The sequence below is a fragment of the Luteimonas sp. KH_071 genome (assembly GCF_057838005.1).
On sequence record NZ_CM174458.1, the window covers coordinates 3,692,604 to 3,734,886 of the forward strand.

Sequence of the window (42,283 nt, forward strand, 5' to 3'; positions counted from 1 at the left end):
CAAAGCGCTCGAACTCGCGCAGGCGCATCCGGGTTTTCTGTACGCGACGGCGGGCGTGCATCCGCATCACGCGGTCGAGTACACCGCGGAGTGCGATGCAGAAATGCGCGCGGTGCTCGCGCATCCGGAAGTCGTCGCGGTCGGCGAGTGCGGTCTTGATTATTTCCGCGATTTCGCGCCGCGTCCGGCGCAGCGCAAGGCCTTCGAGCGGCAGCTGCAGAACGCTGCCGATACCGGCAAGCCGCTGTTCCTGCACCAGCGCGACGCGCACGACGACTTCGTCGCGATCATGCGCGAGTTCGAAGGCCGGATCGGCCGGGCGGTCGTGCACTGCTTCACGGCCGGCAAGCGCGAACTGTTCGAGTGCCTCGACCGCGACTGGCACATCGGCATCACCGGCTGGCTGTGCGACGAGCGCCGCGGCCAGCATCTGCGCGAGCTGGTGCCCAACATCCCGGCCAACCGCTTGATGGTCGAAACCGATGCGCCCTACCTGCTACCGCGCACGCTCAAGCCGCTGCCCAAGGACCGCCGCAACGAACCGGCGTTCCTGCCGCACATCGTCGAGGCGCTCGCGCGCGATCGCGGCGAGGATGTCGCGGTCACCGCAGACGCCACAACCGCAACGGCGGCCGCGTTCTTCCGGCTGCCGTAAGACTCAGAAGCCCGACGGCATCAACAGCAGCAGGCCCGCACCCAGCGCGATGCGATAGATCGCGAAGCCGGTGAAGCGGTGGCGCTTGATGTAGCCGAGCAGCCACTTCACGACGATGAAGCCGGTGACCATCGCCGCGACGAACGCGATCGCGACATCGCCCCAGGCTTCCTCGCCGAGGCCCTGGTCGAACCACAACTCCAGGAACGCGTAGGCGCTGGCGGCGAACATCGTCGGGATGCCGACGAGGAACGCGAACTCGGCCGCGGCCGAGCGCCGGCTCAGGCCCAGCAGCATCGCCAGAAAGATCGTCGTCGCCGAACGCGAGGTGCCGGGGAACACGCCGGCCACCACCTGGGCCAGACCGACCGCGACCGCCACCGTCCACGTCACGTGCGTGTTGTCGCCGCGTTTTTCGGCGAAGTACTCGGCCACCAGCATCCAGATGCCGCCGATGATCAGCGCCCAGGCGACCGGGGTGACGGTCTCGGGCAGTTCCCAGCCGGCCATGCGCACCGGCAAGCCGACCAGCGCGGTGACCAGGAACGCGACGGCGATCTTCATCGAATAATCGCGGTGCTCGCGGTTGCCCAGGCCCGTCGTCAGCTGCCAGACGCGCTGGCGGAACACCAGCAGCGTCGCGAGAATCGCGCCGGCCTGGATGACGATGTTGAAGAAGTCCGAGCGCGCGCCCAGCCAGTGCTGTGCGATCAGCAGGTGGCCGGTGCTGGAGACCGGCAGGAATTCGGTCAGCCCCTCGATGATGCCGAGAAGCAGGGCGGAGATCGGATCGGACACGGCATGTACGCGAAGCGGGGGCAAGCCCGCGAGGATACCGGTCGTCGACGCCCACGCGAACCCGCGCAGCCGTGACGCGATCAGTCGCGAGCGGTCGCCGCCGTCTGTTTGAGCTCGCGGTAACGCGTCAGCGCCGCCTGCAGGTCGCCGCCGAGCGCGGCCTGTTCGACCAGCTGCTGGTCGAGGATCGCCAGCTGCCGCTGCAGGTCGGTGTGCTGGCTGCGGATGCTGTCCACCAGTGGCTTGGCGACGGCCTGGCCCGCCAGTTCGCGCTCGCCGGCTTGGCGCAGCAGCGACAGCAGGCTGTTGCGCAGGTTGTCCACGCCCATGCGCGAGGTCTTGAGCGCTTCGTCCACCAGCACGATGCGCTCGCCGTAGGCGCGGCGCAGATCGGCTTCGGTCGCATAGGACTCGACCATCGCCAGCTCCTGCCGCTGCCGCAGCGCCGCGGCCTCGGCGTCGAGCTTGGCCTGCTGCGCGGCGGCTGTGGCCGCGCTGCGTTCGTCGGCGGTCAGCGCGCGGCTCACGTGCGCGGTGGCCATGCCGCTGCGGGCGCTGATTTCGGTGCGTTCGGCATCGACCGCCGACGCCGGCAAGGCATCACCGCAGACGCGGCGGCCGCCTTCGTTCCAGCAGTAGACCTTGCGGTCGTCCGTCGGTTTCTGCGCCAGGGCGCCGGTGGCCAGGCAGGCCAGCAGCAGGCCGCCCATCAGTCGGATCGAAAGGTGCATGTCGTCCGTCCCCCTGACGGCCCCAAGCGTTGAATCAACGTGCGGTATCGCTGCCATGTCGAGCCCGGTAGGCGAGCAGACGGTCGCGTTCCGCGGCCAGTGTCGCGCTCTGTCCGACAAATGCAAGCAGGTCGGACAGCCCGGCGATCGCCACCACAGGCACGGCCTGCTCGCGCGCGACGCGCTGCGCGGCGGACTCGCGGCTGTCTTCGGCCACGCGTTCCTGGCGATCGAGCGCGATGACGATGCCCGCCACGGTGCCGCCGCCGTCGGCGATCTGGCCCAGCGCTTCGCGGATCGCGGTGCCGGCGGTGATCACGTCGTCGACGATCAGCACGCGGCGTCCGGCCAGAGGCGCGCCGATCAGCAGGCCGCCTTCGCCGTGCGCCTTGGCTTCCTTGCGGTTGAACGCGACCGGCAGGTCGCGGCCGCGGCGCGCGTATTCGCAGGCCAGCGCGGTCGCCAGCGGAATGCCCTTGTAGGCCGGGCCGAACAGCAGGTCGAACTCGACACCGGCCGCGTCCAGCGCATCGGCATAGCAGCCGGCCAGCGTGGCGATGGCGGCGCCGGAATCGAATCGTCCGGCGTTGAAGAAATACGGACTGACGCGGCCGGACTTGAGCGTGAACTCGCCGAAGCGCAGTGCATCGGCCTCGAGGGCGAGCTGCAGGAAACGGGTGCGATGGTCGGTCATGGCGCCCATTGTCCCACGCCGAGTGCGCGCAGCATCAGGTGCTGGGGGCCGCCGCGACCGCCGCGCATGATCTCGCCGCTGTCGACGAAGCCGGCGCGCCGGTAGAGCTGCAGCGCGATGGTGTTGGCGGCATGCACGTTCAGCGCCAGCAGCACGCGCTCGGGATGTCGCAGGGCCAGATCCGCGCAGCACGCCGCGAGCGTCGGCAGGCCGAGGCCGCGGCCCTGCCAGGCCACGTCCAGCGCGAACGCCCGCAGCGTCGCGGTGCGCCGGTCGACGCTCTGCTTGCCGAAGGTCGCGCTGGGGTAATCGAGACGATAGAAGCCGATGACGGTGTCGCCCAGCAGCACCACCATCGCGTCGCTGTCGGACGCCGCCATCGCGTTGTCGACACTGAAGGCGATGTCGCCGGCGTAGACGGTCTGCGTCGCGGTGAGCGCGAGACGGCGTGCGGCCTCGGCCTGTGCGGTCGACGCCAACACCACGCAAGGCAGCAGACCCGATGACATGCGCGGAGGATACGCGCCGCAGGGGCCGGAAGCGCGGCACGAATCCGGTAGGCTTGGCGCCGGTACACGTCCTCCGGGTCTGCATGAAAATCGTAAGCTTCAACGCCAACGGCGTGCGCTCTGCCGCGAAAAAAGGCTTCTTCGACTGGTTCGTCGCCCAGGACGCCGACGTGCTGTGCATGCAGGAAACCAAGGCGCAGGAACACCAGCTGGCCGGCGAGTCCGGCCTGCATGCCGACTTCCTCCCCGAAGGCTACAAGGCTTGGTTCCGCGATGCGTCGACCAAGAAGGGCTACAGCGGCGTGGCGATCTACGCCCGGCGCGAACCCGACGAGATCCGCACGGCGCTCGGCTGGGCGCCGTTCGATGACGAAGGCCGCTATATCGAAGCGCGTTTCGGCAATCTCAGCGTGGTGTCGTTCTACATCCCGTCCGGCTCGTCGGGCGATCTGCGCCAGAGCTTCAAGTTCGAAGTCATGGACTGGCTCAAACCCATCCTCGACGCGTGGCTGGCCAGCGGCCGCGACTACGTGCTGTGCGGCGACTGGAACATCGTGCGCGCGCGTCACGACATCAAGAACTGGACCAGCAACCAGAAGAATTCCGGCTGCACGCCGCCCGAGCGTGCGTGGCTCAACGGCATGATCGGCGACGCCAGCGGTGACGGCCTGGTCGAGCCGCCCGCAACCGGCTGGCTCGACGCGCTGCGCGTGCTGCGGCCCGAGGCCGCCGAGTACACCTGGTGGAGCAACCGCGGCGCCGCGCGTGCCAACAACGTCGGGTGGCGGATCGACTACCAGTTCATCACCCCGTCGCTGCGCGACCGGGTGCGATCGGTCACCGTGCATCCCGAGCCGCGCTTCTCCGATCACGCCCCGCTGGTCGTGGACTACCGCGCGTGAGCACGTCGGCAGGCGACGGCTCGCAGGCGCCGGTGTCGTACAAGGGCTGGCGCGGCATCCGGCGCGCGTTCGCCACGCCGTCGGCAATGACGATGCTGTTCCTCGGCTTCGGCAGTGGCCTGCCGTTCCTGCTGATCGCCTCTCAGACCCTGTCCACGCGACTGCGCGATGTGGGACTGGATCTGGGCAGCATCGGCCTGATCAGTCTGGCGAGCTTCTTCTACCTGCTGAAGTTCCTGTGGGCGCCGCTGATCGATCGCTACGCCTTTCCGTTGACCGCGTTTCTGGGCCGGCGCCGGTCGTGGCTGCTGGTCTCGCAGGTCGTCGTCATGTTCGCGCTGGTGGCGCTGGCATTCACCCGCCCCGATCTGGGCGTGGGTCCGCTGGTCGGCTGGGTGCTGCTGGCTTCGTTCGCGGGCGCGACCCAGGACTCGGTCGTCGATGCCTACCGGATCGAAGTGGCGCCGGCGAACGCGCAGGCCGCGCTCGCGGCGACGTACACGCTCGGCTACCGCTTCGGGTTGATCCTGGCGGGCGCCGGCGCGCTGTACCTGGCCGAATACCGCGACTGGATCTGGGCCTATCTGGCGATGGCGTCGCTGATGGTGCTGCCGATCGCGACCACCCTGCTGTGCCGCGAACCGGTAGCGCCGGAATCGACGGTCGTGCGGCGGATCGATTTCATCGGCGCCTTCTGGCAACCGTTCTCGAGCTTCTTCACCGGCAACGGCGTCGCGCTGGGCCTCGCGCTGCTGCTGTTCGTCGGTCTGTTCAAGTTCCCCGACCAGGTGATCGGAGTCATGTCGGGGCCGTTCTATCTCGACTCGGGCTATTCGAAGGCCGACATCGCGACCGTGTCCAAGCTGTTCGGCGTGTGGATGGGCATCGCGGGCGCATTCGCCGGTGGCATCGCGGTCGCTGCGTTCGGGTTCCGTCGCATGCTGCTGGTGGCGGCGATCGGCGTCGCGCTGTCGAATCTGGCGTTCTTGCTGATGGCGCAGAATCCGGGCCAGATCTGGGCGTTCTATGCCGCGATCAGCGCCGACAACCTGTTCCAGGGCTTTGCCGGCGTGGTGCTGATCGCGTTCATGTCCTCGCTGACGGATCGCAACTTCACTGCCACCCAGTTCGCACTGCTGGTGTCGCTGGCCAACCTGCCCGGCAAGTTCGCCGGCGGTGTGTCGGGCTATGTGGTGCAGGCCACGTCCTACAGCGTCTTCTTCGTCGTCAGCGCACTGACCGTCGTGCCGACCCTGCTCTTGCTCGCGTGGCTCTGGCGGTTTATCAAGGAAGCTTCGCCGCAGGATGCGGCTGCACGGGATGTGGCGCCATGACCGAAATCCTGCTCAGGGACCTCGACCCCGCGCTGCTCGAGCGCATCGATGCCTATGCCGACACGCAGGGCTGGGGCCAGGCACGCACGTTGCGGTTCCTGCTCGAGCAGGGCCTGCGGGCGAGCATCGGCGACGAGCGCTCGACTTTCGATCCGGCCGAGGACGGCGTGCTGGCCGCGGCGATCGGTGCGCTGGAACAGATTCCAGACGACACCTTCGCGCTGATCGGGCGCGACGCCTCGCGGTACGGCCCGGCGAGCTGACGCGTCAGCGTGCCCGCAGGGGCGCAGCGTCACGCCGGATGCACGACCCCGAGCACGCGCGGCCCCGCCGCGCCGGTGACCGATGGCAGATTGCCGGGGCGCCCGAGCACGGTCTGCCGCGCCAGCCACGCGAAGCCCATCGCTTCGACATGATCCGGATCGAGCCCGTGCGCGGCGCTCGATTCCACCGCCGCGTCCGGTAGTGCATCGCCCAGCGCGCGCATCAGCGCGCCGTTGTGCACGCCACCGCCGCAGCCGATCACCCGCGCGGTGCCCGGCTGGGTGGCGCGCAGGGCGTCGGTGATCGTCGCGACGCTGAGCGCGAGCAGCGTCGCCTGGACATCGGCGATGGATTCGCCGCCCTGCAATGCGGCGTCGACCCAGTCGAGATGGAACTGGTCGCGGCCGGTGGACTTGGGCGGTGGCGCCGCGAACCAGGGCTCGGCCCGCAGCCGCGCGAGCAGCCCAGGATTGACGCAACCGCGCGCAGCCAGGGCACCATCGCGGTCGAAGGCTTCGCTGGTATGGCGCAGGCACCACGCGTCCATCAGCCCATTGGCCGGGCCGGTGTCGAAGCCGCGGACCGGGCCGCCATCGCCCGGCAGCAGGGTCAGATTGGCGATGCCGCCGAGATTGAGCACCGCGCGGTCTTCGCCAGGGCGCGACAGCAGCGCCGCATGCAGCGCGGGCAACAACGGTGCGCCATGGCCGCCGGCGGCGACATCGCGTCGGCGGAAATCGGCGACCGTGGCCACACCGGCGCGTTCGGCGATACGCGCGCCGTCGCCGAGTTGCAGCGTGAATGGCGCACGGCCATCGCCGTCGCGTCCGTAGGGGCGATGACGCAAGGTCTGTCCGTGCGAACCGAGTGCGGCGATGTCGGCCGCAGTGAGTCCGGCATCGGCGATCGCGGCCAGCGCGGCATCGGCGAACGCATCGGCGATCAGGACATCGAGTTCGCCGACATCGTCGAGCGTCAGCGTCGCGGCCTGCTGGCCCAGCGCGACCAGACGCGCCCGCAATGCGGCATCCCAGGAATAGGTCGCGCCGAAGCGCAGCTCGGCGTGCAGCGTGCCGTCGGCGCGATCATCGAAGTGGACGATGGCCGCGTCGATGCCGTCGGCACTGGTGCCCGAAATCAGGCCGAGGAACAGGTCGGACATGGCGTCAGCTTCGGACCAAAGGAGAGTGCAAACGAAACGCCCGGCCGGAGCCGGGCGTTCGAGGCGGATCAGCCGCGGCCGTTGCCGGGCCGTGCGGCGTTCGCGACCTGCCGGTCCGGGTCCGGCTTGGCCGGCACCTGCGCGTAGATCACATTCTCGACTTCGCGTATGCGCGCGAGCGCGGGACCGGTCTGCTGACGGAACTGCGCAAGCGCGGCGCCACTGAGCGGATCGGGCTCGGGCATCGTGTGCTGCAGCGGATTGCGGTGCACGCCGTTGACGCGGAATTCGTAATGCAGATGCGGGCCGGTCGACAGGCCGGTGGTGCCGACGTAGCCGATCACCGTGCCCTGCGCGACGCGCTGGCCCTGGCGGATGTTGCCGAAGCGCGACATGTGCGCGTACAGCGTGGTGTGGCCGCGGCCGTGATCGAGCACCACGGTGTTGCCGTAGCCGCCCTGCACGCCGCGGAACTGCACGCGTGCGTCGCCGGCGGCCATGATCGGCGTACCGGTGGGCGCGGCGTAGTCGACGCCCTTGTGCATGCGCGCGGTGCCCAGCACCGGATGACGGCGGTTGCCGAAACGCGAGCTCAGGCGCGCGTACTGGATCGGCATGCGGATGAAGCTCTTCTTCAGCGGGCGGCCTTCGGCGTTGTAGTACTCGGCCTTGCCGTCCTGCTCGTAACGGAACGCGCTGAAGGGCTTGCCCTTGGCGGTGAACACCGCCGCCTGGACCGGGCCGCTGCGGATCAGTTCGCCTTCGCGCCAGACCTGCTCGACGACGACGCTGAAACGGTCGGTCTGGGTGACGTCGGTGTTGAAGTCGATGTCGTACTTGAAGACTTCGTCGGTCAGCGTGTTGATGTTCGCGCCCGACAGGCCCAGCTTGCGCGCCGAGTGGAACAGCGAACGGCCCACTTCACCGCTGATGACGACGTTGCGGATCTCGACCGGTCGCTCGACGACTTCTTCGCGGACGGTGTCGCCTGCCAGGCTGAGCTCGACGCGTTCGGTATCACTGCGGTCGTAGCGGAGTTTGTTCAGCGTGCCGTCGAGGCCGACATCGAAGCCCAGCTCGGTGCCCGGCCGCATGCGCGTCAGCTTGGCCTTGGCGTCGGGCAGTTCGAGGATGCGGTGCATCGTCGAGGCCGGCAGATCGAGATCGGAGAAGATCGACCCCAGCGTCTGGCCGCGTTCGACGGTCACCAGCTGCCAGTTGTCATGGGTCTGCTGCGCGGTGCGCTGCTTGGCGGTCAGCGGCGGCAGCGCCAGCGACATCGTGACCAGATCGTGCTGCGGTTGCGCATCGCCGCGCATGGCCTGCGAGACGCCGGGCACCAGCGCGACAACAAGGACACCGAGCGTGGCGAAGAGGCTGGCGTGGCCCCAGTCGCGGCGCGTCCAGCGACCGGGATACAGCCGCAGGCGCGATGTCTGTTCCTGTTGCCTGTTCCGGGCCGCAGCCTGCAGGTTGTCGTGGAGCACCTGCTGGTGGTGCGCGTCGGCCTGGGGCGGCGGGACGGGAGTCGTCATCGTAGGCGGGTCCGGATGGCGTGAACGGCGTGTCAGCGGGGTAACATAGAGACGTGAGGTCCATGCGTCAAATGCCTGAGCGGATTGGGATTTTTGCTTCACGGTGTTGCGTAACGACCCTTTAACGAACCCCGGTCGCCCGTTCACATCGTGAATACGGGCGTCTTCACAAGCGCTTCACGAACGAGACGCCACCCGATGTCCCACCCCCCCGCCATCGACCTGATCGCCCGCGGTACCGACGAGATCCTCAAGCGCGACGACCTGGAGGCGCGCCTGAAGCTCGGCCGCCCGCTGCGGATCAAGGCCGGCTTCGATCCCACGGCGCCCGATCTGCATCTGGGCCATACCGTGCTGCTGAACAAGCTGCGCCAGTTCCAGGACCTCGGTCATCAGGTGATCTTCCTGATCGGCGACTTCACCGGGATGATCGGCGACCCCTCGGGCAAGAGCGCGACCCGCAAGTCGCTGTCGCGCGAGGACGTGCTGGCCAACGCCGAGACCTACAAGGCGCAGGTGTTCAAGGTGCTGGACGAGGCGAAGACCGAGGTCCGCTTCAATTCCGAGTGGTTCGGCGCGATGGGCGCGGCCGACATGATCCGCCTGGCGTCCTCGCACACCGTGGCGCGGATGCTCGAGCGCGACGATTTCGCCAAGCGCTACGCCGGCCAGCAGCCGATCGCCATCCACGAATTCCTGTATCCGCTGGTCCAGGGCTACGACTCGGTCGCGCTGCAGGCCGACGTCGAATGCGGCGGCACCGACCAGAAGTTCAACCTGCTGATGGGCCGCGGCCTGCAGGAGAGTCACGGCCAGGCGCCGCAGATCGTGCTGACGATGCCGCTGCTGGTCGGCCTCGACGGCGTGAACAAGATGGGCAAGTCGCTCGGCAACTACATCGGCGTGACCGAGCCGGCGATCGACATGGTCAACAAGACCATGAAGATCGGCGATGCGCTGATGTGGGACTGGATCGAGCTGCTGAGCTTCGAGATCGGCATCGACGAGGCAAAGGCACTGAAGGCCGAGGTCGAGGCCGGCACGCTGAACCCGCGCGACGTCAAGCTGCGCCTGGCGCGCGAACTCGCGACGCGGTTCCACGACGCCGACGCGGCCGAACTCGCGATCCGCGGCTGGCAGGTCGCGATTTCCGGCGAGGGCGACGTGTCGCTGCTGCCGCTGCAGGACGTGACCGTGCCCGCCGAGGGCCTGCGCATCGGCGCGTTGCTGACCGCGGCCGGCATCACGCCGAGCAATTCGGAAGCCGGGCGCAAGTTGAAGGAGCGCGCGGTCAAGGTCGACGGCGCGGTGGTCGAAGATGCCGGGCTGGAATTCAAGCCGGGCTTCGAGGGCGTGCTGCAGGTCGGCAAGCGCAACTTCGCACGGGTGCGGCTGGTCGCGGGCTGAGGAACCGGATCGCAGCGCATCCGATTTTTCCTTCTCCCTCCGGGAGAAGGTGCCCGAAGGGCGGATGAGGGTGCTTTCCCCGCGTGCCGGGTAAAGTCCCGACCCTCACCCGACGCGCTCCGCGCGTCGACCCCGGATCAAGTCCGGGGCAGGCTCTCTCCCGGAGGGAGAGGTATGGAGCCTACGCCTGTCAGCAACGCGCTTTGCAATACGGTGGCAGGCCGGAGCCGCGCCTCAACGCGCAGGCGCTGCCCGCGCCGCATCACTCGTCACCCGTCGCGCGCTGAACTCGCTGTCCGCGTCCCACGCCGGCCAGCCCTCGCCATTGGCCAGCGCTTCGGCGAGGCGGTAGACGGTGCGGGTGTCCGCGGTGGGGCCGGCCATGTCCCAGCTGTCGTCGAACGCGTCGCCCGGCTGGTGATAGCGGTTGGCGAAGTAGTCGGCGCGTGCGGCGGTGCCACCGGCGACGCCGCCGTCCAGCTGGTCCATGCCGGGACCGATCGTGATCGCCGGCACACCGGCCTGCGCGAATGCGAAATGGTCGGCGCGGTAGAACAGGCCGGCTTCGAGATTCGGATCCGGCGACCAGCCGCGGCCATCAACCGCGGCCGCTGTCGCGAGATCGCGTTCCAGCGACACACGGCCCTTGCCCCAGGACGAGATGTCGCGCGTTTCGCCGTCCGGGCTCCACATTTCCATGTTGAGCACCGCGGCCGTGGTCTCCAGCGGACGCAGCGGATTGGCCGCGTAGTAGGTCGCGCCGAGCAGGCCGTTCTCCTCCGCCGTCAGCGCGATGAACTGCAACGTGCGGGCCGGACGCGGGCCGGCGGCGAAGACGCGGGCGAGTTCGATCATCGACGCGATGGCGGTGGCGTTGTCGACCGCGCCGTTGATGATCGCGTCGCCGCTGTCATCGGGGGCGCCGACGCCGAAGCTGTCCCAGTGGCCGGACAGGATCACCGTCTCGTCGGGACGCGACGCACCGGGCAGCACGCCGACCACGTTGTGGCTGGTCACGCGGTCGCGCTTGACCTGGAATGCGAGATCGAGCGTGGCATCGCCCAGCGCGCCGCCCTTGAAACCGGGCTGCTGCGCGCGACGCTTCTCGGCCTCGAAATCGAGCCCGGCGTCCGTGAACAGCTGCTCGGCGACGCCGCGCTGGATCCAGCCGCGCATCGGCAGGTGATGCGTCTCGGCGTCGGCGCGCACGATGTCGTATTGCGGCCCGGCGCGCCCGTTGCGCACCGTCGCCCAGGGATACGAGGCCGGCTCGGTCTCGTGCACGATCAGCACGCCGGCGGCGCCGCGCTTCGCGGCTTCCTCGTACTTGTAGGTCCAGCGGCCGTACCAAGTCAGCGCGCGTCCGCCGAAGCGGCCGGGCTCGGCGGCCTCGAAATCCGGGTCGTTGATCAGCACGACGACGACCTTGCCGGCGACATCGAGCCCGGCGTAATCGTCCCAGTCGAGCTCCGGCGCGGTGATGCCGTAACCGGCGAACACCAGCGGCGTGCCCGACAGATCGACACCCGTGCCCGGACGCAGGGTTTCGACCGCGATGTCGTCGCCACTGGCCAGCGCGCGCGTGGCGCCGCCGACGCGCAGCTGCGCGGTCACCGGGCCGTCGATGACGCTGCGCTCCAGCGTCACCGCCTGGGTCCAGCTGCCATCGTCGCCGCCCGGCTCGAGGCCGGCTTCCGCGAACTGCGCGCTGATGTAGTCGACCGTCCTGCGCTCGCCCTCGGTGGTCGGCGCACGGCCCTCGAATGCATCCGAGGCCAGCACCGACAGATGCCGGGCGAGGTTGTCGGCCTGGATACCGCCGCCGGGAATGCCGGTGCCCGCGGGCGCCGTGTCGGACGCGACGGTCTCGGACCGTGCAGGCGTCGACGGCGTACACGCGGCGAGCAGCAGCGCGCAGGCGAGGGCCGTCAGGCAAGGTGATCGGGACATCGGCGGATCCGTGAACGAGGACGGCCGGTCATGATGCCGCAAGTGGCCGATGTCCCCGCCGATTGGCTACAGTGGCCGCCGGTTCCCCCATCCAGGAGCACTCGATGATCCGTCGCTTCCGCATTGCGCCGCCGCCTCTGCTGGCCGCCGCGCTCGTCCCGCTGCTGGCCCTGTCGGCCTGCTCGCCCGCACCCGAAGAGGGCTTCGAAGAAGAACCGCCCGCCGCGACCGCAGCCGATGCCGACACCGGTGCCGGTAGCGTGATCGAAACCGAAACCGCCCGGACCGAGATCGGTGACACGCCCGAAGCCGCGGCACCGCCCGCCGACGCACCGGGCGAAACGCCCTGCGACACCGAAGCGGTGCAGAGCCTGATCGGCACCCAGGGCAGCGAGACGGTCTACGCCAAGGCCGTGCAGGATTCCGGCGCCAAGTCCCACCGCGCGCTGGGCCCGACCGACATGGCGACGATGGATTTCCGTCCCGACCGGCTGAATATCGATCTCGACGCGAGCGGCAAGATTACCGGCTTCCGCTGCGGCTGATCCCTTCCGTCAGGTCCGACACCAGAACGCCCGGCTTCGTGCCGGGCGTTCTGCGTTGGGAGCCTGTGCACCCCTGGATGCCTGCGAAAAGCAGAGTCGCCGGGCGATGCGCGCATTGCGCGTGCGAGGTTTCTGTCGTGCTGGAAGTTTGACGATCGCGAGTCGCGCAGACCTCGCGATCGAACGTCAGCGACGGCTGGCCACGAGCCGGGTGATATCGACCGCGAGTTGCTCGACCGCGTTGCCGAAATCACCGTGGCCGCCATTGGCGTAGGCGCCGCGACCGCTCGACAGCGTGTCGGCGATGCCGCCGGCAATTTCGCGCGCCTGGCCCAGCTGACCGCCGAGCGCACGGTCGAGCGTCGAGGCCGCATCGGCGGCGGTGGAGAAGTTCCCGCTGGTGACGCCGTCGAATACCCCACGCGCAGCCGACTGCACGTCGGTCAGCGAGCGGGCGATCGCGCCGATATCGCCGATGTCCGGCGCGCGGCCGTTGGTCAGTGCGCCGCTGGCGAGACCGGCGAGCGCGTCCTGCACCGACACGCTCGCGCCCGGAATGCGACCGGCGAACTGGTCCAGCGCCAGGTTGGCCAGCGGCTGCATGCCCGCCGGCAGGTTGTCGGCGATCGCGCCGCGCGCCGCCTCGGTCACGCTGCCGCCCACGAGACCGTTGACCACGCCCATGACCGCGCCCGGCAGGCCGCCGGTGAGCATGCCCACGACCGCCGCGCCGACGATGCCCTGCAGATCCCGGGCATCGATGCCCAGCGCGTTGGCCAGGCCGTCGAGCGCGTTGTCGAGTCCGAGCGCATCGGTCGCGGTGCCGAGCGCGTTGCCGATCGCCGAACTCAACGCATCGACAGCCGCGTCGACCGCGCCGCCGAGCGCATCCGCCGCCGCGCCGAGTGCATCGTTGGCCGAGGCGGCCGCATCCGCGCCACTGCTGCTCCCGCCACTGCCGACGCCGCCTGCGCCGTCGCTGCCATCGCTCATGGGGTGCTCCGTCGTACGGTTCGAGTCACCTCGACTCTAGGCGCGCGCGCCCGTTGCGCCATCTGGTGCGAACCCGAGGTCTGGCGGCGAAAACACGGCACCGGTCACGGTTCGCGCCATGCGGGCGGCGTCGCGCCAACCGCAGGCCCGCCCGCGTTCGCGATGTCCGTCAGCGGTTCGCCTTCAACGCATCGAGAATGCGCTTGCCAGCGCGGCCGTCGTCGGGCGTCAGGCCGATGCGCCGCTGTTCGGTCTGGATCGCACGCCGCGTCGCGGTGCCGATCATGCCGTCGACCTCGCCGATCGCATGGCCGCGCGCGAGCAGCAAGGTCTGCAGTTCGCGGCGCTGCGCGCGCGACAGGCCCGGATCGTCGGTCGGCCACGGCGTCTGCAGGCCGCGGCCACCGCGCAGGCGGTCGGCGAGCGTCGCGATCGCCAGCGCGTAGCTCTCGGCGGCGTTGTAGGAAAAGATCGCGTCGTAGTTGCTGAAGACGATGAAGGCCGGACCCTTGACGCCGGTCGGCACGAGGACCGCCGCCTGCGTGTTGCCGGCCGGCAACGTGCCTCCGTCGACGCGGGTGATGCCGCGCGCGGTCCAGTCGGCGACAGTCCGGCGACTGGTGCGGCCGGCCTGCGCGGTGTCGAATCCGGCCGGCAGTTTGATCTCGTAACCCCAGGGCTGGCCCGACTTCCAACCCGCGCGCGAGCGCTTGAGGTAGTTCGCCGTCGACGCCAGCGCGTCGGGAATGCTGTCGACCAGATCGCGGCGGCCGTCGCCGTCGAAATCGACCGCGATACGCGCATAGGTGCTCGGCATGAACTGCGTATGCCCGAACGCGCCGGCCCACGAACCGGTGGTGTCGCGGTTCTGCAGGTCGCCGTCGTGCATCAGCTTGAGCAGGGCGACGAACTCGCTGCGGAAGAACGGCTGGCGGCGCCCGTTGCAGGCGAGTGTCGCCAGCGACACGCGCAGCGGCCGCTTGCCGGAGATGCGGCCGTAGTCGCTCTCCACACCCCAGATCGCGACCACGGTTTCGGCGTCGACGCCGTACTGCACGGCCACGCGATCGAGCAGCGCGCGATGTTCCACCAGACGCGCGCGCCCATCGGCCACCCGCTCGTCGTCGACGAGACCGGCGAGGTAATCCCACAACGGCGTGGTGAATTCGGGCTGCGAGTCGAGCAGCGGCAGCACGGTCATGTCCGGCGTGACATCGGCGAGCGTGTCGAACGCGGCTTGCGGAATGCCGGCCTTGGCCGCATCGCCGCGAATGCCGGCGATACAGCGCGCGAACGCGGCGGCGTCATAGGCGGGTGCGGCGGTGGGCGCCGGGGACGCGGGCGCCTGCGCGGCGGCACCGCCTGCGCACAGCAGCAGGCCCGACAACGCGAGGCGCGCCGGTGTCGAAAAACGATGCATCGGAAGACGGGACATGCGGGCGACCTGCGCGTGCGGGGCGACCACTGTGCACGAGCCGGCATGGCGGACGCATCCCCAGGCCTCGTGCGGTTTCACCGGGCGCTCAGCCGATGTCGCCATCCACGTAGAACCAGCGACCGGCCTCGCGCACGAAGCGGCTGCGCTCGCGCATCCGCACCACGCTGCCGCCGCCGATGCGGTACTTCGCGGCGAACGCCACTTCCGCGTGGTCGGCATCGAGGACGTCGTGTGCCTTGACTTCCAGACCCAGCCAGACCGGCGGCAGATCGTCGAAGCCGAGATCGTCCGGTCGCGTCGACGCATGCCAGCTCGCGCTCAGATAGTCCGCGTCGCGGCGCACATAGGCGACGTAGCGCGAACGCATCAGCGCTTCGGCGTCGGGCGCGGCCGCGCCGTCGTGCAGCGGCTTGCAGCAGTCGGCGTAAGTGCGGCGGCGGCCGCAGGGACAGGGCGCGCTGGAATCGGTGTCGAGTGTCGGCATTGCGCCAGTGTGCGGTGGCGGCAGCGGGTCGCCAACCGCTGCGCACCCGGGAGATCTATCGCCCCGCCTGCAATGCAATGCGCACGGTGGACGCTCACACCCAGCCCCGCGCCGCCAGCGACACCGCCGCGCCGTCGCCGACGACGAAATGGTCGAGGAGCCGCACGTCGACCAGCGACAGCGCCTGCTTGAGCTGCGCGGTCACCGCGCGATCGGCGGCGCTGGGGTCGCGGCTGCCGCTGGGATGGTTGTGGCCCACGATCACCGCCGCTGCGTTATGCGCCAGCGCGCGGCGCACGACTTCGCGTGGATGCACTTCCGCGCCGTCGATCGTGCCGCGGAACAGTTCCTCGAACGCCAGCGCGCGATGGCGGGTGTCGAGGAACAGCACCGCGAACACCTCGTGGGCGAAGCCGCGCAGACGCTGCGAGAAGTAGCGGCCGGCGGCGGCCGGATCGGTCATCGCCTCGCCACGCGCGAGATCGGCCGCGAGCACGCGGTTGCCGAGCTCGAGCGCCGCCGTCAGCGCGCAGGCGCGTGCGGGACCGAGGCCGGGCAGCGCGGCGAGCCCGGCCGCGCCGCGCTCGATCAGCGTGCGCAACGGTCCGTGCGCGGCCAGCAGTTGCCGCGCGGTCGCCACCGCGTCCTGCCCACGCAGGCCGGAGCCGAGGAAGATCGCCAGCAGTTCGGCATCCGACAACGCGGCTGCGCCCTGGTCCAGCAGTTTCTCGCGCGGCCGTTCGCCGGCCGGCCATTCGTGGATGTGCATGCGCGCTCCAGACAGAACGCCGGTGGGCCGCGTCGCGTCCCAGGGGAAGGATGCGCGCCGCGTCCGCACCGGCGAGGACCCCATTGCACCGCGTGCAGCGCCGCGCCGGCAGCGGCGGCCTGCAGCGCTTCGGGTAAGCTGTCGACCGGTTTTCCGGTAGGACTCCGCCGACGATGGGCGCCGTATCGACCCCGCTGCACGGGCAGCGCATCCTGCTGTGCGTGTGCGGCGGCATCGCCGCCTACAAGGCCGCGGACCTGGTCCGCCGCTTGCGCGACGCCGGCGCGGAAGTCCGCGTCGCGATGACCGAAAGCGCGCAGCACTTCGTCTCCGCGACGACCTTCCAGGCGGTCTCGCACAATGCCGTGCGCACGACGTTGTGGGACCCGGGCGCGGAAGCGGCGATGGGCCACATCGAACTCGCGCGCTGGGCGACCCGCGTTGTGGTGGCACCGGCGACGGCGAACACGCTGGCCAAGCTCGCGAATGGCTTCGCCGACAACCTCGTGACCACGTTGTGTCTCGCGACGTCCGCGCCGCTGACCGTCTGCCCGGCGATGAACCACCGCATGTGGCTGCATCCGGCGACGCAGGCGAACATCGCGCTGCTGCGCGCGCGCGGCGTGCAGGTGATCGGGCCCGAGGACGGACCGCTGGCCGAAGGCGAATCCGGCCCCGGCCGCCTCGCAGAGCCGCAGGCGATCGTGGCCGCGTTGCCGGCATGAGCGCTTCGCTGACCGGGCGACGCGTGCTGGTCACCGCCGGCCCGACGCTCGAAGATCTCGACCCGGTGCGGTTTCTCGGCAACCGCAGCAGCGGCAAGATGGGCTTTGCGATCGCCGCCGCCGCGCAGCGCGCCGGCGCCGACGTGGTGCTGGTTGCGGGCCCCGTGCATCTGCCGACGCCCGACGGCGTGCAGCGCATCGATGTGCGCTCGGCCGCGCAGATGCATGCCGCGGTCTTCGCGGCGTTGCCGGCCGACGTCTACATCGGCGCCGCCGCGGTCGCGGACTTCACCCCGGCGCAGGTCGCGCCGTCGAAGATCAAGAAGCGCCCCGGCGAAGACGGCCTCGACCTGCATCTGGTGCGCACCCGCGACATCCTCGCCGACGTCGCGGCCGCCAGCCCCCGCCCGCTTCTGGTCGTCGGCTTTGCCGCCGAGACCGACGACCTCGACGCCAACGCGCGCGGCAAGCTGGCCGCCAAGCGTGTCGACCTGATCGCCGCCAACCGCGTCGGACTCAAGGGCAGCGGTTTCGAAAGCGACGACAACACGCTGCTGGTGCACGACGCCTTGGGCCACGTGCAGCTCGGCCCCGCCTCCAAGGCCGAGATCGCCGACCGTCTGGTCGCGCTGGTTGCGGCCCGCCTTACACAGGATCCGCGATGAGTACTGCCGCCCCCCACCATATCCTCGACATCCGCATCCTCGACGCGCGCTTCGGCCAGCAATGGCCGCTGCCGGCCTATGCCACCGACGGCAGCGCCGGCCTCGACCTGCGCGCCGCGCTCGACGAACCGCTGACGTTGCTGCCGGGCGATGTGTCGCTGGTGCCGTCGGGGCTGTCGATCCACATCGGCGACCCCGGCCTGTGCGCCATGGTGTTGCCGCGCTCGGGCCTGGGCCACAAGCACGGCATCGTGCTCGGCAACGGCACCGGTCTGATCGATGCCGACTACCAGGGGCCGCTGATGATCAGCGTCTGGCACCGCGGCAAGGACGCCTTCACGATCGAGCCGGGCGACCGGATTGCGCAGCTGGTCATGCTTCCGGTCGTGCGGGCGACCCTGAATGTGGTGGATACTTTCGTCGAAACCACGCGCGGGGCCGGGGGGTTCGGCCATTCCGGCGTGCGCTGACGGGGAATGCAGATGAGCGAGAAGGAACCGCGACAGGCGGGTGCAGTGCTGGCGCAGCTGCGCCAGGCCGCGCCATTGCTGGCCGTGCTGCTGGTGGTGCTGACACTGTGGTTCGCCTGGAGCGGCTGGCAACAGCTGCGCGGGGAACAGCGCACCACCGCCGCCGAACAGGGGCGCGATGCCGCAGTCGCGGCGACGCAGCAGTCGCTCGGCGCCGAACTCACGCGCATCGACACGCGTCTCGCCGACGCCGCCGTGCAGCGCGCGCTGGGCGCAGGCGATCTCGCCGCGGCCGGCAAGGCGCTCGCGGCCGATTGGCCGCAGCTCGAGGCCGCGACCATCGTGCCTGCCGACCTCAGGGATGCCTACGCGGGCGTCGAGGCCGGCGGCTTCGGTCGCCTGTCCGCGCTCGAGGCGGCCGTGGTCGAGGACCGTGCGGTGCTCACCATCGCCCAGATCGACGGCGCCCCGCGCGTGCTGATCGCCGCGCCCGCGCGCGTCGATACGCGCCTGGCGGGTGTGGCGCTCGCCCAGCTGCCGTTGACACTCGCGACCGCCGGGCTCGACGCCGCGCCGCTGGACGGCGCGACCTATCTCGCGCTACGACAGGGCAATCACACGCTGTTGTCGCGGGGTGACGAGAGCCTGTCCAACGTGGCCGCGCGCATGGCCCAGTCGATTCCCGGCACGCCGCTGCGCATTGCCGCCGCGGTGCCGCGCGTCGATGCGCCGCTGTTCGGACTGGGGGCGATCCCGCTGCTTGCCGGCGCGGGTCTGTGCCTGCTGCTGGCGGTGGTCGTGTTCCGCCTGCCGCGCGGCGTCGGCTCGGTCACAAGGGCCGAGGACACCACGCCGACGCTCGCCGAGGCGCTACGCACGCCGGCGGCCGGCATCGAAGGCGAAGACGGCGCCGCGCCGCCGCCGGTACCGGTGCGCGCCGAAGCGACGAAGAAGAAGGCGACGCCGTCTTCGGTGGTGCTGGATCCATCGATCTTCCGCGCGTACGACATCCGCGGCGTGGTCGGCACGACACTCGACGCGGGCGTCGCCGAACTGATCGGCCAGGCCGTCGGTTCGTTGATGCGCGAACAGGATCTGACCGACATCGTCGTCGGTCGTGATGGCCGCCTGTCGGGTCCGGATCTCGTCGCCGGGCTCATCGCCGGTCTGCGCAAGGCTGGCCGCAACGTCATCGACATCGGCATGGCGCCGACGCCGCTGATCTACTTCGGCGCGTATCACCTGCGGACCGGCTGCTGCATCTCGGTGACCGGCAGCCACAACCCGCCCGACTACAACGGCTTCAAGATCGTCGTCGGCGGCGAGACGCTGTCGGGCGATGCGATCACCGACCTGCACACGCGCGTGGCCGACGACCGCCTGCACACGGCGCCGCAGCCGGGCGCGGTGTCCGAGCGCGACATCAGTGACGACTACGTGCGGCGCATCGCCGACGACATCCAGATCGCGCGTCCACTGAAGATCGTCATCGATGCCGGCAACGGTGTGGCCGGCGAACTCGGTCCGCGCGTGCTGGAGGCGATCGGCGCCGAAGTCGTGCCGCTGTATTGCGACATCGACGGCACGTTCCCCAATCATCATCCCGACCCGAGCGAGCCGCAGAATCTCGAAGATCTGGTGCGCACGGTGCAGCGCTTCGACGCGGATCTGGGCATCGCCTTCGACGGCGACGGCGATCGCCTCGGCGTGGTCACGAAGGATGGCGAGAACATTTTCGCCGACCGCCTGCTGATGCTGTTCGCGGCCGACGTGCTGGAGCGCAACCCGGGCGCGATGATCGTGTTCGACGTGAAGTGCACCGGTCGCCTGCCGGGCCACGTGCTGCGCCATGGCGGCAGCCCGCTGATGTGGAAGACCGGGCATTCGCTGATCAAGGCCAAGATGCGCGAGACCGGCGCCGAGCTGGCCGGCGAGATGAGCGGCCACTTCTTCTTCGCCGAGCGCTGGTACGGCTTCGACGACGGCATCTACGCCGCCGCGCGCCTGCTCGAGATCCTCGCGCTCGACGACGATCCGTCGGCGGTGCTCAAGGCGCTGCCCAACGGCGTGTCGACACCCGAGATCAAGGTGCCCGCGCCCAACGACGATCCGCACAGCTTCGTCGCCCGCGTGCAGGCCGAGTCCGCATTCGAAGGCGCGCGCCTGTCGACGATCGACGGCGTGCGCGCCGACTGGCCGGACGGCTGGGGTCTGGTGCGTGCATCGAACACCACGCCGGTGCTGGTGCTGCGCTTCGACGCCGACAGCCGCGACGCGCTGGTGCGCATCCAGCAGACCTTCCGCGCGCAGCTGCTGGCGATCGATCCGGATCTGAAGCTGGACTTTTGAGGCGAGATGGCCCGAACGAAGGGGCGAGCGCAGTAAAACCCGTCATTGCTACGCATTTCCTCACGGGGGCGGTCCACGAAGAACGGTGCCGCTGCGAAGTAATCCTTCTCTATCGAATCCGATGTCAGGCGTCTACGGGGGGTTGCATGGATCGTCGAGAAGTCCTGTTCGGAATCGCAGCGCTCACGTTGGCGCTCCCTGCTCTGGGACGAGCTAGAGTGTGGTGTCCTCTCTGCGCAGGCGCCCTGGTTAACGCGGGCTCTGTCGAGGATGACACCACGCGCGCAAGTCTGAACCTGTCGCTATGGAGTCGCAGCACCCATGGTGACTTCTGGCCTCTACACACGGAGGCATCTGCGTTCTGCACGCAGTGTTACCACGCCTACGGCGGCAGCTCCGAACAGTGGGAGCGCTCCTCTGAGCAGCCCGCGTCGTTCCATGTGCCATTGCAGGGCGAGATTCTCGGATTTCCGCTATCGCCATGGAGACTCAAGGGCCTCAGAACCGTTTATAGCCAGACATTCTTTGGTGAAGATGCTTCGCATGGACGCATCGAATCTATCGGGTACTGGGTACGGGATTCGAGGGAGTTGCGTCTGGAACTACAGAATTATGCGGATTCCAATTCGATGAATATCGAGTTCAAGAACTCACAGCGCAGATCAACGGAGTTGTTCGTTTCAGCAGAAATGCCCAGGACGCCGTTCAAGCCAATGCCGCTTCGCGGCGCGGCCTGACCTGGCGGTACGTTTCGCTGCGCTCAATCCATCCTACGGGTCGCGTATCGGGAATCCGACGTGGCGCTGCGGTTCCGACCGAGGTCATGTCACGTCGAGAAGGGATCGTCGCGACAAGAGACGACGCCGCACGATGGACTGCCTCGCGCTCGCCGGAATCCATCAATGCCCGCCCGTCCTCACGCCATGGCGTGGTTGCTAGGCCTGCTGGTTTGCGTCTTGGTGCCGGTACCGGTCATCGCGTCACCGTCGCCGCCCGCCCTGATGCTCGCCCGCGATCTCGGCACCACGCCGATCGACGTGCCGGCGTACTTCGTCAGCGAGAAACTCGACGGCGTGCGCGCGCGGTGGGACGGCCGTGCGCTGTGGACGCGTGGCGGCCATCGCATCACGACGCCGCCCGACTTCGTGCAGAGCTGGCCGTCCACCCCGATGGACGGCGAACTGTGGATCGCACGCAACCGCTTCGATGTCGTCAGCGGCATTGCGCGCAGTACCCGGCCCGATCCGGCGGCGTGGGATGCGGTGCGCTTCATGGTGTTCGACCTGCCCGCGCATGCCGGCACGTTCGCCGAGCGCGTCGCCGCGATGCGCACGCTCGTGGACCGTACCGCGCATCCGCAGCTGCGCATGGTCGAACAGACGCGCCTCACATCGCGCACCGCACTCGATGCACGCCTCGCGCAGGTCGTCGCGGCCGGCGGCGAAGGCCTGATGCTGCATCACGCCGATGCGCGTTATGGCGTCGGCCGCAGCAACGCCCTGCTCAAGCTCAAGCCGCATGACGATGCCGAGGCGCGGGTCGTCGCCCACGCGCCCGGCAAGGGCAAGTACACCGGCATGCTCGGCGCGCTGGTGGTCGAGCACCACGACGGCCGCCAGTTCCGCATCGGCACCGGCTTCACCGACGCGCAGCGCGCCGATCCGCCGCCGCCCGGCAGCTGGGTCACGTATCGCTACAACGGCCTGACCTCGACCGGCCTGCCGCGCTTCGCCCGCTTCCTGCGGATTCGCGACGAGATGCCCCCATAGCAATCGTCATCTGCGTAGCGGATGACACCGGCACACGTGTCTTTCCACAAAGAAAGGCCCGCCATCAAGGCGGGCCTTCCTCTTTCATCAGACCAGCTGCGTCATCACGGCAGACGTTCGTCATCCCGACGGCGTTCGAGATAACTCTTCGCCCAGCGATCCGCGACACGTCCCGCGGCTTCGCGCCCCCCCAGGCCGAACGCCAGCGAGGTCGCGACCGCGACCGCGCCCAGCACCAGACCGAAGGCGAGATTGACGATGTCGTCGGCGATGCCCATCGCACGCAGACCCATCGCGATCACCAGGCCGAGGATCGCGACACGCGCGATCCGCGACAGGCCGACGCTGCGGTCGGGGTTCGCGCGCTGGATTGCACGCGCCGCCAGATCGGCCAGCCAGTAGCCGACCACCAGGATCACCGCGCCCAGCAGGATGTCGCCGCCGAAGGCGATGAAGGTCGCCAGCAGATCACGCACGCCGGTGAACCCGAGACGGTGCGCCGCCTCGACGGTCGCGAACAGCATGATGAAGAACAGCGCGACGCGACCGACGAAGGCCGACAGGCCGGTGCCGCGATGCGCGAGCGTCTGCGGCGGCGTGTGCGTCGTGCCGATCGGCAGGCCCGGTTCGGGCGTACCGGCCGCCGCGACCGGATCGGCCGTGTCCAGCGCAGCATCCAGCGGCGGCTGGGCCGTCGGCGTTACAGGCGCAGCGGTCGTGAACAAGTGTGCCAGACCCAGACGTGCCGGCAGGCCGTCGAAGCCGAGGTTCTCCAGCAGTCGCGTCAGCAGGCCGGACACGAAGCGACCCAGGTACCACGCAGCGATCAGGATCAGCGCAGCCGCGAGGATGTTCGGAATCGCGAACAGGAACAGGCCGAGCATGTCGCTCGCCGGATCGGAGATCGCCCGGATCGCCAGTGCGTCCAGCGCGGCGATCAGCGTCGGCACGATCACCAGGATGAAAGCGAGCGTGCCGCCCAGCTGCGACAGCTTCACACCTTCGGTCAGGTGCTCGCGGTTGCTGAAGCGGTCGACGCCCGACGCAGCCAGCAGATTCGTCACCAGGCCGCGCAACACCTTGGCGACCAGCCAGCCGACGAGACCGATCACGACGGCGGCGAAGATGTTGGGCAGCATCAGGGTGACCTGTGCGGTCATCCCGGTGAGCGGTTCCATCAGCCCTTCGATGCGCAGCGCGCCGACGATCGCCGGCAGGAACAGCAGCAGCACCAGCCAGTAGACGACGTCACCGAGCACGGCCGAGATCGGCTTCACGCCCGCCGATTCGGACAGCTTTTCGTCCCAGCGCCCGGCCGCCATCACCCGGTTGATGCCCGCACGCAGCACCGTCGCCAGCACCCACGCCACCAGTGCAAGCGCACCGGCCAGGACGATCCGCGGCAGATACAGCATCACTTCGGTCACCAGCGCGGAGAACGGTCCGTAGAGCCCGTCGAAGCGCAGCACGCTGAACACACCGACCAGCGTCACGATGATGATGAACCAGAAGCCGATCGACGCCGCGACCTTGACGATGTCGAGTTGCGACGCGGTCTGTGTATTGACGCGTTCGTTGACGCGCAAGCGACCGAGGCCGCTGCGGATCAGACCGCGCACGAACAGCGCGACGATCAGGCCGACGATCAGTACGAGGACCGCGCCGAGGACGGATGGCAGATAGGTGCCCAGGCTCATCTCGAGTTGCCGGGCAAGGGAGTTTGGATGCATGGAGTCGTTCCTCGCAGGGATGCGGCCGGGCCGCACCGAGTCGATGGATGGACGACAACGCGTACTGCGTGGCCGATAGCGGATCGGCACGGAACGAGGATCGGATCACCACACGCACTGCGTGGAAGCGCTCCGTTGGATGCGGGGCACCGCCGACGTGCGGCGAGTGCAGGAGTCCGTGCCGCGCACAGTGTGGCCACTGCGGGTGTGCGCTTGCGGTGAATCCAATGCACGTATCTGCGCATTCACGCGCATGGATGCGCATCGGCGTGCGATGCGACGCGAGCTTGGAGCGCGCCCGTCTCTGCTGTCAGGTGTTGATGTGCGCCGGTGCGGTGACAACCGCAGGCGTGGCCTCAGCCTTTTCGCGCGGTACTCAGCAGGCGCGTTCCTTCGCGAACGGATTGAGGCGACGCACCCAGCTGTCGCCGCAATCGATGTCGACCGGTTCGGGCTCCACTGGCTTCACTGGCGTGCGCGCGGCGACGCGGGCGCGTTCCAGTTCGGCGATCTTTGCGCGGATCTGCGGCATCGCCGCCAGCGCTGCGCGTTCGCCCTGCAGGATCGCCGCGTTGCGCTGCTCGAAGCTCGCCGGGCCGATGTCGTTGACCTGCGGGCGGATCACCACATCGGCGCGCGCGAGTTCCTGGCGGCCGAGGTTCTGGCCCATGATCGCGATCGACTGGTTGACGATGCCGAGCATGCTGCCGGGCATCGTGCCGCTGGCCTTGCTGGAAATGTCGACCGCGATCACGAGGTCCGCGCCGAGCTGCTTGGCCGCGTCGACCGGCACCGGACTGACCACGCCGCCGTCGACGTAATGCCGGTCGCCGATCTTCACCGGTTCGAACACGCCCGGCACGCTGCTCGAGGCGCGCACCGCCTGGCCGGTGTTGCCGCGCACGAACACGATGCGGTCCCCGGTTTCCAGGCGCGTCGCGACGGCAGCGAACGGAATACGCATGCGGTCCAGCGTGCGGTTGCCGACTTCCTGGTTGACGTAGTTCTGCAGCGCGACGCCCTGCACCAGACCACCGGAGAACAGGCGCACGTCGCGGATGCTCGATTCGTCGAGCGCGACGGCGCGCTCCTGCATCTGGAAGGGATCCATGCCGCTGGCATAGAGCGCGCCGACCACGCTGCCGGCGCTGGTGCCGGCGACGACGTCGGCCTTGAAGCCGTTGGCCTCGAGCATCTTGATCACACCGATGTGCGCGAAGCCCTTGGCTGCGCCGCCGCCGAGCGCGAGGCCGATGCGCACGGGCTGCGGACGCGGTGCGGCCGGCGTGGCCGGCGTCGGCTGCACCGCGACCGGCGGCGTCTTACGCACGTCGTCCCGGCCGCAGGCCGCGAGCACGAGCAGGCCGGCGACGAGCAGCGCGGTACGCGCGTGGCGGAGCGGAGTGCGGAGACGCATGCGATGGACGCCGGTTCTGGACTGGCGCCGAGGATACCCGCGCGTCGCCTGTCGGCGGCTGAAGCGTCGCCTCGCGTCAGCGCGCGGCACGCCCGCCGAAACGCGTGCCGAAGAAGTCGCCGTCGTTCCAGCGCGGCGTGGCGTCGGCGTCACCGACGACACGCGTCAGCGCGACCACGACCTGGGCCATGCGCGCGGCGTCGCCGTACTGGATCGGCAGATCCACCTGGTCGCAGGGCTGGTGGTAACAGTTGCGCAGGAACCAGGTCGCCGCGATCTTCGGATCCTGGTTGTCGTTGGCAGGCGCGACGCCGGCATCGAGATACAGCGCTGGAATGCCGGCGCGCACGAACGCGTACTGGTCGCTGCGCACGAATGCGACTTCTTCCGGGAACGGATCCGGCGACACCTCGACGCCGACTTCGCCCGCTGCCTGCGTGATCGCCGCCGCGAGCGTCGAGTGCTCGCTGCCGATGGCGACGATGTCGCGCGTCGGCGCGGTCAGGATCGGCATGTCGATGTTGAGATTGGCGACGAGCCTGCCGGCCGCGGGCGGCGGATGCCGCGCCAGCCACTCGGCGCCGAGCAGACCCTGCTCCTCGGCGGTCAGCGCCGCGAACAGTGTGCTGCGTGCCGGCGCGGCGTCGCCTTCGGCCAGCGTGCGCGCGGCTTCGATCAGGATCGCGACGCCCAGCGCATTGTCGAGCGCGCCGTTGTAGATCGCGTCACCGTCGACCGGCGTGCCGGTGCCGATGTGGTCGAGGTGCGCGGTATGCACGATCGACTCGCCAGCGCGCGCCGCGTCACGACCCGGCAGCACGCCGAGCACGTTGCGCGATTCCAGCGTGTCGATGCGGGTCCGCGTGCGCAGCGTCAGCGTGCCCGGCAGCGCGAAGGCTTTGAGCGTGCCGGCGCGCGCGGCGTCGAAGAGCTGCGAGGCCGTCTGCGGGCCATCTGCAAAGACGAGGTCGGCAGCGGTCGCGGCGACGCGTGCGCTCGCACGCAGCTGCGCCGGCGCATCGACGGGGCGATCGTCGGCGTCACGCAGACGCATGGCCGGTCGGCCCGCCTGCGCCACGCTGCGCGTCCACGGCATGCCGGCCTCGTCGTCGACGGTATTGACCAGCACCAGACCGACCGCGCCGCGCGCGACCACGGCTTCGATCTTGGTGCGCAGGCTGGCGTGATGCGCCTGCGGATTGGGTTCGAACCCACGCGGCGCGCCCCCGAACACGATCGCGATGCGTCCCTGCAGTTCGACACCGGCGAAGTCGTCGTGCCCCAGTTCCGGCGCGTGGATCGCCTGGCCGACGAACACGGCCGGCGCGGTGATCTCGCCTTCGGCCGCGTTGAAATCCGGCATCGGCAGGAACTGGTCGCCGGGCCGCAGCGCGATCGTGCGCCCGTTGCGCGAGACCGACAGCGTCGCTGCGGCCGGGTCCGCCACCGCGCGCACCAGCGGCACGCGCTGGAACCAGTCACCGTCGTCGCCCGCAGGCTGCAGCCCGCTCTCGGCGAAGCGGCGCGCGACGTGTTCGGCGGCACTGTCGAACCCGGAGGTTCCGGTTTCGCGCCCGCCCATCGCATCGTCGGCCAGCACGCGCACGTCGGCCTCGATCCGTTGTCCGGCGGGCGTCTCGTTGACCACCTCGGCCGCAGGCGGCATCGGCGCACCCGGCGCGGTCTGGGCCTGCAGCGCCGCGTCGCTGTCGCGTCCTCCGCAGGCGACCAGCAACAACGCGCAGGCGACGGTCAGGACGGGACGGGACATGGGCGGCTCCGGTGCGGGACGGCGACGGTAGCACGCAGTTCGGCGCGCGATCGCGTCGACAGGGGCTGCGCTAATGTCGCCCCATGTTCGATCTCCACCAGATACATCGCCGCTTCGGCGCGACCGTCGGTCTCGACGGCATCGATCTGCACATCGCGCCGGGCGAGACGACGGCGCTGATCGGGCCCAGCGGCGCCGGCAAATCGACGCTGCTGCGGCTGCTGATCGGCCTCGAGTGGCCCGATGCAGGCGAGGTGCGGTTCGAAGGCGTGCCGCTGCGCCGAGATGCGCTGCTCGCACACCGTCGGCGCATCGGCTACGTGATCCAGGAGGGCGGGCTGTTTCCGCATCTCGATGCGATCGGCAATGTCGGTCTGTTGCCGCGCACGCTGGGCTGGTCATCGGCGCGCATCGAAGCGCGTGCGGCGGAACTCGCGGCGCTCTGTCGTCTGCCGGCGGATGCGTTGCGACGCTATCCCGCCGAGCTGTCCGGCGGCCAACGCCAGCGCGTCGGGCTGATCCGTGCATTGATGCTCGACCCCGACGTACTGCTGCTTGACGAACCGCTGGGCGCGCTCGACCCGATCGTGCGCTTCGACCTCCAGGCCGAGATGCGCGCGCTGTTCGAACGGCTCGGCAAGACCGTCGTGCTGGTGACGCACGATGTGGCCGAAGCCGCATGGTTCGCCGACACCATCGTGCTGTTGCGCGACGGACGCATCGTCCAGCAGGGCGCGCCGCGCGCCCTGCTCGATGCGCCGGCCGAGCCGTTCGTGCGCGCCTTCATGACCGCGCAGCGCAGCGTCGAGGACGCTGCATGAGCCCGGGCGTGCGCGGCGCCTGCGCGTGGTTGCTGATGCTCGTCTGCGGCAGCGCTGTCGCCGCGCCGGTCGTCGTCGGCTCGAAGAACTTCACCGAAGGCGTGCTGCTCGGCGAGATCGCCACGCAGGTAGGCCGCGAGGCCGGCGCCGATGTGCGCCACCAGCGCCAGCTCGGCGGCACCCGCATCCTGTGGCGCGCGCTGCAGGACGGCAGCATCGACGCCTACGCCGAGTACACCGGCACGCTGGCCGACGAGCTGCTGCAGATGCCGGGCGCCGACATTGCGGCGATGCAGGCGGCACTCGCGCGCGACGGCCTGGCGATGACCGCGCCCCTCGGTTTCGACAACACTTACGCGCTGGGCATGCGGCGCGCGCATGCGGCGGAACTCGGCATCCGCACCCTGTCGGACCTGCGCGGGCACCCCACGCTGCGGCTCGGCCTGAGCAACGAGTTCATGTCGCGTGCCGACGGCTGGCCTGGGCTGCGGAACGCGTATGCGCTGCCGCAGTCGCCAGACGGGCTCGACCATGACCTCGCCTACCGCGCACTCGCCAACGGTGCGATCGACGCGACCGATCTCTATGGCACCGATGCCGAGATCCCGTATCACGACCTCGTCGTGCTGCGCGACGACCGCCAGTACTTCCCGTCCTACGCGGCGGTCTATCTCTACCGCAGCGATCTGGCGCAGCGTGCGCCGGCGCTGCGCGACGCGTTGCACGGTCTCGAAGGCCGTATCGACGCGGCGACGATGCAGCGGCTCAACGCGCGCGTGAAGCTGGACCGCGAAGCGGAATCCGCCGTCGCCGCCGACTGGTTGGGGCTGGAGGCGCCCGACAGCGACGGCCGCGCCGCGCGCATCTGGCAACGCACGCGCGAGCACCTCGCGCTGGTCGGCATCTCGCTGGGCGCGGCGCTGGTGGTCGCGTTGCCGCTGGGCATCCTCGCCGCGCGCCGGCCGCGGCTCGGACAGGGCGTGCTCGCGCTGACCGGCGTGCTGCAGACCCTGCCGTCGCTGGCGGTGTTCGTTTTCATGATTCCGTTGTTCGGCATCGGCGCCGGGCCGGCGATCGCCGCGCTGTTCCTCTACAGCCTGTTGCCGATCGTGCGCAATACGCATGCGGGTCTGACCGGCATTCCGCGCGAGTTGCGCGAAACCGCCGCGGCGATCGGCCTGCCGGCCGGCACGCGCCTGCTGCGCGTCGAACTACCGCTGGCGCTGCGCACGATCCTGGCCGGTATCAAGACCGCGGCGGTGATCAACGTCGGCACCGCGACGCTGGGCGCGCTGATCGGCGCTGGCGGTTACGGCCAGCCGATCCTGACCGGCATCCGCCTCGACGACATCGGGCTGATCCTCGAAGGCGCGGTGCCGGCGGCGCTGCTCGCGCTTGCGGTGCAGGGCGTGTTCGAAGTCGCCGAGCGCGTGCTGACGCCCCGCGGCTTGCGGCTCGCCGCGCGCCATTGAGGTTGATCAGAGCGTGCCGGTACGCACGCCGTCCCAGATCGTCCAGGCAGTCGCGCTGACGCCCACCAGGATCCAGGCCATGTTGTAGATGGTGAAGCGGCGATTGCTGCGCCCATCGGGATCGCCGCACGCGGCATTCGCCGCCAACTGCATGCGCAGCAGGCAAACGCAGTTGACCGGAATCACGAGCACGCCGAGCCACTCCAGCCACAGCCATGCATTCGACAGGTGGAACACCAGCCACGGCCACGCGATTGCGCTGCCGTAGTTGAGCAACTCCATCACCACGAAGACCGTGGCCAGCGTCATCGGCCACCAGCGCCGTGCGATCCCGCGTTCGCCCAGCGTGCGTTCGATGCGACGCGCCAATGCATGCACGTAGAACAGGCCGAACAGCGCACGCGGCACCGGCCAGATCGTCTCGCCACGTCCCACGCGCCAGCGCGACCAGTGGATGTAGAACCAGAACAGCTGATAGAGACCCAGCGTCGTGATGTACAGCACGACGAACTTCGTCGGCGCGACGATATAGAACGGCGCCGCGCGCACGTCGTCCGGCGGCGTGTCGCGGACTTCGGTCGCCGGCGGCGTGTAGGGATCGTAGTCGGTGCGCATGGTGGATCCGGAGGCGTGCGTCCATGGCCTGCACCACGGGCGATCAACGGGCAAGGCGCGCCATGCTACCTGCCTGCCTGCAACCGCGTGTTCAGTCCACGATGCCGTCGAGCGACTGCCGCAGCGTCGCGAAATCGCCCCAGGGATGCGCCTTGAGGCGCTTGAGCCGGGCTGGCGCGTTGCGCAGCGTCCAGGCATCGCCGGACTTCACCTTGCCCAGATCCTCCCAGCGCAGCGGCATCGACACCGGAGCGCCGGCACGCGCGCGCAGCGAGAACGACGCGACGGCGGTCGCGCCGCGGCCGTTGCGCAGATAGTCGACGAAGATCTTCTGCTTGCGGAATTTCTTGGTCGCAGTCGCCACGTACTTGAGCGGATCGAGCTCGGTCATGCCGTTCGCGAACGCGTGCGCGAATGGCTTGACCACGTCCCAGCCCGTGCCCGGATGCAACGGCACCACGACATGCAGGCCCTTGCCGCCGGTGGTGCGCACGAAGGACTCCAGACCCAGTTGCCGCAGCAGGCCACGCACCTGGCGCGCGGCGGCGACGATCTCCGGCCAGCTGACGCCTTCGCCCGGATCGAGATCGAACACGATGCGGTCGGCCGTGTCGGGCGCATCCGCATGCGCGCCCCAGGGGTGGAATTCCAGCGCATTGAACTGCACCAGCTCCATGACCGCCGCCGCATCGTTGGCGACCAGATAGTCGCTGGCGCCCGCTTCGTCCTTGAGGCGCACGGTTTCGACCAGCGACATGCCGGCGGTGTGGTGCTTCTGGAAGAAGCAGGGGCCGTCGATGCCGCCCGGGCAGCGGATCACCGACAGCGGTCGCCCGGCGACTTCGGGCAGCAGCCATGGCGTCGCGGCAGCGTAGTAGTCGGCGACATCGCGCTTGGTCAGCGCATCGCCAGGGAACAGCACCTTGTCCGGGCTGGACAAGGCGGGCGATACGCGCTCGCTGTCGGGATCGCGCTTCGCACGCTTCTTCGCAGGGGTTTTCGCGGCGGCTTTGGAGACCGCCTTCGTCGACCGTTCTGCCGCCTTCTTCGGCGCCGCGGCCCTTGCGGAGGGATTGCTTCGCGTGACCATGTCGTTCGCTCCATCGCGATCGCTGTCGTGCAGATTGTCCACCGACTTGTCGGGGCGCACCGCCTTGAGCGAAGGCTGGCGCAGCAGGCCGTGTCCGCCGGTGCCGCGCGAGAACACTTCGACGACGAAGCGCGGCGCGAACCATTTCGCGGCGCGCAGATCGGTGTCGTTGGGCGGCACGTACACGGTGGGTTCGCTGCGGCCGGCGCGGCCGATGTGCGGGGTGAGTGCGTCGAGCAGTGCATCGCTGAAACCAGATCCCACGCGTCCGGCGTAGCGCCAGCCGTGCTCGGCATCGGGACGGGCGAGCAGCAGCGCACCGAAGCCGCTGCGGCTGCCCTTGGGCGGTGTGTAGCCGACGACCGCGTATTCGTCGCTGGCCAGTTCCTTGGTCTTGCGCCAGTCGTCGCCGCGTCCGGGCCGGTAGCCGCGATCGCCACGCTTGGAAATGATGCCTTCGAAGCCGGACTCCGATGCGAGCTCGATCGCAGTGTCCGCAGCGCCTTCGATGTGCGTGCTGAAGGCCAGATGCGCCGGCGGCGCGTCGCCGAGGATGCGCTGCAACAGCGCCTTGCGCGCGAACAGCGGGGCCTCGCTGATGTCGACGCCGTCCACGTGCAGCAGATCGAACAGCACCAGCGCCAGCGCGCCCTGGCGCTCGCCCGACAGCGTGCCCTGCAGCAGGTTGAAATCCTCACGGCTACCGCGGCCGGCAATCAGCTCGCCGTCGAGCGCCGCCGATTTCAGCCCGAGCCGCGAGACCGCTTCGGTGATTTCCGGCACCTTGCCGGTCCACTCGAGTGCATTGCGCGACCACAGCTGCACCTGGCCGCGCGCGACCGTCGCCAGCAGCCGATAGCCATCCCATTTGAGCTCGTGCAGCCAGGTCTCGCCGCCGGGCGCGGTGTCGCCGAGCTTCGCAAGCTGTGGCACGAACGCGCCGGTCGGCGCGGGGCCGCGCTTTACGCCGGGCAGCTTTCGCGCCTCGGCCGCCCAGTTGCGGGCGGACCGGGTCGGAAGGTCGATTTCGGTCTTCTTCCGTTTGCGCGCCTTGCCTGTACCCGCACGTTTTGCATCGTCGGCCGGCGGCGCAGACACGTCCGCAAGCAGGTCGTCCGCTTCCAGGGTGCCGGCGTAGTCATCGCGGTCCTTGAACAGCAGCCACTGCGGCTGCTTCGCGGGCTTGCCGGAGCGCACCAGGTGCCAGCGGCCCTTGAGCTTGCGGCCGAACAGCTCGAACCGCAGATGGCCCTTGGCGAGGCCCGCTTCGGCATCGCCGTCGGCGGCCCACATGCCGGTGTCGAACTGCGCGACGTGACCGCCGCCGTACTGGCCTTTCGGAATCTCGCCCTCGAAGCCGGCGTAATCGAGCGGATGGTCCTCGACCTCGACCGCCATGCGCTTCACGTCCGGGTCGTAGCTCGGACCTTTCGGCACCGCCCAGCTCTTGAGCGCGTCGCCGACCTGCAGGCGGAAGTCGTAATGCCGCCGGCTGGCGTGGTGCAGCTGCACGACGAAAATCGCCCGGCGTCCGCGTGGCACGGGTTTGCCCGGTTCCGGCTCGCGGGTGGCGTCGAACGTCCGCTTGCGCCGGTACTCGGTCAGCGACACGTCACGAGGCCTTGCGTGTGGTCTTCTTCGCCGCCTTGGTGGTGCGCGACTTTGCCGCCTTCTTCGTCGTCTTCTTCGCCGCCTTCTTGCTGGTGGTCTTTTTCACCGGCACCTTGTCGCTGCTGCCGGCGGGGGTGCGCTTGTTGTCCTTGAGGCTCTTCTGCAGCAGGGCGACGAAATCGACGACATTGGTCGACGCGTCCTCGCGATGCGGCGTGTCGTCGACGACCTTCGTCTTCACGCCCTTGGCCTTGATGCGCTTCTTGATGATGTCCGACAGGCGTTCGCGGAATTCGTCGTGGTAGGCATCCGGCGCCCAGTCGGCCGACATCGAGTCGATCAGCTGCGTCGCCATCTGGAATTCCTTGTCGGCGATGCGGTAACTCGACGCCTTGCCGGTCGGCAGCTTGTAATCGGCCGGATCGACCAGTTCCTGCGGGTAACGCAGCAGCATCAGCACCAGCGCGTCGTCCTCGGGCATCACCGCGCACAGATATTCGCGGGTGCGGATCACGACGCGGGCGATGCCGATCTTGCCGGTCTTCTTCAGCGTCTCGCGCAGCAGCACATAGCCTTTCTCGGCTTTCTTGCCCGGCACCAGGATGTAGGGCTTTTCATAGAACCGCGTGCCGATACTGCCTGCATCGATGAAGGCCTCGACGTCGACGGATTCGTGCGATTCGGGCGCGGCCGAGGCGATGTCTTCCTTTTCGATGACGACGTAGCTGCCCTTGTCGTATTCGAAGGCCTTGACGATGTCCTTCCACGGCACTTCCTCGCCGGTGTCGGCGTTGACGCGTTCGAAACGGATCGGCTTCTTGTCGCGCGAGTCGAGCATGCGGAAGCTCAGATCGGTCCGGCGCTCGCCCGACATCAGCGAGACCGGAATGTTGAGCAGGCCGAAGGACAGCGAGCCGGACCAGATGGGACGTGCCATGGACGATCTCCGATGCGCCGGCGCGGAGCGGCCGGCCGCATGAGCTTCGGAGGCTTGCACCGGTACCGTGCAACGGGCGTCAACCCCGGACTCCGACACCGGCGGCGGCGTTCACGCGCTGAGCCACGCAGCAAGGGCCAGGGTGTCGGGATGCACACGACCCCCTCGACACCACCCGGCCCCGATGCGGATCGGCAGCATGTGGAAGACACCCAGGACGAAGCGCTGGACGAGACCTTTCCGGCGAGCGATCCGGTGTCCCCCTTCATGCCTGCGCGACGCCCCTCGCCCGCGCCCGAAGTAGACGACCTCGGCTGAGGAGGCTGCGGGACCCCGGCTGTTCCTGCGCGCCGCGGGCGGCGATACTGGACCCGCCTCCCGGCGTGCGCCCTATAATCGCCGGCTGTAATCGTTTACACGGGACCAATTGATGCGCCTGGATGACCGGCTCGAAGCGCTGCTCGCACGGATGACCCTCGAGGAGAAGATCGGCCAGCTCGGCATCTTCGCCGACATGCTGCGGCCGTTCGCGGCCGACGTGAATCCCGAGATGAACGAGTTGAACGCAGGCGAGCTGCGCGAGCAGATCCGCGCCGGCCGCGTGGGCGCGGTGTTCAACGGCGTCGGCGCGGTGCAGGGCCGCGAGTCGCAGCGCATCGCAGTCGAAGAGAGCCGGCTCGGCATTCCGCTGCTGATGGGCGCCGACGTGATCCACGGCATGCGCACCGTGTTCCCGATTCCGCTGGGCGAGGCCGCGAGCTTTGAACCCGAACTCGCGGAGCGTACTGCGCGGGCCGCGGCGATCGAGGCGACCGCCTGCGGCCTGCACTGGACGTTCGCGCCGACGCTCGACATCGCCCGCGACCAGCGCTGGGGCCGCGTGGCCGAAGCCGCCGGCGAGGACGTGGTGCTCGGCAATGCGTTCTCGGCGGCGCGCGTGCGCGGCTTCCAGGGCAATGACCTGACGGCGAACGATTCGATGCTCGCCACGCCCAAGCACTTCGTCGGCTACGGCGCGGTCATGGGCGGCCTCGACTACAACAGCGTCGAGATGTCCGAAGGCACACTGCGCGACGTGCATCTGCCGCCGTTCAAGGCCGCGCTGGATGCCGGCGCGCTGACGGTCATGAGCGCCTTCAACGACATCAACGGCGTGCCGGCCTCGGCCCACGACGGCCTGCTGACCGATCTGCTGCGCGGCGAGTGGGGCTTCAAGGGCTTCGTGGTGTCCGACTACACCGCCGACTTCGAACTGGTTGCACACGGCTTCGCCGGCGACGATCGCGAAGCGACGAAGCTCTCGTTCACCGCCGGCGTCGACATGAGCATGCAGAGCGGTCTTTACGCCGCGCATCTGCCCGATCTCGTCGCCAGCGGCGAGGTGTCGATGGACGTGATCGACCAGGGCGTGCGCCGCGTGTTCGCGGTCAAGCAGGCGATCGGTCTGTTCGACAACCCGTACCGCTCGCTCGATCCCGACGTCGAGGCCGCGCTCGATCCACAGGCGCTGCACGGCGAACTTGCGCTCGATGCCGCGCGCCGCTCGATCGTGCTGCTGAAGAACGACGACGACCTGCTGCCGCTTCGCAAATCGGGACAGAAGCTGGCGCTGATCGGCCCTTACGCCCGCGACCGCGACAACCTCGAAGGCTGCTGGACGCTGTTCGGCGACAAGCGCCTGCACGTCAATCTGGAAGACGGCCTGCGCGCCGCGCTCGAAGACGGCGACGCACTCGATGTCGTAGACGGCTGTGGCATGGAGGATGCGATTGACGGCGGCATCGAGGCGGCGGTCGAGGCCGCGCGCGCTGCCGATGTCGTGCTGCTCGCGATCGGCGAGCCGCAGGGCTACAGCGGCGAAGCGCAGTCGCGCACACAGATCGTCGTGCCGCCCGCGCAGCAGGCGCTGGCCGAGGCTGTGGCCGCGACCGGTACGCCGGTGGTCGTATTGCTGCGTCACGGTCGCGCGCTCGCGCTGCACGGCGCGGTGCGCGACGCGCAGGCAATCCTCGCGACCTGGTTTCTCGGCACTGCAACCGGTCCCGCCGTCGCCGACGTGCTGTTCGGCGACTACAACCCGTCCGCGCGCCTGCCGGTGAGCTTCCCGCGCGACTCGGGCCAGCAGCCGCTGTACTACAACCGCCAGCGCACCGGCCGCCCCGAGCTGCCGACGATGTCGGAGTTCAAGAGTCGCTGGCGCGAGATGCCGCACAGCGCGCTGTATCCCTTCGGCCACGGCCTGTCGTACACGCGTTTCGTCTACGGCGACGTCGAACTGTCGTCCGACACACTGGACTGGGACGGTACGCTGACCGTGTCGGTGACGCTGCGCAACGACGGCACGCGCTTTGGCGAGGAAGTCGTGCAGCTCTATATCCACGACCGCGTCGCCAGCCGCGTGCGCCCGATCCGCGAGCTCAAGGATTTCCGCAAGGTCGCACTGGCGCCGGGCGAACACACCACGGTGGCGTTCACCCTGCAGCGTGAGCAGCTCGCCTTCACCACGCGCAGCGGCGCGTTCGCGGCCGAGCCGGGCCTGTTCGATGTGTGGATCGCGCCGGATTCCGAAGCCGGCACGGCCGCACAGTTCACGCTATTGAAGGCCTGAGGCAATTCGACTGACGTCGTGACCGGCAAGACACCGCTGCTGTTGCTGCCGGGGCTGCTGTGCACCGCCCGGTTGTGGCAGGCGCAGATCGACGCACTGGGCGATGTCGCCGAGCCGCACGTCGCCGACCTCACCCGCGACGACAGCGTCGGCGCGATGGCCGAACGCGCGCTCGCGCATGCGCCTCCGCGCTTCGCCCTCGCTGCGCTGTCGATGGGCGGCTACGTCGCCTTCGAGATCCTGCGACGCGCACCCGGGCGCGTGACCCGACTCGCACTCGTCGCGACCAGTGCGCGTCCCGATTCACCGGAGCGCGCCGCGCAGCGCCGCCGCGGCATCGATGCGATCGGCCGCGGCCGCTTCGTCGGCGTGACCCGGCAGCTGCTGCCGAGCCTGGTCCATCCGTCGCACGTCGACGGCCCGATCGGCGAGATCGTGCAGTCGATGGCGGCTGAAGTCGGCGCCGACGGTTATCTGCGACAGCAGGCGGCGATTCTCGACCGCCCCGATTCGGCGCCACTCCTCGCGCGCATCGCGGTGCCGACGTTGATCGTCGTCGGCGAAGCGGATCGACTCACGCCGCCGGCCGAGGCCGATGCGATGCACGCTGGGATCGCAGGGTCGACGTTGCGGAAACTCGAGGTGTGCGGGCATCTGCCGCCGCTGGAGCGGGCGGATGCCACATCACGCTTGATGCGGGACTGGTTGGCGGCGACCTGAGTTCGTTCGCGCGATGCACGGTTTGCATCGAAGATACGCGCCCTTCGAATCCATCAGGCGGACGTCATGACGCACGCGACCGCTGATGGTGACCGCAGAGTGTCTTCGGGATACGCCCGCGGCCGCGGTTGATCGCGCCTCGCGGTGCCGGATCACGCAGCAAAACGCTTGTACCTCAGCGGCCTCAATTCGCCGTCGGCGAGAACCCGATCGTCCGTCGCGTCGTCACCGGTGCCGGCACCGGCTCGAAGCGCCAGCGCCGCACCGCCGCAAGGGCCTCGCGATCGAAGGTCCGCGGTGGATCGGCCCGGACCACGCGGGCATTGCTCACCGAGCCGTCGACACCGACGGTGAACTCGACCATGACCTCGCCGCTGGTGCCGGCGCGCAGGGCGTCGGCGGGATAACGCGGGGCCGGCGTGCTCAGCGGACGCAATTGTGCGGGCGCTGCCGCCTGTGCCGGTGTTGCCGGCGCGGGTGCGGGCGTGTTCGGAGCAGCGGGTTCGGGACGGGCCGGCTGCTGTTGGGCGGCCTCCTCGCGGGCAGCCGCCTGGCGTGCGGCTTCTTCGCGTGCGGCCTGTTCGGTGGCGGTCTGCTGCTGCGCGAGTTGCTGCGCGGCGGCAGCCTGCTGCTGCTGCTGTTGCGCCGCGCGCTCGCGCTCCAGGGTCTGCGCGCGCTGGGCTTCCTGTTCCGCAGTCAGTGCCTGCTGCTCGACACGGGCAGCCGCCTGTTCTTCGGCGGTCGCGATGCTCGTACGCAGGCGCTCGAGCGCGGGATGCGCGCTGTCGGCCCGTTCGATCAGACCGAGCAGGCGACGCGCTTCGGCGTAGTCGCCCCGGTCACGGCTCTGTTCGGTGGCGATCACGCTCATCGGCAGCAGGTCGATCAATGCGCTTGAGGCGGCAGCGTCACCTGCCTGCTTTTCGCGTAGCGCGAGGTAGTACTCCATCGCGTTCTCGCCGGCCGGTGCGTACAGGCGGCTCTCCTGGTACGCGGCCGCGGCTGCGCTGCGCAGCTCGTCGACCGAGAGCCCGGCAATCGCGTCGTCGGCGGCCTGCTGACGTGCAGCGGCCTGCTGGCTGGCCTGCGCGGTGACTGCGCCCGGCTCGGCGGCGACAGGCGCCTCCACGTCGTCGCTGCGCCCGCAGGCGGCAAGTACACACGCAAGACCCACGGCGGCGGCCAGCCGCGCGCGGGACGCGCGACGGGTCGTCGGAATCTTCGAGACCATCATCTTTCCCCAAGGATGCATGTCCGCAAGAGTGCGTAGAACGCGTCAGTCGAGACGATTTGTCAATCCTTGTCGCAATACCGCAATGACAGGCTGTCGACGCGATCACGAATCTTGACGGCCGGTTTGCCGTCGATAGGGCCCGTTCGGCGCTGCGATTGCGCCTTATTTGCCGATGCAGAAGCTCGAGAAGATGTGGCCGAGCAGGTCGTCGGGCAGGATCCGTCCGGTGATGGCGCCGATCGCGTCGTGCGCGACACGCAACGACTCGGCCGCGAGTTCCAGATGCTGCGCGGCCAGCGTGCCGCGCGCGTCGTCGACCGCCCCGGCCGCCTCACGCAATGCATCGACGTGCCGCTGGCGCGCGGTGAACGCACCTTCGCCCGCGAGGGTGTCGGCGCCGAGCCGCGCCTGCAGCGCGTCGCGCAACCCGTCGAGGCCGACGCCGGTGCGCGCGGACACATGCAATGCCCCGTGGGCGTCGGACGCGTGCGCTGCGAGCAGGTCGGTCTTGTTGTGCACGACGATGCGATCGGCGACGTCGACGATGGCATCTTCCACCGAGGCCCAACCCGCATCCGGTTCGCGTGCATCGAGCACCACCAGCGCCAGGTCCGCGCGCTGCAGTTCGGCGCGTGCGCGGCGCATGCCTTCGCGTTCGATCGCATCCCCTTCGCTGCGCAGGCCGGCGGTATCGACCAGGGTGAGTTCGACGCCGCCGATGCGCAGCGTCTCGTGCAGCAGATCGCGGGTGGTGCCGGCGATGTCGGTCACGATGGCGCGGTCCACGCCGGCGAGGGCATTGAGCAGGGAACTCTTGCCGGCGTTCGGCGGACCGACGATCACCGCATGCAGACCGTCGCGCAGGCGTCGGCCCTGCTCGGCCTCGGCCAGCAGTTGCGACAGCGACGTGGCGAGTGCGTCGATGCGCCGCGCCACCTCGTCGCCGCCGAGGGTGTCGATGGGCTCGTCTGAGAAATCGATCATCGCTTCGACATAGACGCGCAGATGCAGCAGCTCGGCGGAGAGCGCTTCGCAGCGATCGGAGAACACGCCATCGAGTGCGCGACGCGCAGCGCGTGCGGCGCGTTCGTCGCCCGCGGCGATCAGATCGGCGACCGCCTCGGCCTGGGCCAGGTCGAGCCGGCCATTGAGGAACGCGCGTTCGCTGAACTCCCCGGGCCGCGCGAGTCGCGCGCCGAGTGTGCGACAGCGCGCCAGCAGCTGCTGCAGCACGACCGGGCTGCCGTGCGCCTGCAACTCGACGACATCCTCGCCGGTATAGCTGGCCGGGCCGGGGAACGCGAGCGCGAGGCCGTCGTCGAGAACGGCGCCATCGGCGTCGCGGAAGCGCACGTGATGCGCATGGCGCGCGCGCAGGGCCCGTCCACACACTGTGCGCGCGATCGACAGCGCGGCCGGTCCCGACAGGCGCACGATGCCGACGCCGCCGGCGCCGGGCGCAGTGGCGATCGCGGCGATGGTCTCGGTGGATGTGGTCATGTCGCTCCTCAACGCACGAGCCCGCCATGCGGCGGGCTCGTGGAGATCTCGGCGCGGCCGTCAGGCCTTCGCCGGCGCCTCGCTGTAGCGGCGGATCATCCACCATTGCTGCAGCAGGCCGAGGCCGCCGTTGGTGACCCAGTACAGCACCAGACCGGACGGGAAGAAGATCATGATCGCGCCGAACACCAGCGGCATGAACTGCATGATCTTCTGCTGCATCGGATCCATACCGACCATCGGCGTGAGCTTCTGCGTCGCCCACATGATCGCGATGTTGAGCACCGGCAGGATGAAGTACGGATCGCGCGCGGTCAGATCCTGGATCCACAGCATCCACGGCGTGTGGCGCAGCTCCACCGACTCGAGCAGCACCCAGTACAGGGCGAAGAACACCGGCATCTGCAGCAGCACCGGCAGACAGCCGCCGATCGGGTTGATCTTCTCTTTCTTGTAGAGCTCCATCATCGCCTGCTGGAACTTCTGCTTGTCGTCGCCGTAGCGCTCCTTGAGCTGGGCGATGCGCGGCTGGAACTTGCGCATTTTCGCCATCGACTTGTACTGCGCGACCGACAGCGGATACAGCGCCAGCTTCACCAGCAGCACCAGGCCGATGATCGACCAGCCCCAGTTGCCGATCAGGCCGTGCAGCTTGGCCAGCACCCAGAACAGGCCTTCGCCGAGCATCGCGAAGATCGAGAAGCGGCTGTAGTCGACGACGCGGTCGAGACCGCGCACGCCCTGGGCCTGGATCAGGTCGACCTGCTTGGGACCGACCCACAGACGCGCAGTGGTCGTCGCCTGCTGGCCGGCGGCCACGGCGATCGGCGCACCGAACTCGCGGATCAGATAGCGCGGCGCGCCGGTGCTGCGGTCGATCTGCATCGAGATCGTGCCGGTGTCGTCGGGTCGCGGAATCCACGCACTGAAGAAGTGGTGCTGGACCATCGCGATCCAGATCTGGCTGTCCTTCGCATTGAGCGGACCGTCGCTCTCGAAGTCACCGAGCTGGCGGCGGCTGTAGCCGATGTCGCTGCCGAACCAGGTCGCGCCGGTCAGGCTGTAGGACTCGGGATTGGTCATGCCGCGCTTGACCGCAGGTGCGGTCCGGATCAGCTGGCGGTACGGGAAGCCCTGCCACGCGGCGGTGCCGGTGTTGACGATCTCGTCGCGGACTTCGATCGCGTAATCGCCACGGGTCAGCACGAAGCTGCGGCGGATCGTCACGCCGTCGGCGCCGGTCCACACGAAGGGCACGATGACGGTGTTCTCGCCCTGCGAGAGGGTCGCCGACGTCGCGGTGCCTTCGGGCACGAACTGGCCCTCGTGGCTCGGCGCGGCATTGCTGCTGCTGACCCAGCCGGTCTGCGCGGCGTAGTAATGCAGCGGATCAGTATCGAACATCCGCACCGGCGGCGCGCCATCGTCGCGGGTCTGCGGATACGCCAGCAGATCGGCTTCGACCACGTTGCCGGCGTCGAGCACCGCGCGGAGCACGTCGGTCTGGGCGACGACCTGACGCGCGGCAGGCGCGGCGCTGCTGACCGGTCCGGCGCCCGGCGCGGGCGGCACGGGCGCGGCGTCGGTGGGTGCGGTCGGCACAGCGGCACTGCCGGTGGCGGCGCCCGGCACCGTGACCGAAGGCGACGCCTGGGCGGCGCTGGTCTGCGGCTGGGTCGCGGCTGCGGTCTTTTCCTTGCCCCACTCCATCCACAACAACACGGCCACCATCAGCCAGGCGAGGACGAGGAAAGTACGGATCTGGTTCATCAGGCAGGCAAGCTCATGCGCCGGGCGTCACCGGCGTGGATGGAAACGGGGAGGCGGGCATTGTGCCGGCCGCAGATGACGGCGGCAACGCGCGGGCACGCCGCAACACGGTCAGAAAGGCGGCACGCAGTGCCGGATTGTCGGCCTGAGCCGCGGCCGGGCGGGCCACGATGACGTAGCTGCCGGGCGCCAGCTGCGGCTGCATCAGGCGGAAGGCATCGCGCAGTACGCGCTTGATCCGGTTGCGACCGACGGCGCGCTTGTCGACCTTGCGCGACACCGCAAGGCCCAGACGCGCCGGGCCTTCCTCGGACAACAGGTGTACGGCCAGCATCGGCGACGCTGTCCGCGTCGCGCTGGCGAAGATTCGATCGAAATCCGCACGCGCGCGCACACGCACGTGCCGCGGATAGCGGACACCGGCGGTCATGGTAGCTGCGCTGCAGAACGGGTCGGGAGTGCGGAGACGCGACTCACCGACCCGGAGGGCTTCAGGCCGAGAGGACCTTGCGGCCCTTCGCGCGGCGACGCGCGAGGATCTTGCGGCCGTCGGCCGTCGCCATGCGGGCACGGAAACCGTGGTCGCGCTTGCGCTTGAGGTTGCTGGGCTGATAGGTGCGCTTGGTAGCCATGGTCGAGCCCTTCGGGCAACGTGACGAATAGAACCGGAAATTCTAGCGGCCTATCGCGGGGCCGGTCAAGCCGGGCCATACAACGGGTCCGCGGAGGCCGCCCGGGGCCGGGGCGCGGGTGGCGACATGATAGTCTGCGTGCCCTTCCCCGGCGACCTGGCCGCGCACCTGCGTGGCGGCGCCCGCTTTGTCGAATTCCGCCGCATG

At 69.3% G+C, this 42,283-nt stretch carries 37 protein-coding genes and 1 pseudogene (1 of these 38 running past the window's edge); 16 read left to right on the forward strand and 22 right to left on the reverse strand.

What is annotated here, in order from left to right; translation table 11 throughout:
* A protein-coding gene (locus AC3IRM_RS16960; RefSeq protein ID WP_489204260.1) for a TatD family hydrolase crosses the window boundary here: on the forward strand, nt 1-655 show its 3' portion. Its footprint begins 134 nt before the window's first position; only the last 655 of its 789 coding nucleotides appear in the window; the start codon falls outside the window, past its left edge; its stop codon occupies nt 653-655.
* Nucleotides 656-658: 3 nt separating this feature from the next.
* Here AC3IRM_RS16960 and AC3IRM_RS16965 read toward each other — a convergent pair whose 3' ends face one another.
* From AC3IRM_RS16965 to AC3IRM_RS16980, 4 genes are all read right to left on the reverse strand, one after another.
* On the reverse strand, nt 659-1,453 hold the full coding sequence (locus AC3IRM_RS16965; RefSeq protein ID WP_489204261.1) for an undecaprenyl-diphosphate phosphatase: 795 nt from the start codon (nt 1,451-1,453) through the stop codon (nt 659-661).
* A gap of 80 nt (nt 1,454-1,533) precedes the next feature.
* Nucleotides 1,534-2,184, reverse strand: a complete 651-nt coding sequence (locus AC3IRM_RS16970) for a hypothetical protein (protein ID WP_489204262.1) — start codon at nt 2,182-2,184, stop codon at nt 1,534-1,536.
* Nucleotides 2,185-2,218: 34 nt separating this feature from the next.
* Nucleotides 2,219-2,878: an orotate phosphoribosyltransferase gene (gene pyrE, locus AC3IRM_RS16975; RefSeq protein WP_489204263.1), complete on the reverse strand. Its 660-nt coding sequence runs from the start codon at nt 2,876-2,878 to the stop codon at nt 2,219-2,221.
* Nucleotides 2,875-3,387: a GNAT family N-acetyltransferase gene (locus AC3IRM_RS16980; protein ID WP_489204264.1), complete on the reverse strand. Its 513-nt coding sequence runs from the start codon at nt 3,385-3,387 to the stop codon at nt 2,875-2,877. Before AC3IRM_RS16980 ends, pyrE begins: the two co-directional genes overlap by 4 nt.
* 83 nt (nt 3,388-3,470) lie before the next feature.
* Here AC3IRM_RS16980 and AC3IRM_RS16985 point away from each other — a divergent pair, with 83 nt between their 5' ends.
* Genes AC3IRM_RS16985 through AC3IRM_RS16995 form a run of 3 tightly spaced genes read left to right on the forward strand, consistent with a single transcriptional unit; the run spans nt 3,471 to nt 5,886 of the window.
* Nucleotides 3,471-4,289 (forward strand): exodeoxyribonuclease III, encoded by an 819-nt coding sequence (locus AC3IRM_RS16985; RefSeq protein ID WP_489204265.1) that lies wholly within the window; start codon nt 3,471-3,473, stop codon nt 4,287-4,289.
* Nucleotides 4,290-4,321: 32 nt separating this feature from the next.
* The gene (locus AC3IRM_RS16990; RefSeq protein ID WP_489205956.1) at nt 4,322-5,623 is read left to right on the forward strand and encodes an AmpG family muropeptide MFS transporter; all 1,302 of its coding nucleotides are present in this window, start codon (nt 4,322-4,324) and stop codon (nt 5,621-5,623) included.
* Entirely contained in the window at nt 5,620-5,886 is a 267-nt protein-coding gene (locus AC3IRM_RS16995) for a hypothetical protein (protein ID WP_489204266.1), read from the forward strand. The genes AC3IRM_RS16990 and AC3IRM_RS16995 overlap by 4 nt, the downstream gene beginning before the upstream one ends.
* A 29-nt stretch (nt 5,887-5,915) precedes the next feature.
* Here the strand turns inward: AC3IRM_RS16995 and AC3IRM_RS17000 are convergent, their stop codons facing one another.
* Both AC3IRM_RS17000 and AC3IRM_RS17005 read right to left on the reverse strand, forming a co-directional pair.
* Complete coding sequence (locus AC3IRM_RS17000; protein ID WP_489204267.1) at nt 5,916-7,049, reverse strand: anhydro-N-acetylmuramic acid kinase; 1,134 nt, start codon at nt 7,047-7,049, stop codon at nt 5,916-5,918.
* A gap of 68 nt (nt 7,050-7,117) precedes the next feature.
* The gene (locus tag AC3IRM_RS17005; RefSeq protein ID WP_489204268.1) at nt 7,118-8,584 is read right to left on the reverse strand and encodes a M23 family metallopeptidase; all 1,467 of its coding nucleotides are present in this window, start codon (nt 8,582-8,584) and stop codon (nt 7,118-7,120) included.
* A 198-nt stretch (nt 8,585-8,782) separates the two neighbouring features.
* On the opposite strand from AC3IRM_RS17005, the gene tyrS reads away from it, so the two are divergent.
* On the forward strand, nt 8,783-9,991 hold the full coding sequence (gene tyrS, locus AC3IRM_RS17010; RefSeq protein ID WP_489204269.1) for a tyrosine--tRNA ligase: 1,209 nt from the start codon (nt 8,783-8,785) through the stop codon (nt 9,989-9,991).
* Between the two features lie 234 nt (nt 9,992-10,225).
* Here tyrS and AC3IRM_RS17015 read toward each other — a convergent pair whose 3' ends face one another.
* Entirely contained in the window at nt 10,226-11,941 is a 1,716-nt protein-coding gene (locus AC3IRM_RS17015; protein WP_489204270.1) for a M28 family metallopeptidase, read from the reverse strand.
* 104 nt (nt 11,942-12,045) lie between these two features.
* On the opposite strand from AC3IRM_RS17015, the gene AC3IRM_RS17020 reads away from it, so the two are divergent.
* On the forward strand, nt 12,046-12,486 hold the full coding sequence (locus AC3IRM_RS17020; protein WP_489204271.1) for an I78 family peptidase inhibitor: 441 nt from the start codon (nt 12,046-12,048) through the stop codon (nt 12,484-12,486).
* Between the two features lie 186 nt (nt 12,487-12,672).
* Here the strand turns inward: AC3IRM_RS17020 and AC3IRM_RS17025 are convergent, their stop codons facing one another.
* The 4 genes from AC3IRM_RS17025 to radC all read right to left on the reverse strand — a co-directional run bounded on the left by AC3IRM_RS17025 (nt 12,673) and on the right by radC (nt 16,170).
* Complete coding sequence (locus AC3IRM_RS17025; RefSeq protein ID WP_489204272.1) at nt 12,673-13,479, reverse strand: hypothetical protein; 807 nt, start codon at nt 13,477-13,479, stop codon at nt 12,673-12,675.
* Nucleotides 13,480-13,648: 169 nt separating this feature from the next.
* A complete protein-coding gene (locus AC3IRM_RS17030) occupies nt 13,649-14,914 on the reverse strand; it encodes a lytic murein transglycosylase (protein ID WP_489204273.1) in 1,266 nt (421 codons plus the stop codon).
* An 88-nt stretch (nt 14,915-15,002) separates the two neighbouring features.
* Nucleotides 15,003-15,401 (reverse strand): YchJ family protein, encoded by a 399-nt coding sequence (locus AC3IRM_RS17035; RefSeq protein ID WP_489204274.1) that lies wholly within the window; start codon nt 15,399-15,401, stop codon nt 15,003-15,005.
* A gap of 94 nt (nt 15,402-15,495) precedes the next feature.
* A complete protein-coding gene (radC, locus tag AC3IRM_RS17040) occupies nt 15,496-16,170 on the reverse strand; it encodes a RadC family protein (protein ID WP_489204275.1) in 675 nt (224 codons plus the stop codon).
* 173 nt (nt 16,171-16,343) lie between these two features.
* On the opposite strand from radC, the pseudogene coaBC reads away from it, so the two are divergent.
* The 5 genes and pseudogenes from coaBC (at nt 16,344) to AC3IRM_RS17065 (ending at nt 22,148) form a co-directional block, all read left to right on the forward strand.
* A pseudogene (gene coaBC, locus AC3IRM_RS17045) lies at nt 16,344-17,560 on the forward strand (bifunctional phosphopantothenoylcysteine decarboxylase/phosphopantothenate--cysteine ligase CoaBC).
* Nucleotides 17,557-18,030 carry a dUTP diphosphatase gene (gene dut, locus AC3IRM_RS17050; protein WP_489204276.1) on the forward strand — a complete coding sequence of 158 codons (474 nt, stop codon included), beginning with the start codon at nt 17,557-17,559 and terminating at the stop codon, nt 18,028-18,030. Before coaBC ends, dut begins: the two are co-directional and overlap by 4 nt.
* Before the next feature lie 12 nt (nt 18,031-18,042).
* Nucleotides 18,043-20,379, forward strand: coding sequence for a phosphomannomutase/phosphoglucomutase (locus AC3IRM_RS17055; protein WP_489204277.1), 2,337 nt, complete (start codon nt 18,043-18,045; stop codon nt 20,377-20,379).
* A gap of 146 nt (nt 20,380-20,525) precedes the next feature.
* On the forward strand, nt 20,526-21,116 hold the full coding sequence (locus AC3IRM_RS17060) for a hypothetical protein (protein ID WP_489204278.1): 591 nt from the start codon (nt 20,526-20,528) through the stop codon (nt 21,114-21,116).
* A 165-nt stretch (nt 21,117-21,281) separates the two neighbouring features.
* Nucleotides 21,282-22,148 carry a DNA ligase gene (locus AC3IRM_RS17065; protein ID WP_489204279.1) on the forward strand — a complete coding sequence of 289 codons (867 nt, stop codon included), beginning with the start codon at nt 21,282-21,284 and terminating at the stop codon, nt 22,146-22,148.
* A gap of 104 nt (nt 22,149-22,252) precedes the next feature.
* Here the strand turns inward: AC3IRM_RS17065 and AC3IRM_RS17070 are convergent, their stop codons facing one another.
* The 3 genes from AC3IRM_RS17070 to AC3IRM_RS17080 form a co-directional block, all read right to left on the reverse strand.
* Nucleotides 22,253-23,878: a mechanosensitive ion channel gene (locus AC3IRM_RS17070; RefSeq protein ID WP_489204280.1), complete on the reverse strand. Its 1,626-nt coding sequence runs from the start codon at nt 23,876-23,878 to the stop codon at nt 22,253-22,255.
* A gap of 376 nt (nt 23,879-24,254) precedes the next feature.
* Nucleotides 24,255-25,295 (reverse strand): patatin-like phospholipase family protein, encoded by a 1,041-nt coding sequence (locus AC3IRM_RS17075; protein ID WP_489204281.1) that lies wholly within the window; start codon nt 25,293-25,295, stop codon nt 24,255-24,257.
* 76 nt (nt 25,296-25,371) lie between these two features.
* Nucleotides 25,372-27,066: a M28 family peptidase gene (locus tag AC3IRM_RS17080; RefSeq protein WP_489204282.1), complete on the reverse strand. Its 1,695-nt coding sequence runs from the start codon at nt 27,064-27,066 to the stop codon at nt 25,372-25,374.
* A gap of 83 nt (nt 27,067-27,149) precedes the next feature.
* On the opposite strand from AC3IRM_RS17080, the gene AC3IRM_RS17085 reads away from it, so the two are divergent.
* Nucleotides 27,150-27,887 carry an ATP-binding cassette domain-containing protein gene (locus tag AC3IRM_RS17085; RefSeq protein ID WP_489204283.1) on the forward strand — a complete coding sequence of 246 codons (738 nt, stop codon included), beginning with the start codon at nt 27,150-27,152 and terminating at the stop codon, nt 27,885-27,887.
* Nucleotides 27,884-29,359 carry an ABC transporter permease/substrate-binding protein gene (locus AC3IRM_RS17090; RefSeq protein WP_489204284.1) on the forward strand — a complete coding sequence of 492 codons (1,476 nt, stop codon included), beginning with the start codon at nt 27,884-27,886 and terminating at the stop codon, nt 29,357-29,359. Before AC3IRM_RS17085 ends, AC3IRM_RS17090 begins: the two co-directional genes overlap by 4 nt.
* Nucleotides 29,360-29,365: 6 nt before the next feature.
* On the opposite strand, the gene AC3IRM_RS17095 is transcribed toward AC3IRM_RS17090, so the two are convergent.
* The 3 genes from AC3IRM_RS17095 to ku form a co-directional block, all read right to left on the reverse strand.
* Nucleotides 29,366-29,974, reverse strand: a complete 609-nt coding sequence (locus AC3IRM_RS17095) for a hypothetical protein (protein ID WP_489204285.1) — start codon at nt 29,972-29,974, stop codon at nt 29,366-29,368.
* A gap of 91 nt (nt 29,975-30,065) precedes the next feature.
* Nucleotides 30,066-32,675, reverse strand: a complete 2,610-nt coding sequence (gene ligD / locus AC3IRM_RS17100; protein ID WP_489204286.1) for a DNA ligase D — start codon at nt 32,673-32,675, stop codon at nt 30,066-30,068.
* Nucleotide 32,676: 1 nt separating this feature from the next.
* Nucleotides 32,677-33,612 (reverse strand): non-homologous end joining protein Ku, encoded by a 936-nt coding sequence (gene ku, locus AC3IRM_RS17105; RefSeq protein ID WP_489204287.1) that lies wholly within the window; start codon nt 33,610-33,612, stop codon nt 32,677-32,679.
* 150 nt (nt 33,613-33,762) lie between these two features.
* Here ku and AC3IRM_RS17110 point away from each other — a divergent pair, with 150 nt between their 5' ends.
* From AC3IRM_RS17110 to AC3IRM_RS17120, 3 genes are all read left to right on the forward strand, one after another.
* Entirely contained in the window at nt 33,763-33,930 is a 168-nt protein-coding gene (locus AC3IRM_RS17110) for a hypothetical protein (RefSeq protein WP_489204288.1), read from the forward strand.
* Between the two features lie 112 nt (nt 33,931-34,042).
* Complete coding sequence (gene bglX, locus AC3IRM_RS17115; RefSeq protein WP_489204289.1) at nt 34,043-36,220, forward strand: beta-glucosidase BglX; 2,178 nt, start codon at nt 34,043-34,045, stop codon at nt 36,218-36,220.
* An 18-nt stretch (nt 36,221-36,238) separates the two neighbouring features.
* Complete coding sequence (locus tag AC3IRM_RS17120; RefSeq protein WP_489204290.1) at nt 36,239-36,940, forward strand: alpha/beta fold hydrolase; 702 nt, start codon at nt 36,239-36,241, stop codon at nt 36,938-36,940.
* A gap of 184 nt (nt 36,941-37,124) precedes the next feature.
* Here the strand turns inward: AC3IRM_RS17120 and AC3IRM_RS17125 are convergent, their stop codons facing one another.
* The 5 genes from AC3IRM_RS17125 to rpmH form a co-directional block, all read right to left on the reverse strand.
* A complete protein-coding gene (locus AC3IRM_RS17125) occupies nt 37,125-38,192 on the reverse strand; it encodes an energy transducer TonB (protein ID WP_489204291.1) in 1,068 nt (355 codons plus the stop codon).
* A 144-nt stretch (nt 38,193-38,336) separates the two neighbouring features.
* Complete coding sequence (gene mnmE / locus AC3IRM_RS17130) at nt 38,337-39,674, reverse strand: tRNA uridine-5-carboxymethylaminomethyl(34) synthesis GTPase MnmE (RefSeq protein ID WP_489204292.1); 1,338 nt, start codon at nt 39,672-39,674, stop codon at nt 38,337-38,339.
* A gap of 60 nt (nt 39,675-39,734) precedes the next feature.
* Nucleotides 39,735-41,444: a membrane protein insertase YidC gene (gene yidC / locus AC3IRM_RS17135; protein WP_489204293.1), complete on the reverse strand. Its 1,710-nt coding sequence runs from the start codon at nt 41,442-41,444 to the stop codon at nt 39,735-39,737.
* A gap of 13 nt (nt 41,445-41,457) precedes the next feature.
* Nucleotides 41,458-41,874, reverse strand: coding sequence for a ribonuclease P protein component (gene rnpA / locus AC3IRM_RS17140; RefSeq protein WP_489204294.1), 417 nt, complete (start codon nt 41,872-41,874; stop codon nt 41,458-41,460).
* 61 nt (nt 41,875-41,935) lie between these two features.
* Nucleotides 41,936-42,076: a 50S ribosomal protein L34 gene (gene rpmH, locus AC3IRM_RS17145; protein WP_047138036.1), complete on the reverse strand. Its 141-nt coding sequence runs from the start codon at nt 42,074-42,076 to the stop codon at nt 41,936-41,938.
* Nucleotides 42,077-42,283 lie beyond the last annotated feature (207 nt).

Bases quoted from the DNA above. Each gene is read 5' to 3' on its own strand.
- AC3IRM_RS16970 (WP_489204262.1), bottom strand. From the start codon at position 2,184: ATGCACCTTTCGATCCGACTGATGGGCGGCCTGCTGCTGGCCTGCCTG.
- pyrE (WP_489204263.1), bottom strand. From the start codon at position 2,878: ATGACCGACCATCGCACCCGTTTCCTGCAGCTCGCCCTCGAGGCCGAT.
- AC3IRM_RS16980 (WP_489204264.1), bottom strand. From the start codon at position 3,387: ATGTCATCGGGTCTGCTGCCTTGCGTGGTGTTGGCGTCGACCGCACAG.
- AC3IRM_RS16985 (WP_489204265.1), top strand. From the start codon at position 3,471: ATGAAAATCGTAAGCTTCAACGCCAACGGCGTGCGCTCTGCCGCGAAA.
- AC3IRM_RS16995 (WP_489204266.1), top strand. From the start codon at position 5,620: ATGACCGAAATCCTGCTCAGGGACCTCGACCCCGCGCTGCTCGAGCGC.
- AC3IRM_RS17000 (WP_489204267.1), bottom strand. From the start codon at position 7,049: ATGTCCGACCTGTTCCTCGGCCTGATTTCGGGCACCAGTGCCGACGGC.
- AC3IRM_RS17005 (WP_489204268.1), bottom strand. From the start codon at position 8,584: ATGACGACTCCCGTCCCGCCGCCCCAGGCCGACGCGCACCACCAGCAG.
- tyrS (WP_489204269.1), top strand. From the start codon at position 8,783: ATGTCCCACCCCCCCGCCATCGACCTGATCGCCCGCGGTACCGACGAG.
- AC3IRM_RS17015 (WP_489204270.1), bottom strand. From the start codon at position 11,941: ATGTCCCGATCACCTTGCCTGACGGCCCTCGCCTGCGCGCTGCTGCTC.
- AC3IRM_RS17020 (WP_489204271.1), top strand. From the start codon at position 12,046: ATGATCCGTCGCTTCCGCATTGCGCCGCCGCCTCTGCTGGCCGCCGCG.
- AC3IRM_RS17025 (WP_489204272.1), bottom strand. From the start codon at position 13,479: ATGAGCGATGGCAGCGACGGCGCAGGCGGCGTCGGCAGTGGCGGGAGC.
- AC3IRM_RS17030 (WP_489204273.1), bottom strand. From the start codon at position 14,914: ATGTCCCGTCTTCCGATGCATCGTTTTTCGACACCGGCGCGCCTCGCG.
- AC3IRM_RS17035 (WP_489204274.1), bottom strand. From the start codon at position 15,401: ATGCCGACACTCGACACCGATTCCAGCGCGCCCTGTCCCTGCGGCCGC.
- radC (WP_489204275.1), bottom strand. From the start codon at position 16,170: ATGCACATCCACGAATGGCCGGCCGGCGAACGGCCGCGCGAGAAACTG.
- dut (WP_489204276.1), top strand. From the start codon at position 17,557: ATGAGTACTGCCGCCCCCCACCATATCCTCGACATCCGCATCCTCGAC.
- AC3IRM_RS17055 (WP_489204277.1), top strand. From the start codon at position 18,043: ATGAGCGAGAAGGAACCGCGACAGGCGGGTGCAGTGCTGGCGCAGCTG.
- AC3IRM_RS17060 (WP_489204278.1), top strand. From the start codon at position 20,526: ATGGATCGTCGAGAAGTCCTGTTCGGAATCGCAGCGCTCACGTTGGCG.
- AC3IRM_RS17065 (WP_489204279.1), top strand. From the start codon at position 21,282: ATGCCCGCCCGTCCTCACGCCATGGCGTGGTTGCTAGGCCTGCTGGTT.
- AC3IRM_RS17070 (WP_489204280.1), bottom strand. From the start codon at position 23,878: ATGCATCCAAACTCCCTTGCCCGGCAACTCGAGATGAGCCTGGGCACC.
- AC3IRM_RS17075 (WP_489204281.1), bottom strand. From the start codon at position 25,295: ATGCGTCTCCGCACTCCGCTCCGCCACGCGCGTACCGCGCTGCTCGTC.
- AC3IRM_RS17080 (WP_489204282.1), bottom strand. From the start codon at position 27,066: ATGTCCCGTCCCGTCCTGACCGTCGCCTGCGCGTTGTTGCTGGTCGCC.
- AC3IRM_RS17085 (WP_489204283.1), top strand. From the start codon at position 27,150: ATGTTCGATCTCCACCAGATACATCGCCGCTTCGGCGCGACCGTCGGT.
- AC3IRM_RS17090 (WP_489204284.1), top strand. From the start codon at position 27,884: ATGAGCCCGGGCGTGCGCGGCGCCTGCGCGTGGTTGCTGATGCTCGTC.
- AC3IRM_RS17095 (WP_489204285.1), bottom strand. From the start codon at position 29,974: ATGCGCACCGACTACGATCCCTACACGCCGCCGGCGACCGAAGTCCGC.
- ku (WP_489204287.1), bottom strand. From the start codon at position 33,612: ATGGCACGTCCCATCTGGTCCGGCTCGCTGTCCTTCGGCCTGCTCAAC.
- AC3IRM_RS17110 (WP_489204288.1), top strand. From the start codon at position 33,763: ATGCACACGACCCCCTCGACACCACCCGGCCCCGATGCGGATCGGCAG.
- bglX (WP_489204289.1), top strand. From the start codon at position 34,043: ATGCGCCTGGATGACCGGCTCGAAGCGCTGCTCGCACGGATGACCCTC.
- AC3IRM_RS17125 (WP_489204291.1), bottom strand. From the start codon at position 38,192: ATGCATCCTTGGGGAAAGATGATGGTCTCGAAGATTCCGACGACCCGT.
- mnmE (WP_489204292.1), bottom strand. From the start codon at position 39,674: ATGACCACATCCACCGAGACCATCGCCGCGATCGCCACTGCGCCCGGC.
- yidC (WP_489204293.1), bottom strand. From the start codon at position 41,444: ATGAACCAGATCCGTACTTTCCTCGTCCTCGCCTGGCTGATGGTGGCC.
- rnpA (WP_489204294.1), bottom strand. From the start codon at position 41,874: ATGACCGCCGGTGTCCGCTATCCGCGGCACGTGCGTGTGCGCGCGCGT.
- rpmH (WP_047138036.1), bottom strand. From the start codon at position 42,076: ATGGCTACCAAGCGCACCTATCAGCCCAGCAACCTCAAGCGCAAGCGC.